This is a genomic window from Streptomyces sp. NPDC104202, from assembly GCF_055584185.1.
On the sequence record NZ_JBVJMN010000002.1, the window covers coordinates 1 to 54,843 of the forward strand.

Annotated in this window: 53 protein-coding genes and 8 tRNA genes (1 of these 61 only partly in view); 21 read left to right on the top strand and 40 right to left on the bottom strand. The window is 73.5% G+C overall.

Annotated elements, in window-relative coordinates:
* Positions 1-96 precede the first annotated feature (96 nt).
* From ACZ60W_RS01290 to pgsA, 8 genes are all read right to left on the bottom strand, one after another.
* Entirely contained in the window at positions 97-849 is a 753-nt protein-coding gene (locus ACZ60W_RS01290) for a YebC/PmpR family DNA-binding transcriptional regulator (RefSeq protein ID WP_361846484.1), read from the bottom strand.
* Positions 850-911: 62 nt separating this feature from the next.
* The gene (gene pdxT / locus ACZ60W_RS01295) at positions 912-1,505 is read right to left on the bottom strand and encodes a pyridoxal 5'-phosphate synthase glutaminase subunit PdxT (RefSeq protein WP_469753268.1); all 594 of its coding nucleotides are present in this window, start codon (positions 1,503-1,505) and stop codon (positions 912-914) included.
* A gap of 6 nt (positions 1,506-1,511) precedes the next feature.
* Positions 1,512-2,426: a pyridoxal 5'-phosphate synthase lyase subunit PdxS gene (gene pdxS, locus ACZ60W_RS01300; RefSeq protein ID WP_189832345.1), complete on the bottom strand. Its 915-nt coding sequence runs from the start codon at positions 2,424-2,426 to the stop codon at positions 1,512-1,514.
* 116 nt (positions 2,427-2,542) lie between these two features.
* A complete protein-coding gene (locus ACZ60W_RS01305) occupies positions 2,543-3,085 on the bottom strand; it encodes a hypothetical protein (RefSeq protein WP_469753269.1) in 543 nt (180 codons plus the stop codon).
* An 11-nt stretch (positions 3,086-3,096) separates the two neighbouring features.
* Positions 3,097-3,732 (bottom strand): MBL fold metallo-hydrolase, encoded by a 636-nt coding sequence (locus tag ACZ60W_RS01310; RefSeq protein WP_469753270.1) that lies wholly within the window; start codon positions 3,730-3,732, stop codon positions 3,097-3,099.
* 245 nt (positions 3,733-3,977) lie between these two features.
* On the bottom strand, positions 3,978-5,132 hold the full coding sequence (locus ACZ60W_RS01315; RefSeq protein WP_469753271.1) for a glycosyltransferase family 4 protein: 1,155 nt from the start codon (positions 5,130-5,132) through the stop codon (positions 3,978-3,980).
* On the bottom strand, positions 5,129-6,172 hold the full coding sequence (locus tag ACZ60W_RS01320; protein WP_469753272.1) for a phosphatidylinositol mannoside acyltransferase: 1,044 nt from the start codon (positions 6,170-6,172) through the stop codon (positions 5,129-5,131). Before ACZ60W_RS01320 ends, ACZ60W_RS01315 begins: the two co-directional genes overlap by 4 nt.
* The gene (pgsA, locus tag ACZ60W_RS01325; RefSeq protein ID WP_469753273.1) at positions 6,169-6,831 is read right to left on the bottom strand and encodes a phosphatidylinositol phosphate synthase; all 663 of its coding nucleotides are present in this window, start codon (positions 6,829-6,831) and stop codon (positions 6,169-6,171) included. The genes ACZ60W_RS01320 and pgsA overlap by 4 nt, the downstream gene beginning before the upstream one ends.
* A gap of 269 nt (positions 6,832-7,100) precedes the next feature.
* Here pgsA and ACZ60W_RS01330 point away from each other — a divergent pair, with 269 nt between their 5' ends.
* Entirely contained in the window at positions 7,101-9,299 is a 2,199-nt protein-coding gene (locus ACZ60W_RS01330) for an elongation factor G-like protein EF-G2 (protein WP_469753274.1), read from the top strand.
* A gap of 283 nt (positions 9,300-9,582) precedes the next feature.
* A complete protein-coding gene (locus ACZ60W_RS01335; RefSeq protein ID WP_469753275.1) occupies positions 9,583-11,238 on the top strand; it encodes a hypothetical protein in 1,656 nt (551 codons plus the stop codon).
* 83 nt (positions 11,239-11,321) lie between these two features.
* Here ACZ60W_RS01335 and ACZ60W_RS01340 read toward each other — a convergent pair whose 3' ends face one another.
* Positions 11,322-11,885, bottom strand: a complete 564-nt coding sequence (locus ACZ60W_RS01340) for an HIT family protein (RefSeq protein ID WP_469753276.1) — start codon at positions 11,883-11,885, stop codon at positions 11,322-11,324.
* A gap of 65 nt (positions 11,886-11,950) precedes the next feature.
* Here ACZ60W_RS01340 and ACZ60W_RS01345 point away from each other — a divergent pair, with 65 nt between their 5' ends.
* Positions 11,951-12,649, top strand: coding sequence for a potassium channel family protein (locus ACZ60W_RS01345; protein ID WP_469753277.1), 699 nt, complete (start codon positions 11,951-11,953; stop codon positions 12,647-12,649).
* Between the two features lie 50 nt (positions 12,650-12,699).
* Here the strand turns inward: ACZ60W_RS01345 and thrS are convergent, their stop codons facing one another.
* The 3 genes from thrS to ACZ60W_RS01360 form a co-directional block, all read right to left on the bottom strand.
* Entirely contained in the window at positions 12,700-14,676 is a 1,977-nt protein-coding gene (thrS, locus tag ACZ60W_RS01350) for a threonine--tRNA ligase (protein WP_469753278.1), read from the bottom strand.
* A 136-nt stretch (positions 14,677-14,812) separates the two neighbouring features.
* Positions 14,813-16,135 (bottom strand): hypothetical protein, encoded by a 1,323-nt coding sequence (locus ACZ60W_RS01355; protein ID WP_469753279.1) that lies wholly within the window; start codon positions 16,133-16,135, stop codon positions 14,813-14,815.
* Complete coding sequence (locus tag ACZ60W_RS01360; protein ID WP_469753280.1) at positions 16,135-16,701, bottom strand: DUF4365 domain-containing protein; 567 nt, start codon at positions 16,699-16,701, stop codon at positions 16,135-16,137. Before ACZ60W_RS01360 ends, ACZ60W_RS01355 begins: the two co-directional genes overlap by 1 nt.
* Positions 16,702-16,823: 122 nt before the next feature.
* Here ACZ60W_RS01360 and ACZ60W_RS01365 point away from each other — a divergent pair, with 122 nt between their 5' ends.
* Positions 16,824-17,552 (top strand): exonuclease domain-containing protein, encoded by a 729-nt coding sequence (locus ACZ60W_RS01365; protein ID WP_469753281.1) that lies wholly within the window; start codon positions 16,824-16,826, stop codon positions 17,550-17,552.
* A gap of 72 nt (positions 17,553-17,624) precedes the next feature.
* On the opposite strand, the gene ACZ60W_RS01370 is transcribed toward ACZ60W_RS01365, so the two are convergent.
* Positions 17,625-17,696 (bottom strand) — tRNA-Val (locus ACZ60W_RS01370).
* A gap of 140 nt (positions 17,697-17,836) precedes the next feature.
* Between ACZ60W_RS01370 and ACZ60W_RS01375 the strand changes: the two genes are divergently transcribed.
* Complete coding sequence (locus ACZ60W_RS01375) at positions 17,837-20,377, top strand: SCO7613 C-terminal domain-containing membrane protein (protein WP_469753282.1); 2,541 nt, start codon at positions 17,837-17,839, stop codon at positions 20,375-20,377.
* Positions 20,378-20,429: 52 nt separating this feature from the next.
* Here ACZ60W_RS01375 and ACZ60W_RS01380 read toward each other — a convergent pair.
* Positions 20,430-20,504, bottom strand: a tRNA-Val gene (locus tag ACZ60W_RS01380).
* A gap of 54 nt (positions 20,505-20,558) precedes the next feature.
* Positions 20,559-20,981: a TIGR02611 family protein gene (locus ACZ60W_RS01385; RefSeq protein WP_366303642.1), complete on the bottom strand. Its 423-nt coding sequence runs from the start codon at positions 20,979-20,981 to the stop codon at positions 20,559-20,561.
* 190 nt (positions 20,982-21,171) lie between these two features.
* Between ACZ60W_RS01385 and ACZ60W_RS01390 the strand changes: the two genes are divergently transcribed.
* Positions 21,172-21,585 carry an SsgA family sporulation/cell division regulator gene (locus tag ACZ60W_RS01390; protein WP_015032345.1) on the top strand — a complete coding sequence of 138 codons (414 nt, stop codon included), beginning with the start codon at positions 21,172-21,174 and terminating at the stop codon, positions 21,583-21,585.
* A gap of 192 nt (positions 21,586-21,777) precedes the next feature.
* The gene (locus ACZ60W_RS01395) at positions 21,778-22,335 is read left to right on the top strand and encodes a CGNR zinc finger domain-containing protein (RefSeq protein ID WP_469753283.1); all 558 of its coding nucleotides are present in this window, start codon (positions 21,778-21,780) and stop codon (positions 22,333-22,335) included.
* Positions 22,336-22,357: 22 nt separating this feature from the next.
* On the opposite strand, the gene ACZ60W_RS01400 is transcribed toward ACZ60W_RS01395, so the two are convergent.
* Complete coding sequence (locus ACZ60W_RS01400; RefSeq protein ID WP_469753284.1) at positions 22,358-22,522, bottom strand: hypothetical protein; 165 nt, start codon at positions 22,520-22,522, stop codon at positions 22,358-22,360.
* 111 nt (positions 22,523-22,633) lie between these two features.
* Positions 22,634-23,050, bottom strand: coding sequence for a hypothetical protein (locus tag ACZ60W_RS01405; RefSeq protein WP_469753285.1), 417 nt, complete (start codon positions 23,048-23,050; stop codon positions 22,634-22,636).
* A 148-nt stretch (positions 23,051-23,198) separates the two neighbouring features.
* On the opposite strand from ACZ60W_RS01405, the gene ACZ60W_RS01410 reads away from it, so the two are divergent.
* On the top strand, positions 23,199-23,714 hold the full coding sequence (locus ACZ60W_RS01410; protein ID WP_469753286.1) for a DsbA family protein: 516 nt from the start codon (positions 23,199-23,201) through the stop codon (positions 23,712-23,714).
* Positions 23,715-23,723: 9 nt separating this feature from the next.
* Here the strand turns inward: ACZ60W_RS01410 and ACZ60W_RS01415 are convergent, their stop codons facing one another.
* The 3 genes from ACZ60W_RS01415 to ACZ60W_RS01425 are packed head-to-tail and all read right to left on the bottom strand — an operon-like array spanning position 23,724 to position 26,509.
* Positions 23,724-24,563, bottom strand: a complete 840-nt coding sequence (locus ACZ60W_RS01415) for a GNAT family N-acetyltransferase (RefSeq protein WP_469753287.1) — start codon at positions 24,561-24,563, stop codon at positions 23,724-23,726.
* A gap of 51 nt (positions 24,564-24,614) precedes the next feature.
* Positions 24,615-25,445 (bottom strand): aminotransferase class IV, encoded by an 831-nt coding sequence (locus ACZ60W_RS01420; protein ID WP_469753288.1) that lies wholly within the window; start codon positions 25,443-25,445, stop codon positions 24,615-24,617.
* On the bottom strand, positions 25,442-26,509 hold the full coding sequence (locus ACZ60W_RS01425) for a chorismate-binding protein (RefSeq protein ID WP_469753289.1): 1,068 nt from the start codon (positions 26,507-26,509) through the stop codon (positions 25,442-25,444). The genes ACZ60W_RS01420 and ACZ60W_RS01425 overlap by 4 nt, the downstream gene beginning before the upstream one ends.
* Before the next feature lie 256 nt (positions 26,510-26,765).
* On the opposite strand from ACZ60W_RS01425, the gene ACZ60W_RS01430 reads away from it, so the two are divergent.
* The 6 genes from ACZ60W_RS01430 (at position 26,766) to ACZ60W_RS01455 (ending at position 27,335) form a co-directional block, all read left to right on the top strand.
* A tRNA-Gly gene (locus ACZ60W_RS01430) sits at positions 26,766-26,838 on the top strand.
* 39 nt (positions 26,839-26,877) lie between these two features.
* Positions 26,878-26,951: transfer RNA gene (locus ACZ60W_RS01435), tRNA-Cys, on the top strand.
* Between the two features lies 1 nt (position 26,952).
* A tRNA-Val gene (locus ACZ60W_RS01440) sits at positions 26,953-27,024 on the top strand.
* A 34-nt stretch (positions 27,025-27,058) separates the two neighbouring features.
* Positions 27,059-27,130: transfer RNA gene (locus tag ACZ60W_RS01445), tRNA-Val, on the top strand.
* Positions 27,131-27,159: 29 nt separating this feature from the next.
* Positions 27,160-27,231 (top strand) — tRNA-Val (locus tag ACZ60W_RS01450).
* A gap of 29 nt (positions 27,232-27,260) precedes the next feature.
* Positions 27,261-27,335, top strand: a tRNA-Val gene (locus ACZ60W_RS01455).
* Positions 27,336-27,431: 96 nt separating this feature from the next.
* Here the strand turns inward: ACZ60W_RS01455 and ACZ60W_RS01460 are convergent.
* The 3 genes from ACZ60W_RS01460 to ACZ60W_RS01470 form a co-directional block, all read right to left on the bottom strand.
* Positions 27,432-27,716 (bottom strand): TFIIB-type zinc ribbon-containing protein, encoded by a 285-nt coding sequence (locus tag ACZ60W_RS01460; RefSeq protein WP_469753290.1) that lies wholly within the window; start codon positions 27,714-27,716, stop codon positions 27,432-27,434.
* A 46-nt stretch (positions 27,717-27,762) separates the two neighbouring features.
* Positions 27,763-28,716 (bottom strand): phosphotransferase family protein, encoded by a 954-nt coding sequence (locus ACZ60W_RS01465; protein WP_469753485.1) that lies wholly within the window; start codon positions 28,714-28,716, stop codon positions 27,763-27,765.
* Positions 28,717-29,064: 348 nt separating this feature from the next.
* On the bottom strand, positions 29,065-29,232 hold the full coding sequence (locus ACZ60W_RS01470; RefSeq protein WP_362564892.1) for a hypothetical protein: 168 nt from the start codon (positions 29,230-29,232) through the stop codon (positions 29,065-29,067).
* Positions 29,233-29,724: 492 nt separating this feature from the next.
* Here ACZ60W_RS01470 and ACZ60W_RS01475 point away from each other — a divergent pair, with 492 nt between their 5' ends.
* Positions 29,725-30,948 (top strand): serine/threonine-protein kinase, encoded by a 1,224-nt coding sequence (locus ACZ60W_RS01475; protein WP_469753291.1) that lies wholly within the window; start codon positions 29,725-29,727, stop codon positions 30,946-30,948.
* 50 nt (positions 30,949-30,998) lie between these two features.
* Here the strand turns inward: ACZ60W_RS01475 and ACZ60W_RS01480 are convergent, their stop codons facing one another.
* From ACZ60W_RS01480 to ACZ60W_RS01515, 8 genes are all read right to left on the bottom strand, one after another.
* A complete protein-coding gene (locus ACZ60W_RS01480) occupies positions 30,999-31,817 on the bottom strand; it encodes a TrmH family RNA methyltransferase (RefSeq protein ID WP_469753292.1) in 819 nt (272 codons plus the stop codon).
* An 82-nt stretch (positions 31,818-31,899) separates the two neighbouring features.
* Positions 31,900-33,132: a uroporphyrinogen-III C-methyltransferase gene (gene cobA, locus ACZ60W_RS01485; protein WP_469753293.1), complete on the bottom strand. Its 1,233-nt coding sequence runs from the start codon at positions 33,130-33,132 to the stop codon at positions 31,900-31,902.
* A 199-nt stretch (positions 33,133-33,331) separates the two neighbouring features.
* A complete protein-coding gene (gene cobT, locus ACZ60W_RS01490; protein ID WP_469753294.1) occupies positions 33,332-36,853 on the bottom strand; it encodes a nicotinate-nucleotide--dimethylbenzimidazole phosphoribosyltransferase in 3,522 nt (1,173 codons plus the stop codon).
* A gap of 305 nt (positions 36,854-37,158) precedes the next feature.
* Entirely contained in the window at positions 37,159-38,421 is a 1,263-nt protein-coding gene (cbiE, locus tag ACZ60W_RS01495) for a precorrin-6y C5,15-methyltransferase (decarboxylating) subunit CbiE (protein ID WP_469753295.1), read from the bottom strand.
* 71 nt (positions 38,422-38,492) lie between these two features.
* On the bottom strand, positions 38,493-39,128 hold the full coding sequence (locus ACZ60W_RS01500; protein WP_469753296.1) for a GNAT family N-acetyltransferase: 636 nt from the start codon (positions 39,126-39,128) through the stop codon (positions 38,493-38,495).
* Positions 39,129-39,324: 196 nt separating this feature from the next.
* A complete protein-coding gene (locus ACZ60W_RS01505; RefSeq protein WP_469753297.1) occupies positions 39,325-40,179 on the bottom strand; it encodes a MetQ/NlpA family ABC transporter substrate-binding protein in 855 nt (284 codons plus the stop codon).
* A 94-nt stretch (positions 40,180-40,273) separates the two neighbouring features.
* Complete coding sequence (locus ACZ60W_RS01510) at positions 40,274-40,942, bottom strand: methionine ABC transporter permease (RefSeq protein ID WP_469753298.1); 669 nt, start codon at positions 40,940-40,942, stop codon at positions 40,274-40,276.
* Complete coding sequence (locus ACZ60W_RS01515; protein ID WP_469753299.1) at positions 40,939-41,991, bottom strand: methionine ABC transporter ATP-binding protein; 1,053 nt, start codon at positions 41,989-41,991, stop codon at positions 40,939-40,941. Before ACZ60W_RS01515 ends, ACZ60W_RS01510 begins: the two co-directional genes overlap by 4 nt.
* Before the next feature lie 574 nt (positions 41,992-42,565).
* Here ACZ60W_RS01515 and ACZ60W_RS01520 point away from each other — a divergent pair.
* Both ACZ60W_RS01520 and ACZ60W_RS01525 read left to right on the top strand, forming a co-directional pair.
* On the top strand, positions 42,566-42,928 hold the full coding sequence (locus ACZ60W_RS01520) for a hypothetical protein (protein ID WP_469753300.1): 363 nt from the start codon (positions 42,566-42,568) through the stop codon (positions 42,926-42,928).
* A gap of 2 nt (positions 42,929-42,930) precedes the next feature.
* Positions 42,931-43,365, top strand: a complete 435-nt coding sequence (locus tag ACZ60W_RS01525; protein ID WP_469753301.1) for a hypothetical protein — start codon at positions 42,931-42,933, stop codon at positions 43,363-43,365.
* 1 nt (position 43,366) lies between these two features.
* Here the strand turns inward: ACZ60W_RS01525 and ACZ60W_RS01530 are convergent, their stop codons facing one another.
* From ACZ60W_RS01530 to ACZ60W_RS01540, 3 genes are all read right to left on the bottom strand, one after another.
* Complete coding sequence (locus ACZ60W_RS01530) at positions 43,367-43,861, bottom strand: GNAT family N-acetyltransferase (protein ID WP_469753302.1); 495 nt, start codon at positions 43,859-43,861, stop codon at positions 43,367-43,369.
* Positions 43,862-43,897: 36 nt separating this feature from the next.
* Positions 43,898-44,512, bottom strand: coding sequence for a sigma-70 family RNA polymerase sigma factor (locus tag ACZ60W_RS01535; protein ID WP_469753303.1), 615 nt, complete (start codon positions 44,510-44,512; stop codon positions 43,898-43,900).
* A 108-nt stretch (positions 44,513-44,620) separates the two neighbouring features.
* Positions 44,621-45,805, bottom strand: coding sequence for a glycerophosphodiester phosphodiesterase (locus tag ACZ60W_RS01540; RefSeq protein WP_469753304.1), 1,185 nt, complete (start codon positions 45,803-45,805; stop codon positions 44,621-44,623).
* Positions 45,806-46,051: 246 nt separating this feature from the next.
* On the opposite strand from ACZ60W_RS01540, the gene ACZ60W_RS01545 reads away from it, so the two are divergent.
* Positions 46,052-46,723, top strand: coding sequence for a lysophospholipid acyltransferase family protein (locus ACZ60W_RS01545; protein ID WP_469753305.1), 672 nt, complete (start codon positions 46,052-46,054; stop codon positions 46,721-46,723).
* A 79-nt stretch (positions 46,724-46,802) separates the two neighbouring features.
* Here the strand turns inward: ACZ60W_RS01545 and ACZ60W_RS01550 are convergent, their stop codons facing one another.
* Together ACZ60W_RS01550 and ACZ60W_RS01555 are read right to left on the bottom strand one after the other, a co-directional pair.
* Positions 46,803-48,347 (bottom strand): MFS transporter, encoded by a 1,545-nt coding sequence (locus tag ACZ60W_RS01550; protein ID WP_469753306.1) that lies wholly within the window; start codon positions 48,345-48,347, stop codon positions 46,803-46,805.
* A complete protein-coding gene (locus ACZ60W_RS01555; RefSeq protein ID WP_469753307.1) occupies positions 48,344-48,895 on the bottom strand; it encodes a TetR/AcrR family transcriptional regulator in 552 nt (183 codons plus the stop codon). Before ACZ60W_RS01555 ends, ACZ60W_RS01550 begins: the two co-directional genes overlap by 4 nt.
* Before the next feature lie 70 nt (positions 48,896-48,965).
* On the opposite strand from ACZ60W_RS01555, the gene ACZ60W_RS01560 reads away from it, so the two are divergent.
* Positions 48,966-49,532, top strand: coding sequence for a GNAT family N-acetyltransferase (locus ACZ60W_RS01560; RefSeq protein ID WP_469753308.1), 567 nt, complete (start codon positions 48,966-48,968; stop codon positions 49,530-49,532).
* A gap of 205 nt (positions 49,533-49,737) precedes the next feature.
* Here ACZ60W_RS01560 and argH read toward each other — a convergent pair whose 3' ends face one another.
* The gene (gene argH / locus ACZ60W_RS01565; RefSeq protein ID WP_469753309.1) at positions 49,738-51,168 is read right to left on the bottom strand and encodes an argininosuccinate lyase; all 1,431 of its coding nucleotides are present in this window, start codon (positions 51,166-51,168) and stop codon (positions 49,738-49,740) included.
* 433 nt (positions 51,169-51,601) lie between these two features.
* Here argH and ACZ60W_RS01570 point away from each other — a divergent pair, with 433 nt between their 5' ends.
* The gene (locus tag ACZ60W_RS01570) at positions 51,602-52,201 is read left to right on the top strand and encodes a pyridoxamine 5'-phosphate oxidase family protein (RefSeq protein WP_469753310.1); all 600 of its coding nucleotides are present in this window, start codon (positions 51,602-51,604) and stop codon (positions 52,199-52,201) included.
* Positions 52,202-52,258: 57 nt separating this feature from the next.
* Positions 52,259-52,957, top strand: coding sequence for a L,D-transpeptidase family protein (locus tag ACZ60W_RS01575; protein WP_469753311.1), 699 nt, complete (start codon positions 52,259-52,261; stop codon positions 52,955-52,957).
* Positions 52,958-52,976: 19 nt separating this feature from the next.
* Here the strand turns inward: ACZ60W_RS01575 and ACZ60W_RS01580 are convergent, their stop codons facing one another.
* The 3 genes in view from ACZ60W_RS01580 to argB are tightly spaced (at most 7 nt apart) and all read right to left on the bottom strand, a layout consistent with a single transcriptional unit that may run on beyond the window.
* Positions 52,977-53,534: an arginine repressor gene (locus ACZ60W_RS01580; RefSeq protein ID WP_469753312.1), complete on the bottom strand. Its 558-nt coding sequence runs from the start codon at positions 53,532-53,534 to the stop codon at positions 52,977-52,979.
* A gap of 7 nt (positions 53,535-53,541) precedes the next feature.
* Positions 53,542-54,753: an acetylornithine transaminase gene (locus ACZ60W_RS01585; protein WP_469753313.1), complete on the bottom strand. Its 1,212-nt coding sequence runs from the start codon at positions 54,751-54,753 to the stop codon at positions 53,542-53,544.
* Positions 54,750-54,843: the final stretch of an acetylglutamate kinase gene (gene argB / locus ACZ60W_RS01590; RefSeq protein WP_469753314.1), read on the bottom strand. The gene runs 812 nt beyond the window's last position; the window shows 94 of its 906 coding nt (coding positions 813-906); the start codon falls outside the window, past its right edge; the stop codon is at positions 54,750-54,752. Before argB ends, ACZ60W_RS01585 begins: the two co-directional genes overlap by 4 nt.

The following is a 54,843-nucleotide window of genomic DNA, read 5'->3' on the forward strand; positions in this document are numbered from 1 at the left end:
CTACGGTGTTGGTTGGGGGGGTGGGGGGGCACAAAAAACAACGCGGGGGGCCGGGGGGTTTCCCCCCCCCCCCCCCCCGCTGCGGAACGGCCGGTGTCAGGCGTCGACCTTCGCCATGACCTCGTCGCTGACGTCGAAGTTGGCGAAGACGTTCTGCACGTCATCGCTGTCCTCCAGCGCGTCGATCAGCTTGAAGATCTTGCGCGCGCCCTCTTCGTCCAGCTCGACCTGCATGGTCGGGACGAAGCTCGACTCGGCGGAGTCGTAGTCGATGCCGGCCTCCTGGAGGGCGGTGCGGACCGCGACCAGGTCGGTGGCCTCGCTGATGATCTCGAAGGACTCGCCGAGGTCGTTGACCTCCTCGGCGCCGGCCTCGAGCACCGACTCCAGCACGTCGTCCTCGGACAGCTCGCCCTTGGGGAGCACGATGACGCCCTTGCGGTTGAACAGGTACGAGACCGAACCCGGGTCGGCCATGGAGCCGCCGTTGCGGGTCATGGCCACGCGCACGTCGGAGGCGGCGCGGTTGCGGTTGTCGGTGAGGCACTCGATGAGCACCGCGACGCCGTTCGGGCCGTAGCCCTCGTACATGATCGTCTCGTAGTCGGCGCCGCCGGCCTCGAGACCCGCACCGCGCTTGAGCGCGGAGTCGATGTTCTTGTTCGGGACCGACTGCTTCTTCGCCTTCTGCACGGCGTCGAAGAGCGTCGGGTTGCCGTCGAGGTCGGCCCCGCCGGTGCGGGCCGCGACCTCGATGTTCTTGATCAGCTTCGCGAAGAGCTTGCCGCGCTTGGCGTCGATCACGGCCTTCTTGTGCTTCGTCGTAGCCCATTTAGAGTGGCCGGACATCTGCCTGTCTCCTTCGCGTAACCCATTTCTGAACGAACCCCAGAGATCCTACCGGGATCGGATCAGCCCGCCGCGCGCACCATGTCGACGAACAGGGCGTGGATGCGGTGATCCCCGGTGAGCTCCGGGTGGAACGAGGTGGCGAGGGCGGCACCCTGGCGCACGGCCACGATGTGGCCCCCGTGCTCCGCGAGCACCTCGACCTCGGCGCCGACGGACTCCACCCACGGGGCGCGGATGAAGACGCCCTCGACGGGGCCGTCCTCGATGCCCGTGACGGTGACGCCGGCCTCGAACGACTCGTTCTGGCGCCCGAAGGCGTTGCGGCGGACGATCATGTCGATGCCGCCGAAGGTCTCCTGGCCCGAGCGCGGGTCGAGGATCTTCTCGGCGAGCATGATCAGACCGGCGCAGGTGCCGTAGACCGGCATGCCCGCGGCGATGCGCTCGCGCAGCGGCTCCATCAGGCCGAACAGCTCGGCCAGCTTGGAGATGGTGGTGGACTCACCACCGGGGATGACCAGGCCGTCGACCTCGGCGAGCTCCTCGGGGCGCCTCACCGGCCTGGCCACGGCGTCCGCCGCGGCCAGGGCGATCAGGTGCTCCCGTACGTCGCCCTGGAGAGCCAGGACACCAATGACGGGAGAGGGGTTCATCGGTGCTTACCAGCCCCGGTTGGCGTAGCGCTCGGACTCGGGGAGGGTGTCGCAGTTGATGCCGACCATGGCCTCGCCCAGGTTGCGGGAGGCGTCCGCGATGATCTTCGGGTCGTCGTAGAAGGTGGTGGCCTTCACGATGGCGGCGGCGCGCTTGGCCGGGTCGCCCGACTTGAAGATGCCGGAGCCGACGAAGACGCCCTCGGCGCCGAGCTGGCGCATGAGCGCGGCGTCGGCCGGGGTGGCGACGCCACCGGCGGAGAACAGCACGACCGGCAGCTTGCCGAGCTCGGCGACCTCCTTGACGAGCTCGTACGGGGCGCGCAGGTCCTTGGCGGCGGCGAACAGCTCGTTGTTGTCGAAACCGCGCAGCTTCGCGATCTCGTTCTTGATCTGGCGCAGGTGGCGGACGGCCTCGACGACGTTGCCGGTGCCGGCCTCGCCCTTCGAGCGGATCATGGCCGCGCCCTCGGCGATGCGGCGCAGGGCCTCGCCCAGGTTGGTGGCGCCACAGACGAAGGGGGTCGTGAAGGCCCACTTGTCGGAGTGGTTGACCTCGTCGGCCGGGGTCAGGACCTCGGACTCGTCGATGTAGTCGACGCCGAGGGACTGCAGGACCTGCGCCTCGACGAAGTGGCCGATGCGGGACTTGGCCATGACCGGGATCGACACCGCGCCGATGATCTCCTCGATCATGTTCGGGTCGGACATGCGGGCCACGCCGCCGTCCTTGCGGATGTCCGCGGGGACCCGCTCCAGGGCCATGACGGCCACGGCGCCGGCGTCCTCGGCGATCTTCGCCTGCTCGGCGTTGACCACGTCCATGATCACGCCGCCCTTGAGCTGCTCGGCCATGCCGCGCTTCACACGGGCGGTGCCGGTCTCGGGGGACTGGGGGGAGGGGGAAGGCGTGGTGGACACAAGTACCTCACTCGTGACAACGGCGATTGACGACAAGAGTGAGGAAACAGTCCACCCAGGGTCCACAGCAAGGGCCAATGTGGACCCGGTGGATCGTTTTCGCAGGTTACGGCAGGTCAGGCCGGACGATCGGCAAGCGCCACCGGCGGCTCGTCGTCCATTTCGAAGGCCAACGGGAAAGGCGCGTGGCCCGCGAGCCGGAACCAGCGGACCGTGCGGTGACGGCGCAGCGCCCGCGCCGCCCGCACGGCGTCGTTGTGGAACCGGCGCGCCATCGGCACCCTGCGCACGGCCTGCGCGAGCTCGCCCGCGGCCTCCTCGCCGCCCGGCGCCGCCCGTACGAGCTCCACCTGCTCGGGCTCCCCGAACACCGCCCGGAGCGCCTGGCTCAGCTCGCTCTCCGCCACCTCCCGGTGGTCCTCCTCCGCCTGCCGGGCCGCGTGCGCCGCCTCGTACAGCACGATCGACGCCGCCGGGTCGAGCACCCCCGAGGTGGCCAGCTCCTGCGTGACCGAGGCCCGGCGCAGCAGCTGCGCGTCCAGGGCCGCGCGGGCCGCGTCGATGCGCGAGTGCAGCCGGTCCAGCCGCCCGGCGGTCCAGCTGAGATAGACGCCGATGAGGATCAGCGCGACGACGGTCCAGATCAGGGTTTCGGTCACGGGCGCACAGGCTACCGGGGCGGCGGCAGCGTCCCCTCCCACAGGTCGTGGTCGTGCGCGAACAGGACGCGCACCGGCCGCCCGTCCGCGAGCTCCGCGAGACGGCCGGCCCACGGCGGGTACGGCGCCCCGAACGCGCGGGCGACGTCGCACGCCTGCCCCGCCAGCACCGTCAGCCGGTCACCGTGGTCGACCACCAGCGACTGGTGGCCCTCCGTGTGCCCCGGCGTCGGCACGATCCGCAGCCCCGGGGCGATCACGTACTCCCCGTCCAGTTCCTCGTACCGCACCCCGTCGAGCAGCGCGTCGATCGTGTACCCGCCCTCCCGCGCCACCGCCAGCTCGCGCCGCTGGACCAGCACCGGCGTCTCCGGAAACCCCTGGTTGCCGCCGATGTGGTCGAAGTGCAGATGGCAGTTCACCACCAGGTCGACGTCCTTCGGTCCCACCGGCAGGCTCCGGCGCACCGGGCCGTAGTGCGCGTCCGTCTCCGGCGAGCCGGTGCCGATGCCCGTGTCGAACACGAGCCGCACGTCGTCGTGGCGCACGACGTAGCCCAGTACCGGCTCCACGCGGGCGTGGGGGCCGCCCCACTCCTCCGCCGGCCTCGTCAACGATCCCAGTCCCACCCGCCTGATCCACCCCATCCCCCCACCCTGCCCCTCCCCCACGGCCCCGGCCCTCCCTCCCGCCCACGGCGAACACGGCCCCGGCCGGCGCCGTCGCGGGTACGGGTGGGGTGGGCGTGTGGTGGGCCGCCGCCCGTTGTGGGCAACTGTCCCGCGGGGCAGTCGCCCACACGGCGGGTGGGACGGTCCGGCCGGGCCGAGGCCACCCCGCCGGGCCGCGAGCACGGCCGGGCGGGCCACACGCCGGGCCCGGGTCCGGGGGGTTACAGGCCCAGGCGGGCTCGGAGGCCGCCGACGCGTTCGTCGGTGTCGACGGCGGCCGCGCCGTCGGTGACGGTCTCGTAGACGGCGAGGATGTCGGCGCCGACGGTGGACCAGTCGAAGCGGCGGACGTGGGCGGAGCCGCGGGCGCTGAGCTCGGCGCGACGGGGGGCGTCGGCGAGGAGGCGGACGGCGGCCTCGGCGAGGGCGTCGGCGTCCTCGTTGGCGAAGAGCTCGCCGGCGCCGCCCTGGTCGAGGACCTGGGCGAAGGCGTCGAGGTCGGCGGCGAGGACGGGCGCGCCCGCGGACATCGCCTCGACGAGGATGATGCCGAAGCTCTCGCCGCCGGTGTTGGGCGCCACGTACACGTCGACACTGCGCAGCAGCCGCGCCTTGTCCTCGTCGCTGACCATGCCGAGGAACTCGACGCGCGAGCGCATCTCGGGCGGCAGCGAGGCGACGGCCTCCTCCTCGTCCCCGCGGCCGGCGACGAGGAGCCGGGTGCCGGGGCGTTCGGTGAGGATGCGGGGCAGGGCGCGCATGAGGACGGGCAGGCCCTTCCTCGGTTCGTCGATGCGGCCGATGAAGCCGAGGGTCTCGCCCTGCCACTCCTTCTTGGGCTCGGCGCGGGCGAAGAAGTCCACGTCGACACCGTTGGGGATGAGGACGGCGTCGCCGCCGAGGTGCTCGACGAGCGTGCGGCGGGCGTACTCGCTGACCGCGATGCGGGCGCTGATCTTCTCCAGGGCGGGCTGGAGGATCGGGTAGGCGGCGATCATGGCCCGCGAGCGCGGGTTGGAGGTGTGGAAGGTGGCGACGATCGGGCCCTGGGCGGCCCAGCAGGTGAGCAGGCCCAGGGAGGGCGAGGTCGGCTCGTGGATGTGGACGACGTCGAAGGTGCCGTCGTGGAGCCAGCGCCGGACCCGCGCGGCGGAGAGGAATCCGAAGTTCAGCCGGGCCACCGAGCCGTTGTAGGGCACGGGGACGGCCCGTCCGGCGGAGACCACGTACGGGGGGAGCGGCGTCTCGTCGTCGGCGGGCGCCAGGACGGAGACGTCGTGTCCGAGCCGGATGAGGTGCTCCGCCAGGTCGCGGATGTGGAACTGGACGCCGCCCGGCACGTCCCACGAGTACGGGCAGACGATCCCGATCTTCACTTCTTCCGCTCCTCCCCACGCTCCGGGGAGACCCCGGGCTCCACGGCGGTCTCACGGCCCGCCCCGACCGTCTGCCCCGGCTCCGGGGCCGCAGTCCCGTCGGGCGCGGCCGCACCGGTCGCCGGGTCGCCGGCGGCCGGCTCCCGTTCGTCGAGGTCCGCGAGCCAGAGCCGCTGGAGCATGTGCCAGTCCTCGGGGTGGTCCGCGATGCCGGCGGCGAAGGCGTCGGCGAGCTGCTGGGTCATCACGGTGGTCTTCTCGGCCCGGGAGCCGGACTCGGGGACGTCGACGGGCGGGTGGATCCGTCCGTGCATGACCCGGTCGTCGTCGTACCAGAGGGTCACGGGCAGCAGGAGCGCGCCCGTCTGCTGGGCGAGGATGGCGGGACCGGCCGGCATGCGGGCGGTGTCGCCGAAGAAGGTGACCTCGGTGCCGGAGGCGGAGAGGTCGCGGTCGGCGACCAGGCAGACCAGGCCGCCGGCCCGCAGGCGGCGGGCGAGGGTGCCGAAGGCGGATCCGCCGGTGTGCGGCAGGACCTCCATGCCGAGGGACTCGCGGTAGGCGACGAAGCGGTCGTAGAGCGACTCGGGCTTGAGCCGCTCGGCGACGGTGGTGAAGGGGACGCCGAGCGAACGGGTCACCCAGACGCCCGCGAGGTCCCAGTTGGCCAGGTGCGGCAGGGCGAGGACGACTCCGCGCCCGGCGGCGAGACCGTCCTTCAGGTAGTGGGCGTCCTTGATGTCGACGTCCCGCTCGACCCGCTCCCTGCTCCAGGTCGGCAGCCGGAACGACTCCATCCAGTAGCGCATGTACGAGCGCATGCCGGCCTGCGAGAGCTCGGCGAGCCGCTCGGGGGTGGCGTCCGGCACCACGCGCGCGAGGTTGGACTCCAGCCGCAGGACGCTCTTGCCGCGGCGCTTCCACGCCAGGTCGGCGATCCGCCTCCCGAGGCCGGTGGCGACCGGTTCCGGCAGCTTCTTCACCGTCGCCCAGCCGAGGCCGTACACCCCGTCGCTGAGCCGGTCCTTCAGCGTGCTCACGATGCCGCCCCGCCGCCCTGGGCCGCGGCGGCGTCCGCCTCGGCCGATTCCCGTCGTACCGTCACCACGCGCTGCCCCAGGGTCACCGCGCTGCCGGCCGCCACGATCCACAGGGCGATCGGGAGCAGCACCTGGACGCCGGGCACGCCGAAGGCGTGGAGGCCGGCGAGACCGGCGGCGACCAGGGAGATGACGAGCCGCTCGGCGCGTTCGATCAGACCGTTGACCGCGACCGGCAGGCCGATCGATTCTCCACGGGCCTTGGTGTACGAGACGACCTGGCCGCTGGCGAGACAGAAGATCGCGACGGCGCAGAGCACGTTGTCGTCGCCGGTGCCCGCGTACCAGAGGGCGAAGCCGCCGAAGATCGCGCCGTCGGCGACGCGGTCGAGCGTCGAGTCGAGGAAGGCGCCCCAGCGGCTGGAGATCCCCGCCTGCCGGGCCATGTTGCCGTCGACGAGGTCGGAGAAGACGAAGAGCGTGATCACGATGGTGCCCCAGAAGAACTCCCCGCGCGGGAAGAAGATCAGGGCACCGGCCATCACCCCCGCCGTGCCGATGAGCGTGACCGCGTCGGGGCTGACGCCGCGGCGGAGCAGAAACGCGGCGAACGGGGTGAGGACACGCGTGAAAAAGGCACGCGCGTACTTGTTCAGCATGGCCTTCCCGAGGTTCGGTGGGCCGCGCGGCCCCTGCGACCACCGGCCCGCTTATCGTAGCCACGCGCGTCGCGCCCACGTGGCGGGCACCCGCCCCGCCGCGTCGAGGTCCCCCGCCGGGCCCGGCGGTGTACGACGTATGGACGCGTCCGGGCGGCGGTGCAAAGCTCGAAGGACCACCGCGGGCATCGCCGGAGCCGTACCGCGACAGGCCACTCCCCCGCGCCCGCGCCCCGCCGCATCGTGCGAGCAGTCGGGAGGAACACGTCATGGGTGAGAAGGGGAACACGGCCGCCGGAGCCGCCGGCAGGGCGCCGGCGGCCGACCGGCCCCAGGCCGTGCGGAACGTGGTGCTGGTCGGCCACAGCGGATCGGGGAAGACGACCCTGGTCGAGGCGCTCGCGCAGACCGCCGGGGCGGTGAACCGGCCCGGACGCGTCGAGGACGGCGCCACTGTCTCCGACTACGACGAGATCGAGCACCGCCAGCACCGCTCCGTCCAGCTGTCCCTCGTGCCGGTCGGCTGGGACGGCTACAAGATCAATCTGCTCGACACCCCCGGATACGCCGACTTCGTCGGGGAGCTGAGGGCCGGTCTGCGCGCGGCGGACGCGGCCCTCTTCGTCGTCTCGGCCGCCCAGGAGGCGGACGCCGTCGCCGCCTCCACCCGGATGATCTGGGAGGAGTGCGCGGCCGTCGGCATGCCCCGCGCCATCGTCGTCACCCACCTCGACACCGCCCGCACCGACTTCACCGAGCTCACCGCGGTCTGCGCCGGTCTCTTCGGCCGCGACGACCCGGACGCCGTCCTGCCGCTGTACCTGCCGGTGCGCGGCCGGGAGGGGGCCGACGGGCACGCGCCCGCGACCGGTCTGGTCGGCCTGCTCTCGGAGCGGATCTTCGACTACTCGACCGGCGTCCGGCGGGAGGAGCCGCCGGACGAGGGCCAGCGGGAGCTGATCGCGCAGGCCCGCGCCCGGCTCATCGAGGGGATCATCGCCGAGAGCGAGGACGAGACCCTCATGGACCGCTATCTGGGCGGCGAGGAGATCGACCGGAAGACACTCGTGGACGACCTGGAGAAGGCCGTCGCCCGGGGCTCCTTCCATCCGGTGCTCGCGGCCGCGCCCGCCGTCGACGGCGGCACGCAGGGACTCGGCACCCTGGAGCTCCTGGAGCTGATCACCGGCGGCTTCCCCTCGCCGCTGGAGCACGAGCCCCCCGCCGTGACGACGCCCGACGGCCGGCCCCGCCCGCCGGTCGTCTGCGACCCCGACGGCCCGCTGGTCGCCGAGGTCGTCAAGACCGCGGCCGACCCCTATGTGGGCAGGATCTCCCTGGTCAGGGTCTTCTCGGGGACCCTGCGTCCGGACGAGACCGTGCACGTCTCGGGGCACGGCCTCGCGGACCGCGGGCACGAGGACCACGACGTCGACGAGCGGATCGGCGGGCTGACCTCGCCCTTCGGCAAGCAGCAGCGCCCGCAGGCGCACTGCATCGCGGGGGACCTCGCCTGTGTGGCGCGGCTGGGCCGCGCCGAGACCGGCGACACGATCTCCGCCAAGGACGACCCGCTCCTGATGCAGCCCTGGAGCATGCCGGAGCCGCTCCTCCCGCTGGCCGTCGAGGCCCACAGCAAGGCCGACGAGGACCGGCTGTCGCAGGGGTTGGCACGGCTGGTCGCCGAGGACCCGACGCTGCGGCTCGAACAGAACCAGGACACCCGCCAGGTGGTGCTGTGGTGCCTGGGCGAGGCGCACCAGGACGTCGTCCTGGAGCGCCTGCGGGGCCGGTACGGCGTCCAGGTCGACGCCGTGCCGTACAGGGTGGCGCTGCGGGAGACCTTCGGCGCGCCCTCGGCCGGCCGGGGCCGGCACGTGAAGCAGTCCGGCGGGCACGGCCAGTACGCGATCTGCGAGATCGAGGTGGAGCCGCTGCCGCCGGGCAGCGGGATCGAGTTCGTCGACAAGGTGGTGGGCGGCGCGGTCCCGCGCCACTTCGTCCCGTCCGTCGAGAAGGGCATCCGGGCCCAGGCCGCCCGGGGCGTCGCCGCGGGGTACCCGCTCGTCGACATCCGGGTCACGCTGCGGGACGGCAAGGCCCACTCCGTGGACTCCTCGGACGCCGCCTTCCAGACCGCCGGTGCGCTCGCGCTGCGGGAGGCGGCCGCCGAGGTGCCGGTCCATCTCCTGGAGCCGGTCGCCGAGGTCGAGGTCATGGTCCCCGACGAGTACGTCGGCCCGGTCATGAGCGATCTGTCCGGGCGGCGCGGCCGGGTGGTCGGCACCGACCAGGCCGGGCCCGGGCGGACCGTGGTGCGCGCCGAGGTGCCGGAGATGGAGATCGGCCGGTACGCGATCGACCTGCGGTCCGTGTCGCACGGCACCGGCCGGTTCGACCGCGCGTACGCCCGTCACGAGCCGATGCCGCCGCACCTCGCCGAGCGGATGCGCGAACGGGCCGCCTAGGTCGTCTGACGGGCCGACAGCGGGCGCCGGTGGTCCCGGAGTCCGGGACGGCCGGCGTCCGCAGGCGGTCGCACTGCGGAGGCGGGCCGGGCATGGAGGACCGGCCACGCTCCGGGGCGGGTGGCGTCCGGCCGCCACTCCGTGCGCCGGGGCGGGCGGCATTCGGACGACCCTCCGCACTCCGGTGACGCAGCGGTCGCCGCCCGGTTACGCTGTGGTGCCCAGCTCAGAAGGTGTGCGGGGCGCGGCAGTTGGGAACAGCCCGCACAGGTACTCGCACGCGATGGGGGCGGCAGTGGCGATCGACGGATTCGGACCCGGGGCACAGATTCCCCTCCAGGGCTCCGGCAGCGGTACGGGGGCGACGAACGCGCTCGCCTCCGCCGCGTACCGGGACAGCCCCCTGAGCACGATCAAGGAAGCGGACAACGACCTCTACAAGACCACGGTCAAGGAGGGGAAGTGGGGGCTCTTCAGCCCCGACCTCGGCGAGGCGTTCTCCCGCGCGGTGCAGGTGCGGATGCTCGGCGGTGCCCGCAAGGCGCTGATCCAGTCCTTCGGGGCCGAGCCGCAGCCGGTCGTCGAGCACTGCCTGGCCGCCACCCATCTGCGCCGGCAGCGCGACGTCAAGCTGACCCTGGTCACCCTGGTCTGCGGTGTGCTCTTCCTGCCCGGCCTGCTGCTCTGGCTCGGCGTCATCCAGCTCCGCCGCCTCGTGGCCGGTGTCGACAACAAGCGCCACAGCGCCATCGGCACGGCCCTGCTCTGGGCGGCCGGGATCTTCGCCGCGCTCGTGCTGGTGAAGCTGCCGCTGAACGGGATCCTGCCGAACTACCTGCGCCTGATGGTCGTGGCCCCGGTGATCGGCTGGTATCTGGCGAGCCGGATCTGCCTGAACGCCGCCGTCGACCTGCGGGCGCGCTGGACCGGTCTGCTGGGCGGCGGCGGGGTCGGCCCGCACGTCCCGAAGTCGGTCCCCCAGGATCCGGGCGAGAAGTCCGCGGAGGCGCTGCGGGTGAACCTGGAGAAGCTCTCGGCGGAGCAGCAGTCCAACATCGTCTTCTACGCCGGGACCAAGGGCATCCTGGGCCTCGGCACCCGCTGGGGCAGCTGGACGCTGGCGGAGGAGCTGGTCGCCCGGTCCGGCCGCGAGCTGCACGCCTTTCGCGCCTGGGACGTCGTCCGCAAGATCCACGACGAGCTGACGCTCCTGGAGCGCGGCTCGCTGAAGACCGGCTTCCCGAAGCCGACCGTCAAGCACTGGATCGTCGCCCCGGTCGGCGAGGGCGCCGACGAGGTCACCCGCCCGTCGGGCGACAACATCGTGCACTACCAGGTCAAGCCGCACGAGATACAGCGCATCTGCAACGACCAGCAGTTCGGCGCGGGCAACCGCCATTACCTGGGCGTGCAGTTCACGCTCTGGGACGGCAACCTCGTCCTCACGATGATGGTCACCGTCACCTCGCTCCACCACACGCTGCGGATCGAGGTGACCGGACACGCGCTCGGCCCCGTCCACGGCCTGTTCACCACGAAGCCGAAGGCGAAGACCAGGGAGGTCTCCAAGACCGTCCGGTTCTGGGAGACGAAGGAGATCCAGCAGCCGCTGCTGACGACCAACGACATCGTCCGGCTCGCGGTGCGCGCCCCGCTCACCTGGTACCCGCCGGTGCTGGAGTTCCTCGGCGGCAAGATGGCGCTGCCCGAGCCGTTCGGTCTGCGGCACGTCTGGGCCGGTCCGCTGTGGAAGAACCGCTTCATGGCCGACGACGCGATCCGCATGGCCACGCCCGTCCTCCGGGCCGTGCACGCGGCGACGATCAAGGTGCTCGACGAGCACAACGTCGACACGGAGCGCTTCACCAACCGCTCGCTGGTCCTCAGCGGCGGCGTGCAGGACCCGGGCCCGAAGAGGGCCGACGCCTACGACGCCTGACCGCGGCCGGGCCGCCGCCCGCGGGGCGTCCGGGCCGGGCCGCGGCCCGGACGTCCCCGTACGGCTCAGACGTCCCGTACGGCTCAGACGTCGGCCGGCCAGGCGTCGGCCAGCATCGTGCGGGTGTCGGCCAGCAGCTGCGGCAGCACCTTGGTGTGGCCGACGACCGGCATGAAGTTGGTGTCGCCTCCCCAGCGCGGCACCACGTGCTGGTGCAGGTGGGCGGCGATGCCGGCGCCCGCGACGGCGCCCTGGTTCATGCCGATGTTGAAGCCGTGGGCACCGGAAGCGGCCCGCAGCGCGACCATGGCGCGCTTGGTGAAGGCGGCCAGTTCGACGGTCTCGGCCTCGTCGAGGTCGGTGTAGTCGGCGACGTGCCGGTAGGGGACGACCATCAGATGGCCGCCGTTGTACGGGTAGAGGTTGAGCACCGCGTACACGGCCCGGCCCCGGGCGATCACGAGGCCGTCCTCGTCGGACTTCGACGGGATCGAGCAGAACGGACAGCCGTCCTCGGCACCCGGCCCGGTCGGCTTGTTCTCGCCCTGGATGTACGCCATCCGGTGGGGCGTCCACAGGCGCTGGAACGCGTCCTGCGTCCCGACTCCGATCTGCTGCTCCGGCTCAGTCGTCATGCTGTGCAGCATATTGCGTCGCCCGTTCGGAACGTGTCGCCGGGGCGGAAGATCCATGCAGCGGCCATGCTGATCCGATGAGCTCCAGGCCCCCGAAACCACCGCGCCAGGAACGCTGGGACCGTCGCATGGAGCTGCCGCTCGCCGTGGCGTCCCTCCTCTACCTGGCGAGCTACGCGGTGCGCATCCTCGCCCACGACGAACTCCCGCAGGACTGGCTCGACCTCTGCCTCGCCGTCACCTTCGCCTCCTGGGGCGTCTTCGGCGCGGACTACCTGGTGCGCCTGCGCCTCAGCGGTCTCGGCCCCTTCCGCTTCCTCCGCACCCATCTCCTCGACACGGTCGTCCTGGTCCTCCCCCTGCTGCGGCCGGTGCGGATGGTGAGCATGTACGACCAGGTGCAGCGCCGCCGCGACCAGCCCCGCCTGACCCTCTACGCGCGCGTGATGGTCTACGCCGGTCTCACCGTGGCCCTGCTCGGCTTCGCCGGGGCGCTCACCGTCTACCACTACGAGGCCGGCGCCCCCGGAGCCTCGATCCTCACCTTCGGCGACTCGGTCTGGTGGACCTGCGCCACGCTCGCGACCGTCGGGTACGGGGACGTCGTCCCGGTCACGCGGATGGGGCGGCTGACGGCGGTGGGGCTGATGGCCTGCGGGCTGGCGCTGCTCGGCGCGGTGACGGGCTCGTTCTCGTCCTGGCTGATCCAGTCGTTCACGCGGGACGACGAGAAGGACGACAGAAGGCCCCCGGGGGGATTCCCGGGGGCCTCCTGAGTCGCGTCCGCGGGTCCTTCCGGACCCGGAACCGCGGGGGTGCCGCTCGATCAGACCTGGACGCGGTCCTCGACGATCTTGGCGATCTTGGCGATGGCCTCGTCGGCGGGGATGCCGTTCTCCTGCGAACCGTCGCGGTAGCGGAAGGAGACGGCACCGGCGGCCATGTCCTCGTCGCCCGCGATGATCATGAACGGGACCTTCTGCTTCTGCGCGTTGCGGATCTTCTTCTGCATCCGGTCCGAGGAGGAGTCGACCTCCACCCGCAGGCCCTGCTTCTTCGCCTTGGCGGCGAACTCGTGCAGGTAGTCCACGTGCGCGTCGCCGATCGGGATGCCGGTGGCCTGGACGGGCGCCAGCCACGGCGGCATCGCGCCCGCGTAGTGCTCCAGGAGCACGGCGAAGAAGCGCTCGATGGAACCGAAGAGCGCGCGGTGGATCATGACCGGGCGCTGCTTGGTGCCGTCCGGGGAGGTGTACTCCAGGTCGAAGCGCTCCGGCAGGTTGAAGTCGAGCTGCACGGTCGACATCTGCCAGGTGCGGCCGATGGCGTCGCGCGCCTGCACGGAGATCTTCGGACCGTAGAACGCGGCGCCGCCCGGGTCGGGGGTGAGCGGGAGGCCCTGCTTCTCGGCGACCTGCTGGAGGACCGCGGTGGCCTCCTCCCAGACCTCGTCCGAGCCGACGAACTTCTCCGGGTCCTTGGTGGAGAGCTCCAGGTAGAAGTCGGTCAGACCGTAGTCGCGCAGCAGGTTGAGGACGAAGGTGAGGGTGCGGTCGAGCTCCTCGGCCATCTGCTCGCGGGTGCAGTAGATGTGCGCGTCGTCCTGGGTGAAGCCGCGGGCCCGGGTCAGGCCGTGGACGACGCCGGACTTCTCGTACCGGTACACGGTGCCGAACTCGAACAGGCGCAGCGGCAGTTCGCGGTAGGAGCGGCCGCGCGCGTCGAAGATCAGGTTGTGCATCGGGCAGTTCATGGGCTTGAGGTAGTAGTCCACGCCCTCGTCGAGCTGCATGGGGGGGTACATGCCCTCGGCGTACCAGTCGAGGTGGCCCGACTTCTCGAACAGCTTGCCCTTGGTGGCGTGCGGCGAGTAGACGAACTCGTAGCCCTCCTCCTCGTGGCGCTTGCGCGAGTAGTCCTCCATGACCCGGCGGATGATGCCGCCCTTGGGGTGGAAGACCGCGAGGCCGGAGCCGATCTCGTCCGGGATGGAGAAGAGGTCGAGCTCGTTGCCGAGCTTGCGGTGGTCGCGCTTCTCGGCCTCGGCCAGGAAGTCGAGGTGCGCCTTCAGCTCGTCCTTCGACGGCCAGGCGGTGCCGTAGATGCGCTGGAGCATCGGGTTCTTCTCGCTGCCGCGCCAGTAGGCGGCGGCGTTGCGCATGAGTTTGAAGGCCGGGATGTTCCGGGTGGTCGGCAGGTGCGGACCCCGGCAGAGGTCCTTCCAGCACAGCTCGCCGGTCTTGGCGTCCAGGTTGTCGTAGATGGTCAGCTCGCCGCCGCCCACCTCGACGCTGGCGCCGTCGTCGGTCGACGCGGAGCCCTTGATGCCGATGAGCTCCAGCTTGTACGGCTCGTCCGCGAGCTCCTCGCGGGCGGCCTCGTCGGTCACCACGCGGCGGGCGAAGCGCTGGCCGCGCTTCTGGATCTCCTGCATCTTCTTCTCGATGACCTTGAGGTCCTCGGGAGTGAAGGGCTTCTCGACGTCGAAGTCGTAGTAGAAGCCGTCCCGGACCGGCGGGCCGATGCCCAGCTTGGCCTCGGGGAAGAGCTCCTGCACGGCCTGGGCCATGACGTGCGCGGTGGAGTGGCGCAGGATGTCGAGACCGTCCGGGGAGGAGATCTCGACGCCCTCGACGACGTCGCCCTCGGCGAGGACGTACGACAGGTCCTTCAGCTCGCCGGCCACGCGGGCGGCGATGACGGTGCGGTCGTCGGCGAAGAGGGCACCGGCGGTGGTGCCCGCGCTCACCGCCCTCTCCTCTGCCTCCGAGGCGGACTGGACGGTCACACGGACTTCTGACACTGGTGTTCTTCTTCCTTCGGGGCGCAGGCAGGCACGAGGTGCCGGCGCCGGCGGTGCGCGACAGAGACGAGGTGCCGCGCACCGCCGATGTTACCGAGCCGTCCGCGCCCTCCGCGAAACGGTTTCCCCGCGCCGCTCAGTCGTCGTCGGGGCCGCACGCCTCCTCGAAGAAGTCGAGGTTCTCGTGGAGGGACTTCATCAGGCGGTCGCGTTCCGTCTCGTCGACCTGGACCGGCACGACCCCGGAGGCGTCGGTGAGGCGCCGGAAACCGCCCCGGCTCTCCAGGCGGCCGACCACCCGGATGGGGAGCCCGACGAGATGGGCGTGGCCGGCGGTGCGGTACGCCTCCTCGTCGAGGGCGACGCGGACGTGCGGGACCTCCGCGCCGGCCAGGACCCGCAGGCGGACCGTCCCCTCGCCGCGCGGCCCCGAGCGGCGCATCCGGACGACCGCGCCGGTGAGCCGGACCGGCACGGAGGGCTCGTCGGTGAGGTAGCGGGCGCTCGCCTCGCGCAGCGCGGGCAGGTCGCCGGGCGAGAACTCGACGGGCTCGGGCCGGGCCGCGCAGCCTTCGGGCGCCCCGGCGGCCGGCGCCCAGGCGAGGGCGACGCGCGCGCCCTCGGTGCCCCGGACGAGGGCGACGAGGGCCTCGGTGAGCTCGCGGCTGACGCCCGCCGCGACGGCGGCGTCGAAGGCCTCCATGCCGCCGGTGGCCCGCTGGTAGTCGGTGGCCTCGCGGGCCGCGTGGAGGGCGTGGTAGAGCCGCACGGCGATCGGCCGGCCCGGCTCGACGGGCAGGAAGGCGGTGAGACCGCGCCCGCCGGGCGCCGCGCCGACGACCACCGTCTCCAGGGACGCCTGGGCGGGGCGGCGGTGCCGGGCGCCGTAGTAGCCGGCGCGGCCGCGCACGGCGAGCGCGCCGGCGAGGAGGAGCTGGCGGGCGGCGGACCTGAGCTGCTCCTGGACGGTCCAGGGCACGGTGCCGGCCGGGCCCGGGGGCACGTCGCGCCACCAGCGGATCTCGTCGCTGGGCACGGAGAGGCCGGTGAGGACCTCGCGGGCGGAGGGCGTGGCGCTGCGGGCGAGGGCGGTGAGCGCCTCGCCGAGCAGGTCCTCGCAGTCGGGGAAGGCACGGCTCTCCGGGACGAGGAGGCTCGTGCCGCCGTGCGTCCCGCTGCCGGGCGGGGTCCAGCGGCTGTAGCGTCCGGCGGCCCCGCCGCGCCGCCGCCAGCCGTGGCGGGCGAGCAGGGCGCCGAGGACGCGCGGGTCGACCCGTCCGGGGTCGGGGGCGCCGTGGGCGTCGGCCCAGGGCCCGGCGGGCGGCCCCGGGATCCCCGTCCAGGGGCCCGGGGTGTCGCCGGGCGCGGGGTGGGGCCGGTAGGACGGCGGAACGGGGACGGGGCCGCGCCCGGCCCCGTCCCCCTCCCCGAACCCCGGTTCGTCGATCGGCCGGTGCATCAAGGTCTCCCTCCCACGCCGACCCGGGTCATGATCTCGCAGAGCGCCCGGTCGTCGAAGATCCGCGCCGTCGGGACGCGCACGGTGGTCCGGCGCCGTCCCGTGACCGGGTGTCCGGCCAGGTTGGTCCAGTAGCAGCAGTGCCGCAGGTCGAGCCGGTCGTGACTCGCCCTCAGCCAGTCCTCCTGGGTCCTCGGGACGAGCATCACGACCAGGATCTTGTGCACGGACACGGGGGTCCGGGCGAGTTTCACCAGATGGTCGTTGTCGAGGGTGAAGGAGAACGCGTTCCCCGGCGGCCGGGGAGGTATCTGGTAGGTGCACTTGAGCTGCACCTTGATGGTCACTTCGTCGTCGACGGTGTGTCCGGGCGAACCGTGGCTCACGTGCCAGTCGATGCCGTTGTCCGGAAAGGGCTGGGACAGCGAGCAGCCGGCCGCGGCGGCGACGGCGTGCAGGTATCCCACCTGAAGGGTCTCCATGCATGCGGTGGTGGCGAGTGAGCCGCGCGTCGGTGCCACCCGCTGGGGCGGCAGCCCTCCCGACTCGGGCTGGGCGAGCGCCATGTCTTTTTTCCTTCCCCGTCCCCTCTGTTGTGACCGGTCCGCGTACGGCGCAAACAGTGCGGGTATCACCGTTTCGGGGCAGGGGGTTGGCCATCTGCCGCGGGCGTGCGAGGAGTTCGGGGATGACGACGCACTGGTACGAGGGGCCCCTGGCCGCTTTCGACACGGAGACGACCGGAGTCGACGTCGAGGGGGACCGGATCGTCTCGGCCGCCCTGGTCGTGCAGGACACGGCCGGGGCGCGGCCGCGGGTGACGCGCTGGCTGGTCAATCCGGGCATACCCGTGCCCGCGGAGGCCACCGCGGTCCACGGCCTGACGGACGATCACCTGCAGCGCAACGGCCGGTGGCCGGCTCCGGTGATGGAGGAGCTGGCGCGCGCGCTGGCCGAACAGACCGCGGCGGGGCGCCCGCTGGTGGTGATGAACGCGCCGTTCGACCTGACGATCCTCGACCGCGAGCTGCGGCGGCACCGGGCGTCCTCGCTGGGCACGTACCTGGAGAGCACCCGGCTGTGCGTGCTCGACCCGCGGGTCCTGGACAAGCACCTGGACCGCTACCGGAAGGGCCGCCGGACGCTGACGGACCTGTGCGCGCACTACGAGGTGGAGCTCTCGGGGGCGCACGACGCGGCGGCGGACGCGACGGCGGCGCTGGACGTCGTGCGGGCGGTGGCACGGCGCTTCTCGTCGCGGCTGGAGCGGCTGACGCCGACGGAGCTGCACACGCTGCAGGCGGTGTGGCACGCGGCGCAGGCCCGGGGCCTGCAGGCGTGGTTCACCCGGCAGGGGACGCCGGAGACGGTGGACCCGGCGTGGCCGCTGCGGCCCGAACTGCGGACGGCCGCCTGAGACTCGGGGCGGAGCGGCGGGCGGCACCATGACAGAGGCCGGTCCGTCTTTCGACGGACCGGCCTCTCCCGGTGGGCGATACTGGGATCGAACCAGTGACCCCTTCGGTGTGAACGAAGTGCTCTCCCGCTGAGCTAATCGCCCGGGAACGGGTTGAACCATACAGGCCCGTGCGCCTTTCGTTCAAACCGGACCGGCCGCCCCCGCCGCCTGGGGGTACTCAGCCGGGGATCTGAGTACGTGGACGCATTCACGCCACGAGTGGCCGGGGCCACACTCCCGGTATGGACACTTCCCTGCCGCCCGCGGACGAGCTGGTTCTCGTCGATCGCGAGCTGGCCCAACTCGACGCCCGCCGCACCCAGTTGCTGGCCAGGCGCGCCTGGCTGATCCGGGTGCTGTACGCGCCGGCCGCCGCGACGGCCCCGCCGCGCCCGCCGGTGGCGGACTCCACTCCGCGCAGCGCCCAGAACGTGCTGCTGACGCTGGGCGGGACGCTGCTGACGATCGCGGCGGTCGCCTTCACCCTGGTGAGCTGGGGCTCGATGGGGATCGGCGGCCGGGCCGCGGTGCTGCTCGTGGTGACCTCGGCGGCGCTGGGCGCTCCGGTGGCGCTGCTGCGCAAGGGGCTGGTGTCGACGGCCGAGTCGGTGGCGGCGCTTGGCCTGGTCCTGACGGTGCTCGACGCCTACGCGCTGCACCGGGTGGCGCTGCCGGGCACGGACGGCCTGGGGTACACGGCGGTGGCGTCGACGGTCCTCGCGGGTGCGTGGACCGCGTACGGCGCGGCGCTCTCCCGGCTGCGGATCCCGCTGCCGGTGGCGGCGGTCGCGGCGCAGCTGCCGCTGCCCCTGGGCGTGCTCGCGGCGGGCGGCGGTCCGACGGCGTTCGCGTGGGCGGCCCTCGTGACGGCCGGGGCGGACGCGGCGGCGGCCCTGTGGCTCCGTCCGGCGGCGGTGCGGGTCGTGGCCGCGACCGGGGCCGCCTCGCTCGGCGGCTGGTCGCTGCTGACCGGCGGCTGGCTCTCGCTCTCCTCCCCCTGGACCGGCGCCCCGCTGCTGCTCGCGGCCGCGGCCGTGCTCCTGTCCGTCGCGCGGCGCTCCTCCGCGCTCGCCGGTCCGGCCGCCGCGGTCGCCGGCCTCGCCGCGGTGGCGGCGGTCGGCGGTCTGCTCCGCCCGGTCCTCCCGGCGGTCTGGGAGGTGCCGGGGTACGTGCTGTGCGGGCTGGCCCTCGGGGCGCTCGCGCCGGGCGGGTCCCTCGGCGCCCTGACAGGCCGGGAGCGGGCCGCGGCCGCCTCCCCCGGCGGGACCCTCCTGCCGCGCGGCGCGCGGCTGGGTCTCGCGGGCGCGGGGGCGGGCGTGGCCGGGCTGGGCGTCCTGTGGGCGCTGCCGCCGGTGGCTGCGGGGCTGCTGGGTCCGGTGGCCCGCACGACGGAGGTGTGGTCGGGCGAGCACGCCGCGCGTGCGCTGGGCTCGTACCCGGCGACGGCCGCGCTGGTCCTCCTCGTGGCCGGCGCCTCCCTGGCGGCAGTCCCGCGGCTGTGGGCCCGCTGCGGGGCGCTGGCGCTGGGCTGGGCGCTCCTGACCGCCCTGCCGGTCTCCCTGGACCTGCCGTACGCGACGACCCTCGTCCTCCAGCTCCTCGTCACGGCGGCGGCCCTGGCACTCGCCGTCCGGCCCGGGGCGCTGACCCGGGGCCTGCGCGGGGCGGAGACGTCCGGGCACCCCGCGGCGGACGGTGCGGGGCCGGGCGGGGCGACGGACACGGCCGAGCCTCGCGCGGGGAGCGCGGGTTCCGGGTCGTCCTGGGGCGGCTGGTCGCCCGCGGCGGTCCGGCGGCCTGCGGTGGCCGTGGACGCCCGCGCGGCGCTGGGCTGGAGCGCGTACGCCGGCGGGCTCGCGTCCGCGGCGAGCGCGCTGGGTCTGGCCCTGGACGTGCGCGGGGCGACGTTCGCGGCGCTGGCCGTGCTCCTGGGGCTCCTCACGGGGGTCGCGGCGCTCGGCACGGGCGCGCGGCGGACGGTCTCGGCCGTCGCGGCGGTGCTGGTGGCGACGGGGCTGGTCCTCGCGGTGGCGGCGGCCGGCGGGTTCGCGGACCGGTGGACGGCGCTCGCCCTGCTCGTGGTCCCGGCGGCGACGGCCGCGGTGGGCGCCCGGACGCGCCCGGTGCCGGTGGCGCTCGCGGTCGAGATCACCGGCGCGGCCGTGGGGCTGCTCGCCCTGGGGACGGCCGCGTCGGACCCGGCGTTCCTCGCGCTCGCCCTGGCGCTGGGCGGGGTGATCGCGGCGGCGACGGCGGTGCGGCCGGAGCGGCGGCGGTTCGCGTCCTGGACGGCGGCGGCGCTGTTCCTGCTGGCGACCTGGGTGCGGCTGGCGGTCTCGGACGTGACGACGCCGGAGGCGTACACCCTGCCGGTGACGGTCCCTGCGCTGGTCGTCGGGTTCCTGCGGCGGCGCCGGGACGCGGAGGCCTCGTCCTGGACGGCGTACGGCCCCGGTCTCGCGGCGACGCTGCTGCCGAGCCTGGTGGCGGCGTGGACCGACCCGGACTGGACGCGCCCGCTGGTGCTGGGCGTGGCGGCGCTGGCGGTGACGCTGCTGGGCGCGCGGTTCCGGCTGCAGGCGCTGCTGGTCCTGGGCGGCGGGGTACTGGCCCTGGTCGGGCTGCACGAGCTGGCGCCGTACGTGGTGCAGGCGGTGGGCGCGCTCCCGCGCTGGCTGCCGCCGGCGCTCGCCGGGCTCCTGCTGCTCGGGGTGGGCGCCACCTACGAGCAGCGGCTGCGGGACGCCCGACGGCTGCGCGAGCGGCTGGCGCGGATGCGGTGAGGGACGACGAAGGCCCGGAGACGGTGTTCCGTCTCCGGGCCTTCGTGCCGGGTGGTGGGCGATACTGGGATCGAACCAGTGACCCCTTCGGTGTGAACGAAGTGCTCTCCCGCTGAGCTAATCGCCCGGGCACACCCAGAACATTACCCCATGTCAGCGGGGCTCCCGAACCAGCGGCGGATCACTGGTCGATCTTCCACGGCATGACGAAGCCGAACTTCCAGAGATAGACGCCGAGCAGGGCGGCGATGATCACCAGGCCGACGGTGGTGAGGATGATGTTCCTGCGGCGGACCTTGGGGTCGAGAGCGCGCTGTGCCGCCTCGGTCACCTTGCGCTTGGTCCAGCGCAGGACGAGCTGGGCCCAGACGAACTCGGTCGCCCAGATCGCCATGCCGCCGAAGATGACCAACCAGCCGGGCCCGGGCAGCGGCAGCATGACCACGCCGGCGCCGACCACGGCGAGTCCCACGATGAAGACGCCGACCTGCCAGCTGACGTGCAGGCTCCGCCGGGACTTGATGAACTCCGGTGCGCGCGATCCCAGTTCGGCCTCCTGGCCGCCTGTGGACTCCCCGGCGCGCTCGTCACTCTCCGCATTCATGCCCTCCAACCTACCGGACGGGCGAGGGCCACCGGAATGGAGGTATTACCCAAAGTTACACGCGCCCATACGAGCTACCTGAACGATCACAAAACCGACAGAGGGGTTTACAACGCCACCGGAGGTGGCATGTCGATTTCGCCGACGTGCGAATCCCCGAGCGCACACTGAGCGAAAGGCCCTGGCGCTTATGAACACCACGGTCAGCTGCGAGCTGCACCTGCGCCTCGTTGTGTCGAGCGAGTCCTCACTGCCTGTACCCGCGGGCCTGCGGTATGACACGGCCGATCCCTATGCCGTGCACGCCACCTTCCACACCGGAGCCGAGGAGACGGTCGAATGGGTCTTCGCCCGCGACCTTCTCGCCGAGGGGCTGCACCGGCCCACCGGCACAGGCGACGTCCGCGTCTGGCCATCCAGGAGTCACGGCCAGGGAGTCGTCTGCATCGCGCTGAGCTCCCCCGAAGGAGAAGCCCTGCTCGAGGCCCCGGCGCGGGCCCTGGAGTCGTTCCTGAAGAGGACCGACGCCGCCGTGCCACCGGGCACCGAGCACCGGCACTTCGATCTGGATACGGAGCTCTCCCACATCCTGGCCGACAGCTGAGCCAGGCCGAGAACCGCACGGCGCCGTCCGACTCGGGGCGACGGCGCCGCGCGGACAGTCACATAGGCACGACATCCGGCGCTCCCCACCGCGCAGCCGGCGCGGTGGTGGGCGCCGTTGTCATTTTCCCGGTCGCGCTAAAGTCAGCGCCATTCCGCAGGCGCCCGCCCGCGGCCGGCCAGGGAGCGAATCGTGCTGATCCCCCACGACACCCGGATCGCCCTCGACACCGTCGTCGATCTGATGAACACCGCGGCGCAGGGCGACCGCGCCGACGAGCTCGCGGACCTCCCGGGGCTGCACGCCTTCGTGAAGGCGCACAAGATCAGCGACGTGGGCGACCTCGGCGCCGACGACCTGCGGGCCGTGCGCGAGGTCCGCGACAAGTTCGCCGCCGTCTTCTCCGCGCCCGAGGCCCGGATCGCGGCCCCCCTGATCAACCAGTTGGTGGCGGGCGCGGGCACCACGCCGCAGCTCACCGACCACGACGGCTACGACTGGCACGTGCACTACTTCGCGCCGGGCGCCTCGGTGGCGGACCACCTGGCGGCCGACTGCGGCATGGCCCTCGCGTTCATCGTCGTGGGCGGCGAGCAGGAGCGGCTGCGGCGCTGCGAGGCCCCGGACTGCGGCCGGGCCTTCGTCGACCTGTCCCGCAACCGCTCGCGCCGCTACTGCGACAGCCGCACCTGCGGCAACCGCCTGCACGTGGCCGCGTACCGGGCGCGCCGCAAGGAGGCCGCGGGCTGACCCGCCGCGCCGCCGCGGCCGGTCACAGCACGAAGAGATCGTGCAGCGACGCCAGCAGGAGCAGGCAGCCGATCACCCCGAGGAAGATCATCAGCGGCGGCTGCGAGAGGGCGAACAGACAGCCCTTGGGCTCGTCGGCGGGGGCTTCGGCGGAGGCGGGGACGGGTTCCCGCGAGGTATCCAGCATCTCGGGGGGATGATGACGCACCTCGGGACCCGAAAATCCCGGAACACGCCCCATGGCAGGGGGTGTTCACCCCTTCCCGTGGATCATGGGAACGGGAACCGCCAGAAGTGATCAGATTCCGTGCTTCTTCAGAATCGCCTCGATGTCGCTGAAGTCCTCCGCCGGCGCCTGGGCGGCCCGCGGCGGCGCCGCGGTCACCCCGCGCGCGGGCGACGAGGAGGCCGGGGCGACGGCCCCCGGCGCCGCTCCCCCGGTGGCCTGCGTCCGGCCGGCGCGACGCCGCTCCACGGCCCGGGTGGACAGGAAGAGCAGCCAGGCGGCGCCGAGCACGCCGAAGCCGGCCCACGCCACCGGGCTGAAGGCGGTCTCCGCGAGCCACTCGACGGCGCCCGTCATCACCAGTCCGAGCGGCACCAGCGCGTAGGCCGCGATCCGCGCCGCGGACAGGAAACGCTTCCGGTAGGCCGCGACGGCGGCGATGCCCAGGCCCGCCGCGGACACCGCGGAGCAGATGGTCTCGGCGAGCATGCGGTCCTCCTGGTCCCGGGTGATACGTCCCTTCCATCCTGCACCGGGGGGACCGTCCGGGGCCACGCCCCGCGGCCCCTCTCAGGGAGATCTCCGGGTCGCGGCGGCCGGATCTCCTCCCCAGGTGCCGGTGAGGGAGACTGCTGTCATGAGCGACTCCACCACCGCACCCGCCTCCCCCGTCGTCCTGGAGGCGTGGTTCGACCTCCAGTGCCCCGACTGCTTCACGGCCCTCGACGACGTCCGCGCGCTCCGCGAGCGGTTCGGCGACCGGCTCGCCGTACAGCTGCGCCACTTCCCGCTGGCGAAGCACAAGCACGCGTACGCCGCCGCGCAGGCCGCCGAGGAGGCCGTCGAGCAGGGCAAGGGGTGGCCCTACGCGGAGGCGCTGCTCGCCAGGACGGCGGAGCTCGGCGACCGCGGCGAACCGGTCCTGCTGGAGGTGGCCGCCGAACTCGGCCTGGACGCCGAGGAGTTCGACACCGCCCTGATCGACGGCCGGCACCTGCTGACCGTCGACGCGGACGAGGCCGAGGGCAAGGCGATCAAGGTCACCGGCACCCCGACCTATGTCATCGGCGGCGAGCGCCTGGACGGCGGCAAGAGCCAGGAGGGCCTGCGGGAGCGGATCGCGGAGATCGCCGACCGCCTCCTCGCGGGCTGACGCCCCGCGCTACCGCAGCTCCTTGGCGCTGTTGACGAGGGTCGTGCGGTAGCCCAGCGACTCGTAGAGGCGGATCGCCGGGGTGTTGCCCGCGAAGACGTGCAGTCCGATCCGGGTCTCCCCGGCCTCGCTCGCGACCCGCTCGGCGAGCAGCATGAGCGCGCGGCCGAGGCCCCGGCCGCGCTGGTCCTCCTCGACCTCGATGTCGTACACGAAGGCGGCCCACCGCCCCGGTTCGAGCTCGATCCGGCCGGTCCACAGGAAGCCGGCGGGCCGTCCCTCGCGGACGACGACGTGGATCGCGACGCCCGGGGTGGCCAGGCCCTCGGGGAGGTACCGGCGGTGACTGTCCTCGGCCTTGGTCCTGGCCTGCTCCTCGGGGACGCCCCGGTCGATCCAGCTCTGCGCGAAGCCCGCCTTGGCCCGGGCCTCCCACCGTCCGTACTCGTCCGGCGACATCGGCCGGACCTCGATGCCCTCCGGCAGCGCCGGCGGCTCGGCGGACAGTTCCTTGACCATGTTCCTGCTGCGCTCGGTGTAGCCGAGCGCCCGGCCCATCCGCAGCGCCGCCTCGGCGTCGGCGGGCACCGAGATCTGCACCTCGACGCAGCCCCAGCCGCGCAGCACCTCCTCGGAGGCGAGCGCCGCCACCGTGCCCCGGCCGCGCCGCCGGTCCGGTTCGTCGACCCTCAGCTCGTCGATCACGCCGGAGGCGGCCCCGAAACGGGGGTCGGTGGAGAGACGGACCGCGCCGACCCGGCGGCTGTTCACGCACACGTCGTAGGTACGGGAACGGCCGCCGTCGGGCGTCTGCTGAAGCGGCCCGGCCGGCCGCAGGGTGGTGGTCATCAGAGGAGTTCTACCCACCCCTGGGCCGTCCGTCATCCGGTTTTGCCCGGGCTACGCGCCGCGCGGGTCGCGGTCGCGGGACGCGCGCTCGTCGAAGACGCGCATCGCCTTGGCGGTGACCGGGCCGGGCGCGGAGGCGAACTCACGGGCGTCGACCCGGTGCACGGCCTGGACGTCGCGCAGGGTGGAGGTCAGGAAGACCTCCTCGGCGCTCTCCAGCACCTCCCACGGAAGGTCCGTCTCCTCCGCCCCGGTCCACTCCACGGCGAGGGCGCGGGTGATGCCCGCGAGGCAGCCGGAGGAGACGGGCGGGGTGAGGATCCGGCCGTCGACCACGACGAAGACGTTGGAACCGGTGCCCTCGCAGAGCTGCCCCACCGTGTTCGCGAAGAGGGCCTCGGAGGCCCCCTGCTCCCGTGCCCGGGCGAGGGCGACGACGTTCTCGGCGTACGAGGTGGTCTTGAGTCCGGTCAGCGCGCCGCGCTCGTTGCGCGTCCAGGGCACGGTGATCACCGCGGTGGAGTCGGGGCGGCGGGAGGTCTCGCCGACGGCGACGACGAGGCTCGGGCCGGCGTCGCCGCGCTCCGAGCCGAGCGGGGAGAGTCCGCCGGTGTAGGTGATGCGGAGCCGGCCGAGCTCCGTCGGGTTGGCCTCCAGGACGGCGGCGCAGGCCCGGCGGACCTCGTCGAGGTCCGGGTCGGGCAGGCCGAGGCCGCGGGCGGAGCGGGTGAGGCGCTCCAGGTGGAGCGTGAGAGCAAACGTTTCTCCACGCTCGGCCTTGACCGTCTCGAAGATCCCGTCGCCGACGGTCAGTCCGTGGTCCAGGACGGAGACCCGGGCGGTCTCCGCGTCGTGCAGCCCGCCGTTGACCCAGAGTTTCATCGAGAGATGACCTTTCCGCTCGCCGCATGGGCGCCTGACTCGTAGGCGCCCGACGCTATCGCGACCAGCCGGGCCGCCTTCAGCTCGGTCTCCTCCCACTCGCGCTCCGGGTCGGAGCCCCACGTGATGCCCGCCCCGGTGCCGAAGCGGAGCACGCCCTCGGCGCGGTCGATCCAGAAGGTGCGGATGCCGACGGCCAGCTCCGCCGTGCCCGCGTCGGCGTCGACCCAGCCCACGCCTCCGCAGTACGGCCCCCGGGGCGCGGTCTCCAGCGCCTCGATGATCCGCAGGGCGCTGGACTTGGGAGCCCCGGTGACGGAGCCGGGCGGGAAGGTCGCGGCGAGCAGCCCGGGCCAGCCGGCGTCCTCGCGCAGGACCCCGGTGACGGTGGAGACGAGGTGGACCAGGCCGGGGTGCTCCTCGACCGCGCACAGGGCGGGGACGGCGACGGAGCCGGTCTCGCTGACGCGTCCCAGGTCGTTGCGGACCAGGTCGACGATCATCACGTTCTCCGCGTGGTCCTTCGGGAGCAGGTCGGCCTCGGTGCGGCCGGTGCCCTTGATGGGTCCGGAGGAGATCAGGGCGCCCTCCCTGCGGAGGTAGAGCTCGGGGGAGGCGGTCGCGATCTCCACGCCGTGCGCGGGCAGGCGGATCGTCCCGGCGTAGGGCGCGGGGTTGCCGCGGGCGAGGAGCGCGGTGAGGGCGTCGACGTCGGCGGCCGCGGGATCGGGCAGCGGCGCGGTCATCACCCGGCAGAGGTTGGCCTGGTAGACCTCGCCCCGGGCGATGTGCTCGCGCACCCGCCGGACGCCCGCGACGTACGCGGCGCGGTCGAGCGAGGACGTCCAGTCACCGGCGGCGGGTCCGCGCCAGGCGCCCGGGACGGGGGCGGGCACCGGGTCGGGCCGTACGTCTCCGAAGCGGGCGCAGGTCAGGCGCCCTTCGAAGTCCGCGCAGACGGCCCAGAAGCCGGCGGAGTCGAGGGCCTCGGGGTCGTGGGTGACGTCCCGGAGATCGGTCGCGACGAGGCCGCCGAAGCGGGCCAGAGGAGCAAGGTCGTGCACGCATCGAGTCTAGGTCCGGTGGCGCGGGGGCACGGGGTCGTGCACGGAAGGGGCGTACGGGACCCAGGGGACGGAGGCTCCGCGCCACCTCCAGGACACGGCGAGTGAACGCCACGCGAACCCTCCGGGCGGCACGGCCGACCACCGCGAAGGGCTCGCAGGTCAGCACGCTGCGGAAACGCGTTTTTGTACTGGCCCAGGAATCCGCTAGAGTTCAACACGTCGCCGGGACGCGCAAGCGGAACGGAAACGACAAGCGGACGTGGCTCAGTTGGTAGAGCATCACCTTGCCAAGGTGAGGGTCGCGAGTTCGAATCTCGTCGTCCGCTCGATGTGGGGGATCTTCCCGAACCCCCGTATTCACTCCTGGTGGAGTGGCCGAGAGGCGAGGCAACGGCCTGCAAAGCCGTCTACACGGGTTCAAATCCCGTCTCCACCTCCAAGGACGATTAGCTCAGCGGGAGAGCGCTTCCCTGACACGGAAGAGGTCACTGGTTCAATCCCAGTATCGTCCACTGGACCTTCGGGTCCTGGGTCTTCGGATCCCCCGCGCGATTAGCTCAGCGGGAGAGCGCTTCCCTGACACGGAAGAGGTCACTGGTTCAATCCCAGTATCGCGCACACAGTTCCCGCACCTTCGGGTGCGTCCCGCGCGATTAGCTCAGCGGGAGAGCGCTTCCCTGACACGGAAGAGGTCACTGGTTCAATCCCAGTATCGCGCACACAGTTCCCGCGCCCTCGGGTGCGTCCCGCGCGATTAGCTCAGCGGGAGAGCGCTTCCCTGACACGGAAGAGGTCACTGGTTCAATCCCAGTATCGCGCACCATCGGAGGAAGCCCCCGGCCGCGTCTCGCGGCCGGGGGCTTCTTCGTGCGCCGACGGCAGGTGCGGGCGGCCGGCACCCGTGGGCGCCGGCCGGGGGTCAGGAGGAGAAGAGCATCCGTCCGAAGCCGCGCTGGCGGTAGTGGCCGCCGCCGTGGTGCCCGCCGTGGTGCGGGGCGCCCCAGGCCGGAGCGGCGGGGGCGGGCTGCGCCGGGTAGGCCGGCGGGGCGGGCGGGGCCTGCTGGGACCACTGGGACTCCAGGCGCGTCAGGGCCTCCAGCTCGCCGAAGTCCAGGAATATGCCGCGGCAGCCGCTGCACTGCTCGATCTGGACGCCGTTGCGGTTGTACGTGTGCATGGCCGCATGACACTTGGGACACTGCATGCTCGGCTCAACTCCCTGACGTTGCCGTTCGAATGGTGGCTTCACCCTACGTGGACGCCGAAGCGGCCGAAACGGTTCGATCTCCGGCGATACGCGCACAGGTGTCGATCATCACGGCCTCCACCTCGTCCAGCGGACGGCCCTCGGCGGTCGACTTGGCCACGGCCAGCGCCGCCGTCTGCACCGTCAGCGCCCGGGCCGGGGCGTCGAGCCGCACCCAGGGGTCCGCGCCCACCGCCGGACCGCCCGCCCACCGGTACGCGCCGAGGAACCGCGACCACACCTCCGGCGGCAGGATGCCCGCGGCGAACCAGGCGGCGGGGCGGGCGAGGTCCCAGGCCGGGTCGCCCAGCCCCAGGTCGTCGACGTCGATCAGCCGCCACGGCCCGGCCCCCTCCGGAGCGCCGGTCCCGCGCACCAGTTGCCCCAGGTGGAAGTCGCCGTGGCAGAGCGCCCGGTGGGGCCCGGCCGTAGCTCCGGCGCGGCCGGGGAGCGTCCGCCGGGCCGCGAGGACGACGGCCGTCGCCGGGTGGCCCGGCGCCGCCCGGTTCATCCGCTCCACGGCGAGCTCCACCTTCAGGGGGGCCCGCATCTCCGGCAGCCGCCCGGCCGTTCCCGGCGGCGGCGTCAGGTGGAGCAGGGCCAGCAGCCGGGCCGCCTCCTCCCACGGGGCGGCGTCCGGGTCGGCCGGGTCCACGGGCGGGCCGTACGGCCAGAGCGTCACGGGGCGCCCGTCCAGTACGCCGGGGCAGGAGCCGGGCGGCGGCGAGGGGGGCAGGAGGATGCCGGCGACCTCCGCGCGCGCGGCGAGCGCGAGCCGTACGCCGTGCTCCTCCGGATCCGTCCCCGGGGCGTGCGCCTTGGCGACGAGGCCACCGTGCCGGACCACCGTCCCGTCGTCCCGGTCGGCGAGCACGCCGACGGTCCCGCCCGGGCAGTCGCAGGACCCGTCGGGCCCGTGGACCGCGTCGCGCGCGAGGGCGGCGAGACGGTCGGGCAGGGTCCCCGGACCGCTCCGCGCGGGCGGGATCGGGATCGGGGCGGGCCGGTGACGGGCGGGAAGGTCCACGCGGGGAGCGTACGGGGTGGAGGGGGCGGCCACTCCCCCGGCGTGGGCACGGGCCCGGTCCGCGGACCCCGGGCGCGGGGCTGCGGGCGGTCACGGCCGGCACACGGCACACGGCAGGGGAAGGACCGGCGGGGGCCGCACGTCGCGGCGGAAAAGCGCGAGGGCCGGTCAGCTCCCCAGCTGACCGGCCCCACGCTGCCGTCCGCCGCACCCCCGTCCCCACGGGGCTGATGGCCGGATGTCCCGACCCGGGCCGCTCTCCCGGGTCCGGGGCGCCGCTCAGCGCCCCAGCATCACGCCCACGGACGACGCCTGTGTGACCACCGCGTCCCAGCCGCCGAAGACGACGACGAGCAGGGCCGCGAGGGGGAGGACCATGGCGGTGGCCACGAGGGGGTGGCGCTGGCCCGAGGGCCGGGTGCTCGTCCGCGGTGCCGTGAAGGCCATGGGTCCTCTCCTGTCATGTCCGGCGCGGCGGGTGCGTGACCTCGGGGGACGAGTGCTGCACCCGCCGCTTGACTTCAAGACTAGGGAGCGGGGCCTGCCGGGACGTCATGCCCGCGTACCGACTTCCGGGCCTCCCGGAGGATGACGCCCGCCCGTGCGGCGTACTCCCCTGGGTGGAGACGGGGCCACCGGAGCCGGGGTCTTCCCGGAGGGGACGGCCCCGCGGGCGTGACTTCGCTCACTTCGCGGGCCGCCGGTCGCCGATCGGGGCCGGCGGACCCGGCGGCAGGCCGCGCGGGCCGACCTGCGGCGTTCGCGACGGTCCGTCAAGTGATGTCCGGATCAAGGAGGTTGGCATGTGCCGACGGTCCGTGCGGGGTCGGGACACTCCTGTCAGCACTCACAATCGATGCGGACCGAGGGCGCGGCCTATGAGCACGTGCGGGCGCCACTACGTAAGCTGTGCCACGTCGAACGGACGAGGGGACGGACATGGCGATGATGCGGCTCCGGCGCGAGGATCCGCGGATCGTCGGGTCGTTCCGGCTCCACCGCAGGCTGGGGGCCGGCGGGATGGGCGTCGTGTACCTGGGATCCGACCGGCGCGGCCAGCGGGTGGCGCTGAAGGTGATCCGGCCCGATCTGGCCGAGGACCAGGAGTTCCGGTCGCGGTTCGCCCGCGAGGTGTCGGCGGCCCGGCGGATCCGCGGCGGGTGCACGGCCCGGCTCGTCGCCGCCGATCTGGAAGCCGAGCGCCCCTGGTTCGCCACCCAGTACGTCCCCGGCCCCTCGCTCCACGACCGGGTCGCCGAGGAGGGCGCGCTGCGCGCCGCCGACGTGGCCTCGATCGGGGCGGCGCTCTCGGAGGGCCTGGTCGCCGTCCACGAGGCCGGCGTGGTGCACCGGGACCTGAAGCCGTCGAACATCCTGCTCTCCCCCAAGGGCCCCCGCATCATCGACTTCGGCATCGCCTGGGCGACCGGGGCGAGCACCCTGACCCACGTGGGCACGGCCGTGGGCTCGCCCGGCTTCCTCGCGCCCGAGCAGGTGCGCGGTGCGGCCGTGACGCCGGCCACCGACGTCTTCTCGCTCGGCGCCACCCTGGCGTACGCGGCGATGGCGGACTCTCCCTTCGGGCACGGCAGCTCCGAGGTCATGCTCTACCGGGTGGTGCACGAGGAGCCGCAGCTGAGCGGGGTGCCGGACGCGCTGGCGCCGCTGGTGCGGGCCTGTCTGGCCAAGGATCCGGAGGACCGGCCGAGCACGCTCCAGCTGTCCATGCGGCTCAAGGAGATCGCCGCGCGCGAGGCGCAGGGGCTGCCGGCCTCCCGGCCGCCCGCGCAGCGGGAGCGCGCCGAGGAGCGCCACCAGGCCGAGCGGCACCAGGCCCGGCCGACGGAGCGGTACACCGAGCGGGACACCCGGGGACGCGATCCCGAGCGCGGCACGGACCGTGAGCGCCCCGCCGACCGGGGCACGGACCGCGACCGGGCCGCCGGGCGCGGCCCGGGGCCGTCGTCCCGGCCCTCCGGCGGGCCGCGGACCGGTGGCTCGCGCCCCCAGCAGCGGACCGGCACCCGCCCCGGCGCCCGTTCGACCTCGACCGGCCGCCGCCCCGCCAACCCGCGGCTACTACGCCAGCGGCTCTTCGTCTTCGTGGTCGTGACGCTGGTCGTGGCCCTCGGGATCGCCGCGGCGCAGGCCCTGCAGGGCTGAGGCGTCCGGTCCCCGGAGACCCGGTCGGGTCCGGGGGCCGGGGTCCGGGGTCAGGACTCCGGGCGGCCGGTGGCGACGGCGTAGAAGGCGACGGCCGCGGCCGCGCCCACGTTGAGGGAGTCGACGCCGTGGGCCATGGGGATGCGGACCCACTCGTCGGCGGCGCGCAGTGCCTGGGTGGAGAGGCCGTCGCCCTCGGCGCCGAGCATCAGCGCCACCCGGTCCAGCTTGTGCGGGGCTGCCTCGTCGATGGAGGTCGCCTTCTCCGCGGGGGTGAGCGCGAGGAGCTTGAAGCCCGCCTCGCGGACGGTCTCCAGACCGCGGGGCCAGGTGTCGAGCCGGGCGTACGGGACGGAGAAGACCGCGCCCATGGAGACCTTGACCGAGCGCCGGTAGAGCGGGTCGGCGCAGTCCGGGGAGAGCAGGACGGCGTCCATGCCGAGGGCGGCGGCGCTGCGGAAGATGGCGCCGATGTTGGTGTGGTCGTTGACCGACTCCATGACGACCACGCGCCGGGCGCCGACGAGCAGTTCGGCGGCGTCCGGGAGCGGCTTGCGCTGCATGGAGGCGAGCGCGCCGCGGTGCACGTGGTAGCCGGTGACGCGTTCGGCGAGGTCCGGCTGGATCGCGTAGACCGGTGCCGGGACCTCGTCGATGACGTCCCGCATGGCGTCGACCCACTTGGCGGAGAGCAGCATCGACCGCATCTCGTACCCCGCCTGCCGGGCGCGGCGGATGACCTTCTCGCCCTCCGCGATGAACAGGCCCTCGGCCGGCTCGCGTCTGCGGCGGAGCTCGACGTCGGTCAGACCGGTGTAGTCGCGCAGGCGGGGGTCGTCGGGGTCGTCGATCGTGATGAGTTCGGCCACGAGGTGATACTGCCTTGTCCGGGGTGTGGTGCCAATGTGTGCGGGGGGCGGTTGTCGGCCGCGTCGTGCGGGTGGGCCCCGGTCACTTCACGGGCTTGTCCGGCCCCTCGGCGACGACGTCGCCGATGACGATGACGGCCGGCGGGCGGACCTCCTCGGCCCTGACGGTCTCCGCGACCGTCGCGAGCGTGGCGTCGACCCGCCGCTGGGCCGCGGTGGTGCCCTCCTGGATCAGGGCGAGCGGCGTCTCGGGGCTCTTGCCGTGGGCGACGAGCGCCTCGGCGATCTTCCCGATCTTGTCGACGCCCATGAGGATCACGAGGGTGCCGGTGAGCTTGGCCAGAGACGCCCAGTCGACCAGCGAGCGCGGGTCGTCGGGGGCGACGTGGCCGCTGACCACGGTGAACTCGTGGGCGACCCCGCGGTGGGTGACCGGGATGCCGGCCGCGCCGGGGACCGAGATCGAGCTGGAGATGCCGGGGACCACCGTGCAGGCGATGCCCTCGGCGGCGAGGGCCTGGGCCTCCTCCATGCCGCGGCCGAAGACGAACGGGTCGCCGCCCTTGAGGCGGACGACGGACCGGCCGGCCTTCGCGTGCTCGACGAGCGCGTTGTTGATGGCCTCCTGGGCCATGAAGCGGCCGTACGGGATCTTCGCCGCGTCGATGACCTCGACGTGCGGCGGCAGCTCGTCGAGCAGGTCGCGGGGGCCGAGGCGGTCGGCGATGACGACGTCGGCCTCGGCGAGCAGGCGCCGGCCGCGGACGGTGATGAGGTCCGGGTCGCCGGGGCCGCCGCCGACCAGGGCGACGAACGGGGTGCGGTCCCGGTGCGCGGGCGCGGCGATGGAGCCCTCGCGCAGCCCCTCGACGATCGCGTCGCGCACGGCGGCGGAGCGGCGGGGGTCGTGGCCGGTGAGCACCGCGACGGTGACGCCCGCGTCCCGGCCGGTGGCCGGGGTCCAGGCGGTGGCCGCCTCGGCGTCGTCGGCGCGCACGCACCAGGTGCGGTTCCGCTCGGCCTCGGCGGAGGCGGCGGCGTTCGAGGCCGGGTCGGTCGTGGCGACCAGCGCGTACCAGGCGTCGGTGAGGTCGCCGTCCTCGTACCGCCGCCTGGTCCAGCGGATCTCGCCGGCCTCGGCCATGGCCTCGACGGAGGGGGTGGCCGAGGGGGAGATCAGCGTGACGTCGGCGCCCGCGGCGATCAGGGCGGGGAGCCGTCGCTGGGCGACCTGGCCGCCGCCGAGGACGACGACGCGGCGGCCGGCGAGGCGCAGTCCGACGGGGTAGGCGGGGTGCTCGGCGTTCTCGGCCATGGGTGAGCGGCTCCTCGGAGAGCGTGGCGGTGCGGGCGAGGGGGCCGCTGCGGCGGTGGAGCGGCGTGTATTCCCTCACGATATCTGTGACCTGGGGTTGGCAGGGTGTGACGGATGTCCCGGTGGGGTCCGCGGGACCGCTGCCGGACCCGCGCGTCCCCCCGCGCGCCGGAGCGGGCGGGGGGACGCGGGGGCGGTGCTACTTCTCGGTGACGCCCGCCGAGTCGAACGTGGCGACCTCGTGCATGGCGCGGGCCGCGCTCTGGACGAGCGGGAGGGCGAGCAGTGCGCCCGTGCCCTCGCCGAGGCGGAGGTCCAGGTCGACGAGCGGGCGCAGGCCCAGCTTGTTGAGGGCCGCCACGTGGCCGGGCTCGGCGCTGCGGTGGCCGGCGATGCAGGCCGCCAGCGACTCGGGCGCGATGGCCCGGGCCACGAGGGCGGCCGCGCCGGTGGAGACGCCGTCGAGGATGACGGGGGTGCGCAGCGAGGCGGCGCCCAGGACGAGACCGACGAGGGCCGCGTGCTCCAGGCCGCCGACGGCCGAGAGGACGCCGATCGGGTCCGCCGGGTCCGGCTTGTGCAGGTCGAGGGCGCGGCGCACCACGTCGACCTTGCGGGCGTGGGTCTCGTCGTTGATGCCGGTGCCGCGGCCGGTGACCTCGGCGGCGTCGACGCCGGTGTAGACCGAGATGAGGGCGGCGGACGCGGTGGTGTTCGCGATGCCCATCTCGCCGGTGAGGATCGCCTTGTTGCCGGCGGCGACCAGGTCGCGGGCGGTCTCGATGCCGACCTCGATCGCGGCCAGGACCTCCTCGCGGGTCATCGCGAGGCCGGTGGTGAAGTCGCCGGTTCCGGGGCGGACCTTGCGGGGCAGCAGGCCGGGGGTGGCCGGCAGTTCGGAGGCGACGCCGACGTCGATGACGCAGACCTCGGCTCCGACCTGGTTCGCGAAGGCGTTGCAGACCGCTCCCCCGCCGAGGAAGTTGGCCACCATCTGGCCGGTGACCTCCTGCGGCCAGGGGGTGACGCCCTGGGCGTGGACGCCGTGGTCGCCGGCGAAGATCGCGACGGCCGCGGGCTCCGGGATCGGCGGCGGGCACATCCGGGAGAGGCCGGAGAGCTGGGCCGAGATGATCTCCAGCATGCCGAGGGCACCGGCCGGCTTGGTCATCCGCTTCTGCCGCTCCCATGCCTCGCCCAGCGCCTTGGCGTCCAGCGGGCGGATGTTGGCGACGGTCTCCTGGAGCAGGTCGTGCGGCTCCTCGCCGGGCAGGGCGCGGCGGCCGTACGTCTCCTCGTGGACGACCCAGGCCAGCGGGCGGCGCTTGGACCAGCCCGCCTGGGCCAGCTCGGGCTCGTCGGGGAACTCGTCGACGTAGCCGACGCAGAGGTACGCGACCACTTCGAGGTGCTCGGGGAGGCCGAGGGCGCGGACCATCTCGCGCTCGTCGAAGAAGCTGACCCAGCCGACACCGAGGCCCTCGGCGCGGGCGGCGAGCCAGAGGTTCTCGACGGCCAGCGCGGAGGAGTACGGGGCCATCTGCGGCTGCGTGTAGCGGCCGAGGGTGTGGCGCCCGCCGCGGGTGGGGTCGGCGGTGACGACGATGTTGACCGGGGTGTCGAGGATGGCCTCGATCTTCAGTTCCTTGAACTGCTTGGCCCGGGCCTTCGGCAGCGACTTGGCGTACGCCTCGCGCTGGCGCTGGGCCAGTTCGTGCATCGTCTGCCGGGTCTCGGCGGAGCGGATGACGACGAAGTCCCAGGGCTGCGAGTGGCCGACGCTGGGGGCCGTGTGGGCGGCCTCCAGGACGCGGAGCAGCACCTCGTGCGGGATCGGGTCGGAGCGGAAGCCGTTGCGGATGTCACGGCGCTCGCGCATGACGCGGAGGACGGCCTCGCGCTCGGCGTCGTCGTAGCCGGGGGCGGGGGCGCCCTGGGCCGGCTCCTCGGCGGCGGGCTCGGGGCCGGCCTCGGGAGCGGCGTCCGCGTCGGCCGCGGGGGCCTCGGCGACGGCCGGGATCCGCGGCTCGGCGGCCACGGGCTCGGCCGGCGCGGTCTGCGCGGCGACGGGCTCGGCCGGCGGGACGGTCTCCTGGACGGCCTCGGTGCCTTCGGCGCCCGCCTCCGGCACGACGGCCTCGGCCGGCGGGGCGGCGGGAGCGGTCTGCTCCGGCGCCTCGACGACGACGGCCTCGGCGGCGGCCTCGGCCGGCGCGGGCTGCTCAGGCCGCGGCTCGGCCGCGTCCTCGGCGACCACGGGGATCTCGTCGGCGACCGCCTCGACGGGCAGCTCCTCGGGAGCCGGCTCCACCGGGGCCTCGGTCACGGGGAGGGGCTCGGCGACCGCCTCGACGACGGGCTCGGCGACCGGCTCGACGGGCTCGGCGGCCGGCTCGACGGTCTCCGCGACGGGCTCCACCGGCGGGGCCGGGACGTCGGCGGGCACGGCCACGACGGGCTCGGGCTCGACGGCCTCGGGCGCGACGGCCTCGGGCGGCGCGGGGGCCTCAGCGGCGGGCTCGGCCTCGCGCGGCGCGGGCACGGTGACCGCCTGGACGTCGTCGGCGACGACGGCGGGCCCGGCCTCGGCGGCGGGCTCCGCCGGGGTCTCGTCCGGGGTGGCGGGGACGGCCGGGACGGCGGCCTCGGGGGCCGTCTCGACGGCGGGGGCCGGGGCGGCGGCGCTCTCGGCCGCGGGCTCCACGACCGCTGCCTCGGCGACCGGCTCCGCCTCGGGCTCCACGGCCGCCTCGGCCGACGGGACGGGGGCCAGGTGCGGGGCGGTCGGTACGGTGCCGTCGACCTGGACGAACCGGCCGGTGGCCGGGACGACCGTTTCTGCGGGGAAGGCGGCCGGGGGCGCCACGGCCTCCTGCGGCTGCGCGGCCCACGGCTCGGCGCCCTGGGGGGCGAGCTGCTGGTCCTGCGGGATGTCGAAGTACTCGGGGCCCGTCGTGGGCGGTCCCGGGTTCCGCACGGGGACCGGCGCGGGCTCGGTGGCCACGGCCGGCACCGGCTGCGGGGCCGGGGCGGGCGCGGCGGCCGGGCCGCGGTCGGCCAGGGAGAGCACGACGCCGCCGGTGGCGTCGGGCACCGGCGGGCCCATGTGGAGCGGGCGGCGGGCCGGCGACGGGACCTGGGCCGCGCCGGGCGCCGGCATGCGGACGCCACCGAGGTCGACGGAGCCGGAGTCGCGGCCCGCGGCCTCGTGGGCGCCGGTGTCGAGGATGCCCGGCTCGTAGCCGTGGTCGGTGGCGGCCTGCTCGTACGGCGCCGCGGGGACGCCGTGCGCCGGAGTGCCGCCGGGGTTGCCGAGCGGCACCCCGTGTGCCGGGGTCTGGCCCTGCGGGGCCGTCAGCACGTCGGCGAGCGCGACCGAGTCGGGGAGCGGGCCTGTGAGCGGGTCGGGCAGCGGATCGGTGAGCGGGTCGCCCAGCGGGGCCGCGGACTGCGGGACGCCCTGGTGGGGCGTCGCCTGGCCGGGGACCACGGGGGCGGCCTGCGGGGCCGGGACGGCGACCGGCGGCGCGGGCACGACGCCCGGCGGGTGCTCGCTCCAGGCGCCCTGGGCGCCCGGCATGAGAAGCAGGTCGTCGTCCTCGGTGGCGTGCTCGGAGGGGTCCAGGAAGGTGTACGCGCCCGGTGCGGGGATGCCCGGCTGCTCGACCATGCCTGCGTTCTCCGGCAGTCCCTCGCCCGGGACCTGGCCGGTGTCCGTCATGCGTACCCCTCGCCCATCGCTTGTGCTCCTGAAGACTGCGCCCGTCTATGACAACGAGCGCGCGCGCCGCGCGGCACGAAGGACGCGCGGACACCCACTCATTGTCGCGGTCCTCGGCCATCGTGGCAGGGAGATCCGCCACGGTGCGCTGTGGACTGCGCCACGTCGCGCGGTCCCCCCTTGTCCCGTACCACATCGGCGACACAAAGGAGCCACCAATTCAGGACATTGACATACAGAGCGTCGAACGTCCGGGTCCGGTACAACAATCGGCCAGCCTACCCTGCCCCGGTGGGGCGGCCCGGTCACGGGGCTCGGTCGATCCTGCGTCCGGACAGCAGGAAGACGACCGAACGCTCGCGCTCCGACCAGTCGGCGGGATCGAGGCCGACCGTCTGGAGCAGGAGGCTCTCGACGGCGTAGCCGCCGTCGTGGAGGGCCGCGCCGACGGCCTCGGCCTCGTCGCGCGTGGAGGCGTGGGCGACGATCCGTTCGGGGCGCCGGTCGGTGCAGGCCCGGACGACGGGGACGCCGCCGCCGCCGACCCGGACGACGTCGGGTTCGGGCAGGCTCTCCAGGACGTGCGGGGCGCGGCCCGGGACGGTCTGGAGGGGGACGCCGTGGCGGCGGGCGGTCGCCTCGGCCCGGGCGCAGGCCGCGGGGTCGGCGTCCACGGCGATGACGGCGGCGCCGAAGCGGGCGGCCTCGACGGCGAAGGCCCCTCCGGAGCAGCCGATGTCCCAGACGAGGTCGCCGACGCGGGGGCCGAGGCGGGCCAGTTGGGCGGCGCGCAGCGCGGGGTCCTCGCCGGCCGTGGGCCGCTCGGCGGCGGGTGCGGGGCCGGCTCCGGGGCGGGGGCCGTCGGGGGCGTACTCCTCCGCGGGCAGTCCCCAGCCGCGTACCGGAGGGGCGGCCGGGTCCTGGCCGGTCAGCCAGGTGCCGCCGGGGGTGAGGGCGCCGGTGCTGCCGCCGCCGATGACGAGGACGACGTTGGGGTCGCGCCAGACGTGGTCGGCGGCCTTGTCGGAGGTCAGGACGGAGACCTGTTCGCGGTCGGTGCCGAGCTCCTCGCAGACGACGAAGGTGCGGTGGACCCCGTCGAGGAGGAGGGCGAGTTCGGCCGGTCCCGCGCCGGGCGAGGTGAGGACGGCGACCTTGGGGTGGGCGCGGCAGACGTTGACGGCACGACGCAGGGTGCGCTGGTGGGCGACGACGACGCGGGCGTCCTCCCAGGGCATCCCGGCCCGCGCGAAGGCGGCGGCGACGGCGGAGACGGCGGGCACGACCTCGATCTCCAGGCCGTGTTCGGGCGCGCGCAGGGTGCGGACGACGCCGAAGAAGCCGGGGTCGCCGTCGGCGAGGACGACGGCGGTGCCGCGGTGGCCGGCGATGCGGCGGGCGGCGAGGTCGAGGCTGCCGAGGCGGATCCGTTCGGCCTCGGGCGGGACCTCGGGCAGCGCCAGGTGGTGGGCGGCGCCGGCCACCAGGGTGGCGGCGGAGAGAGCGGACCGGGCCGCCTCGGGGAGGGGCGAGCCGTCCCAGCCGATCACCGTGACGCGGTCGGCCATGGTCGTCTGTCTCCTGTGGTGTCGTCGCAGGTCGGGGGCGTTCCGAGGGTACCCCGGAGGGTCCCGGGGGCTCAGCTCCAGTCGGTGTACGAGGAGTAACCGGCCTCGGCCATCTGGTCGGCGACGTCGTCGAGGTCCTCGGGGAGGAGGCCCCAGACGATGTAGTCGGTGCGCAGGTCGGTCCAGTCGCCGTCCTCGGTGCGGGTGCGGGCTATGCAGGCGTTGCGCAGGACGCCTTCGCTGATGCAGCCGATCTTCTGGGCGACCTGCTGGGAGGCGGTGTTGTCGGCGGCGGTGCGCAGCTCGATCCGTTCGAACTTCTGGTCGCCGAAGAGCCAGCGGGCGGTGGCGAGCGCGGCCTCGGAGGCGTAGCCCTCGCCGCGGGCCCAGGGGGCGACGATGTAGGAGATCTCGGTGGAGCGGACGCGCCAGTCGGTGCGGGCCAGCTGGATCACGCCGACCAGGCGCTGGGTGAGGAACTCGGTGACGCCGAGGTCGATGCCCCGGCCGGCGGCCCGCTCCGCGGGGGCGTACTCGGTGATCCAGGTGCGGGCGGCCGCCTCGGTGTACGGCTGGGGCACCGCGGTCCAGGCGCCGACGAGTTCGTCGTTCATCATCTCGGCGAGGGCGGGGGCGTCCGCCTCCTCGAGCGCGCGCAGCACCAACCGGTCCGTGTTGATGGAGATGTCCGGAAAGGTGGTAGTCATGCGCAGCTCCATGCCGTGGACCGTCCGAATCGACCGTGAACGCACAGCATGCAGCATGCGACCGCCTGTGCGCATGGCCGGGTCGGCTGTCGGGTGGGGGTGCGGCGAAGGCCCCGCGCACCGGACGGGGTGCGGGGGCCTTCTGCACAAGGACTGTACGGGGGAGGCGGTCTGACGCTCCCTCGGACGCCGGACGTTACTTGACGGCGCCGAAGGCCGGGATGACCGAGCCCTTGTAGGTGTCCTCGATGTACTTCTTCACCTCGGGCGAGTTGAGGAGCCCGGCGAGCTTCTGCACGCGGGCGTCCTTCTCGTTGCCCGCCTTGACGGCGAGGAAGTTGGCGTACGGGTTGCCGTCCGCCTTCTCCAGGACGAGGGCGTCCTTCGCCGGCTCCAGCTTGGCCTCGATGGCGTAGTTGCCGTTGATGACGGCGGCGTCCACGTCGTTCAGGGCGCGGGGCACGGTGGCGGCCTCCAGCTCCTTGAACTCCAGGCCCTTCTTGTCGGTGATGTCGGAGAGCTTGGCGTTGGTGCCGACGCCCGGCTTGATGGTGATCAGGCCGTTCTCGGCGAGCAGCTGGAGCGCGCGGCCGCCGTTGGTGGTGTCGTTGGGGACGGCGATGGTCTGGCCGGGCTTGATGTCCTTCACCGACGTGAGGCTCTTGGAGTAGAGGCCCAGCGGCTCCAGGTGGACGTTGACCACGGGGACGATGGTCGTCTTGTTCTTCGCGTTGAAGTCGTCGAGGTACGGCTTGTGCTGGAAGAAGTTGGCGTCGACCTGGCCGGACTGGGTGGCGGTGTTCGGCAGGACGTAGTCCGTGAACTCCTTCACCTCCAGCTTCAGGCCGGCCTTCGCGGCCAGGTTGTCCTTGACGAAGTTGAGGATGTCGGCGTGGGGCGTCGGGGACGCGGCGACGACGAGGGGCTTGTCGGCGGAGCCGGCCGCGTCCTTGGCGGAGGACGGGTCCGAGGACGTGCCGCAGGCGGTGAGGCCCAGGGCGAGCGCTGCGGTGGTGGCGAAGCCGGCGGTGAGCTTGATGTTCTTACGCACGAAGAGTGCCTCTTTCAGGTGGTGCGGTGGACGCCTGGACAACAAGTCCGGGCTGTTCTTCGAAGGACGAAGTCGGTGGGCGGGGCGGGACGGCTCAGGCCGTGCGGCCCCGGCGGGCGAGGAGTCGGACGACTCCGTCGCCGATGAGCTGGACGACGGTGACGACGGCGACCAGGACGACGACGGTGACGAGCATGAACGTCGTGTCGAAGCGCTGGTACCCGTAGGTGACGGCCTTGGAGCCGAGGCCCTCGCCGCCGACCGCGCCGGCCATGGCCGAGTAGCCGATGAGCACGATGACGGTGGTGGTGACGCCCGAGACCAGCGAGGGCAGGGCCTGCGGGAGCAGCACCTTGCGGACGATGGTGGGGATGCCGCCGCCCATGGCCTGGACGGCTTCGACGAGCCCGTGGTCGACCTCGCGGACGGCGGTCTCGACGAGGCGGGCGAAGAAGGGGATGGCGCCGATGGCGAGCGGCACGATCATCGCGGTCGGACCGATGAAGGTGCCGACGACGAAGGTGGTGAAGGGGATCAGGGCGATCAGCAGGATGATGAAGGGCAGCGAACGCCCGATGTTCACGATCGCACCGACGATCTTGTTCACCGGCCGGTTCTGCAGCAGTCCGCCCTTGTCCGTGAGGACGAGGAGGATGCCGAGCGGCAGGCCGCCGAGCACGGTGACGACGGTGGCCCACAGGACCATGTAGAGGGTGTCGACGGTGCCCTGCTCCAGCAGCGGCTGCATCTCGGACCAGGTCACTTGGCACCTTCCTTCACCAGTACGGGCGCGTCGGCGGTCTCCGGCGCGTCCTCGACGATCTCCACCTGGAGGCCCTGCTCGCGCAGGAAGCCGACCGGGACGACGTTGTCCTCGTACCGTCCGGGCAGTTCGATCCGCATCCGGCCGATCTGCCGGCCGCCGACCGTGTCCATCGCCGCCCCGAGGATCGAGATGTCGATGTTGTAGGTGCGGGAGAGCTGGGAGATGACCGGCTGGGTGGCGGCCTCGCCGTGGAAGGTGACGTCGACGACGGTCCGGTCGGGGCCGGTGGCGGCGCCGCCGACCGGGAAGAGCTCGGCGGCGAGCTGGGAGCCGGGGGTGGCGAGCAGTTCGCCGACGGTGCCGGACTCCACGATCCGGCCGTGCTGCATGAGCGCGGCGGAGTCGCAGATGGTCTTGACGACGTCCATCTCGTGCGTGATGAGCAGGACGGTGAGGCCGAGCTGCCGGTTGAGGTCGCGCAGCAGCTGGAGGATGGAGCGGGTGGTCTCCGGGTCGAGGGCGCTGGTGGCCTCGTCGGAGAGGAGGACCTTGGGCTCGCCGGCGAGGGCGCGGGCGATGCCGACGCGCTGCTTCTGGCCGCCGGAGAGCTGGCCCGGGTAGGACTTGGCCTTGTCGGCGAGGCCGACGAGGTCGAGGAGTTCCAGGGCCCGGCGGGAGCGCTCGGCGCCGGGGACGCCGAGGATCTCCAGGGGGAGTTCGATGTTGTCCTTGACCGTGCGGGAGGACAGCAGGTTGAAGTGCTGGAAGACCATGCCGATGCTGCTGCGCGCCCGGCGCAGGTCCTTGCCCGCGCGGCGGCCCTTGCCGGCGAGGGCGGTGAGGTCGACTCCGTCGACGGTCACGGTGCCGGAGGTGGGGCGCTCCAGGAGGTTGACGCAGCGGATGAGCGAGGACTTGCCGGCGCCGCTCTGGCCGATCACGCCGAACACCTCGCCCTCGCGGACGTGGAGGTCGACGCCGTCCAGAGCGGTGACCTGGCGGCCGCGCGACTCGTAGACCTTGGTCAGGCCCGAAGTGGTGATCACAGGGGGTTTCCGTCACTGTCGAGTGCGCGGCGCGGGGTCCGCCGGGCACGGGGCATTCGTCGTTCGGACAGTCAGGCGCACGGAAGGCCGGTCCGGCGGTGGCCGGGGAGGCGGCGGGTGCGCGGGGACGGGCACGGTCCACCGCCGGAAGGCGGGAGGATCGGCACGGCCGTCGGGTCTCGCTTCGGGGCGCGAAACTCAGGCGGGGGCCCTCAGAAGGCGCACATTCGACACATACAACGAGCACCGGGCGTCGTGGTCGCCTCGGTCGCAAGGGTGCGGCTGCTCGTCGTGGTCATGTCTGCAAGTAAAACATGCGCAGCTGCGAACACCAGGGGCGTGTCCGAATAGCGGACGCCGTTGAGACGCCATGCGGACACGGCCCCTGGGGGCGCGGCACCCTCCGTCCCGTGTGCCGCCTGCGGGGACGGGGCCCCCGGAGCGGTGCCGGGGAGGATGCCGCGGGCTCCGGTGCGGGCGCCCGTTGTGGCCAAGGCCACGCTCGTCCCCGGCCCCTCCCCCGCGGCGGGGGGCGGGCGCATCGGGCCCTTCGGGCCGTAATACCCTCGGGCGCATGCTTGACGCCCTGACGGTCGCGGTCTCCGTGGCCGCGCTCGCCCTCGCCGCCTGGTGCGGCTTCGCCGCCTTCCGGGACCAGTCCACCAAGGACTGGCACTTCGTCGGCATGGCCGTGGTGACGTTCCTCGTCCTGGTCCAGCTGGTCGTCGGCATCGTGCAGCTGGCGCGCGGCGAGAAGGCGGAGGAGGGGACGACGATCTTCGTCGCCTATCTGCTCGGCGCGCTGTGCGCGGTGCCCATCGCCGGCTTCATGTCGCTCGCGGAGCGCAGCCGCTGGGGTTCGGCGACGGTGGCGGCGGGCGCGGTCGTGCTGGCCGTGCTCGAAGTGCGTCTCTACGACATCTGGACGGTGGGCTGACCATGACCGCGACACAGGAGAAGGACGCGCGGGGCACGAGGAACCGTCTCGTCACGGGCCCGGGCATCCTGCTCGTCTGGCTGTACGGCGTGATGTCGGTCGGCGCGGTCTCCCGCTCGGTCTACCAGATCGCGACCGAGTTCGACCGGGCGCCGCTCGCGTACACCCTGTCGGCGGTCGCGGCCGTGGTCTACGCGTTCATCACCTACACGCTGGTGCGCGGCGGGGAGACGGCCCGCAGGGCGGCGCTGGTGTGCTGCGCCGCCGAGCTCACGGGCGTACTGGTGGTGGGGACGTGGACACTGGTCGAGCCGTCCGCCTTCCCGGACGCGACGGTCTGGTCGGACTACGGCTACGGCTACCTCTTCATCCCGGTCCTGCTGCCGCTGACCGGCATCTGGTGGCTGCGGAGGTCGCGCGCGGTGACGGCGGCCTGAGTCAGGCGGCCTTCTCCAGGGTCACCAGGGTGATCCGGGGGCCGAGTTCGCGGGTGGAGACCTGCTCGTAGCCCTTGCTGCGGTAGAGCCGCAGGTTGCCCTCGCTGCGGTGGCCGGTGAAGAGCCGGAAGCGCTTGGCGGGCGGTACGGGGAGCTGATCGGCGGCGGAGGCGAAGTACCGCTCGATGCCGTCGAGGAGGCGGCCGCCGAGTCCGTGGCGCCGCATGCGCGGGTGGACGATCAGCTTGGCGATCCGGACCGTTCCGTCGTCGTCGAGACGGGCCCGCACGGAGGCGACGACCTCGTCGCCGAGCCGGGCCACGAGGCCGTGCCCCTCGTCGAGTTCGGCGCGCAGCGCGTCGAGGGTCTGGGTGAGGGGCTCGATGGACCAGTCCCCGTAGAGCTCCGCCTCGCTCTGGTAGCAGAGGTACTGCAGCTTCAGGATGTGCTCCGCGTCCCGCTCTTCCGCTGCTGAGATGGTCACACTCAGGCCCATGTGTGCACGCCTCCCGCTCATCTGTCGATCATCGGTTTACCGCACCCTTCCCCGTCGACCCGGGGCGGGAACCTCTGCCGCCAGCATTCTGCGCAGGCATCCCAGGCAACGGGAACGCATCGGCCCCAGACTGCCCTGTGAGATACCCAACTCTCCTGCGATTTCGCGGTAGGTGGGGTCCTGGGGGTCGAGCATCGCCGCGAGCACCCGGGGGCAGCGGCCGGGTGTCCGGGTGACGGCGGCGCGCAGGGTGCGGCGGCCCTCGGCGGCCATCAGGGAGTGTTCCGGGGAGCCGTGGAGCGCGGCGTCGTCCGTCCCGTGGGCCGGTTCGTCCGGGTAGGGGCGCTCGCGGTCGGTGGTCCGGCGGGCGCGGCGCGCCTCCGCGCGGACGGCCCGGCGGAGCCATTCGGCGGGTCGTTCGGGGGCTCCCGTCTCGCGGAGCCGTTCCAGCAGACGTACCCAGACGGCCTGTTCCAGGTCGCCCGGCTCGATCCCTGCGGCCGGCGCCTCGGCGTCGGACTCGGCGGCGAGCAGGGGCGCGAGGGAGGCGAGGAGGCCGGGGGCGGTGTCGGCCGCGGCGCCGGGCAGCGGCGCGCGTCCGGTGGGGGGCCGGAGGGCGGTGGCGGGCGCGGAGGCGGTGGGGGTGGTCATGACCGGCACGATGCGGCGGTGACCGGCCGCGGTTGCGGTACGGGGCGTAAACCACCCGGGAGGGGGGTCGTGCGGGCGCGGCGGCCGGCCCGCACGGCCCCCGGGCGGTCAGCCGCGGGCGGCGAGGTCCGCGGCGGCGAGCAGGGCGGTGTCCGTGTTGTCGGAGAAGATGCCGTCGATGCCCGTCTCCAGGTAGCGCTTCAGGGCGCCGAAGGAGTCGCCGTAGGCGTTGGGGTCGGTGCCGCGGCGGAAGTCGGCGGGCAGGAAGGTGTTCTCGTTGCGGTGCGTGTACGGGTGGAGGATCAGCCCCGCGGCGTGGGCGTCCCGGACCAGGGTGGTCGGGGTGCCGAGGCGGCCGCCCGCGTCCTTGGGGATGACCAGGTCGAGGGTGGGGCCGATGCCCTGCGCGTAGGAGGAGATCCAGCGCAGCCCGGCGGGCGTGACCAGGTCGGCGACGGTACGGGGGTCCCCCGCCTGGACGAAGTCCCAGGGGCGGCTGCCGGCGCCGGAGAGCAGGACGACGCGCGGCGAGTCCACCAGCTTCGCCAGGCGCTGGATGCTGCTCGGCTCGAAGGACTGGAGGAAGACCGGGGAGTTCGCGTGGTGGCGTCCGTAGCGGCGCAGGAGCCGGGCGAGCCGCTCCTCCAGGCCGAGGCCGAGGGAGCGGAAGTACGTGGGGTGCTTGGTCTCGACGTGGAGCCAGATCTCGCGGCCCCGGCGGCGGCCCTCGTCCTCGGCCCAGCGCAGGACCTCCTCGAAGGTGGGGACCTCCCAGCGGCCGTCGTAGAGGGTGTTCTCCTGGCGGGTGCCGGGGATGCGCTCCTTGGCCCGCAGGGTCTTCAGCTCGGCGAGCGTGAAGTCCTCGGTGAACCAGCCGGTGAGGGGGACGCCGTCGACGCTCCTGGTCGTCCGGCGGGAGGCGAACTCGGGGTGGTCGGCGACGTCGGTGGTGCCGGTGATGTCGTTCTCGTGGCGGCAGACCAGGTGCCCGTCCTTCGTGGGGACGAGGTCCTGCTCGATGACGTGGGCGCCGAGGTCGAGGGCGTGCCGGTAGGAGCCCAGGGTGTGCTCGGGGCGGTAGCCGCTGGCGCCGCGGTGGGCGATGACGGTGGGGACGGGCAGGGAGCGGTAGCCGTGCCCGTGGCCCGCGCCCCGGGGCGCGGCGGCGCCGCGGGCCTCGTCGGCGTGGGCGGTGCCGGCGGGCAGGACCGTCGAGGCCCCCAGTACCGCCGCGGCGCCGGCCGCGCCGAGTACCGTCCGCCGTGCCGGGGTCGGGTGCGCACCCTGTGTCATGAAGGCTCCTCCTGTGTGATGTCCCGTACCTGTCATCGGGGGGTTCCGACGCTAGGGAAGAACGCCCTACGGGCGGCAGACCTCGGCCGAACATGGCGGAAACACACGTCAACACTGCGTATCCACTGGGTGAACCCGATGTGCGGGCTACGGTGACCCGCGAGTATCGTCGCCAGCTGCACCGTCGGCTCGACTGACGCGCACGACCGACTCGCTCGACAGACCCGCGTCACACCGGAGGAACCGTTGTCCCGTCTCGCGCTCATCAAGGCAGTGCTCGGACCGCTCCTGCGGCTGATGTTCCGGCCCCGCGTGGAGGGCGTCGAGAACATCCCGGGCTCCGGCCCGGTGATCCTGGCCGGCAACCACCTGACCTTCATCGACTCCATGATCATGCCGATCTGCACGGACCGCCCGGTCTACTTCATCGGCAAGGACGAGTACGTGACGGGCAAGGGCCTCAAGGGCCGTCTGATGGCCTGGTTCTTCACCGGCGTGGGCATGATCCCGGTCGACCGGGACGGTGGCCGCGGCGGTGTGGCGGCGCTGATGACGGGCCGCCGGGTGCTCGACGAGGGCAAGGCCTTCGCCATCTACCCGGAGGGCACCCGCTCCCCCGACGGCCGGCTCTACCGGGGCCGTACGGGCATCGCGCGGCTCACCCTGATGACGGGCGCGCCGGTGGTGCCGTTCGCGATGATCGGCACCGACAAGATCCAGCCGGGCGGCTCGGGCCTGCCGCGTCCGGGCCGTGTGACGGTCCGGTTCGGCGAGGCCATGGAGTTCTCGCGGTACGACGGCATGGACCGCGACCGCTACGTGCTGCGGGCGGTGACCGACTCGGTGATGTCCGAGGTGATGCGCCTGTCCGGGCAGGAGTACGTCGACATGTACGCCACCAAGGCGAAGGCCGCGTAGGTCCCGTCGCCCCCGTGGAGGTGCCCCGTACGGCCGTGGCCGTACGGGGCACCTCCACGTGGTCCCGCGGTGCGGGACGTCAGTGCGCGGCGCCGCTCTCCAGCTTCTGGCCCCTCAGCAGGAACCAGGCCGCGACCGCGGTCGCGAGGAGGACGGCGGCGCCGACGCCGGCCGCGATGCGCAGGCCGTCGACGAACGCCTCCTGGGCGGCCGTCACCAGGGCGGTCGCGGTCTCCGGGGCGAGACCGGCGGAGGCCTCGACCGCGCCGCCGAGCGACTCGTGGGCGGCCGACGCGACGCCCGAGGGGACGCCGGCCGGGGTGGCGAAGCCCTGGTAGACGCCGGTCACGATCGAGCCGAGGATGGCGATGCCGAGCGCGGCGCCCAGTTCGTACGCGGTCTCGGAGACGGCGGAGGCCGAACCGGCCTGCTCCTTGGGGACGCTGGACAGGATCACGTCGGCGGTGACGGTGAACGAGAAGCCCGCGCCCACGCCGACCACGAGCAGGCTCGCGCCGAGCAGCGGGTAGCCGGTGTGCTGGTCGAGCGTGGTCAGCACGGCGAGCGAGAGGCCGATGGCCGCGAGGCCGCCGGTCACCACCGAGCGGACGGAGAACCGGCGGGCGGCGACACCCGCGACCAGACCGGCCGTCACGGCGCCGATCGCGGCCGGCAGCTCGGCCAGACCGGCCTCCAGGGGCTGGCGGCCCTGGACCAGCTGGAAGAACTGGGACAGGAAGAACACCAGCCCGGACAGGCCGAGGATGGTCAGCAGGTCCGCGAGGACGGCGCCGGAGAAGCCGCGGTGGCGGAAGAGGCGCATGTCCAGGAGCGGCACCGGCAGGGTCAGCTGCCGGCGGACGAATCCGGCCAGCGCGGCGACACCGATGAGGGCGGCGACGGCGGAGTCCGGGGTCAGGCCGTGCGAGGCCAGCTCCTTGACGGCGTAGACGACGCCGATCATGCCGACCAGCGACAGGCCGACGCTGGGGACGTCCCAGGGGCCCGGGTTCGGGTTCTTCGACTCGGGGATCAGCCTGATGCCGACCAGGACGAGGACGGCCATGACGGGCAGGTTGATGAGGAAGACCGAGCCCCACCAGAAGTGCTCCAGGAGGAACCCTCCGACGACCGGTCCGACGGCGGCGCCGGCCGAGGCCATGGCACCCCAGATGCCGATGGCGAGGCTGCGCTCGCGGGGGTCGTGGAAGAGGTTGCGGATGAGCGCCAGGGTGGCCGGCATCAGGGTCGCGCCGGCGACGCCGAGCAGCGCACGCGCCACGATCATCATCTCGGGGCTGGTCGCGTAGGCGTTCAGGACCGAGACGGCGCCGAAGGCGGTGGCACCGATCAGCAGCAGCTTCTTGCGGCCGATGCGGTCGCCGAGACTGCCCATGGAGACCAGGAGTCCGGCGATCACGAACGAGTAGACGTCGCCGATCCACAGGAGCTGCGTGCCCGACGGCTGCAGGTCCTCGGTGAGGAACGGGGTGGCGAGGCCGAGCACCGTGGCGTCGACGGCCACGAGGAGGACCGCCAGGACGAGGACGGAAAGGGCGAGCCACCGACCGGAGCGGCGCACGCCCTCGATATGGCTCTTGGTGTCGAGGGTGCCGGTACTCACTTCTCCACGCTCCTGCGCGCTCCGCCGAGCAGCAGCTCGGCGATCATGTACTGAAAGTCGTTGGCGGCGACCCGGCCGTCCTGTACGGCCCAGGCGCCGGAGCCGATCAGCCCGTAGAGGGCCTCGGACAGCCAGGCGGGGGTCAGGTCGATCCGGAAGACGCCGTGCTCCTGGCCGCGCCGGAACAGGTCCGCGATCCGGGCGTCGAGCCGGGCCCAGCCCTCGTTCTGCTCGTCGCCCTCGAACAGCTGGTTCTCGGTGACGAGGAACGACAGCAGCGGGGCGACGGGCTCCACCTCGGCGATGAGCCGGCGGACGGCGGCGTCCTCGGGTCCCTCGTCGAGCCGGGCCCGGTCGAGCGCCTGCTCCAGCTCCTCGATCCCGAGCGCTTCGAGCGCCCGCACCAGTGCGAGCCGCCCGGCGAACTGGCGGTGCAGCGTCGCGCGCCCGATCCCCGCCGCGCGGGCGACCTCGTCCATGGTGGCGGTGGCCTTGCGGGAGAGAAGGGCGGCGGCGGTGCGGAGCACGTGGTTGCGATCGACGGCCATGAGACAACCATACATCAAATGAGACGTTGATGTCTCACTCTGGGAAGGGCGACACCCGTATGCTCGGCCGATGGACTCCACCGTCACCCTGCGGGCCGCCGCGACGCCGGCCCTCCCCGCCCTCGTCCTCCGCCCCTGGCGCGCCCGGGACATCCCCTCGCTGATCGAGGCGTGCCAGGACCCGGTCCTGCGCCACCGGACGAGTCACCGGGTGGACGACGAGGCCGACGGGGCGCGGTGGCTGGAGACCCAGCGGCGGGGCTGGGCCACCGGGGAGCGCTTCGCCTTCGCGGTCCTGGAGGAGGGGCCGGACGCGCGGGAGGGCGCCCTGGTCGGCAACGCGGTGCTCAAGGGGGTCACCCCCGGCGGACCGGCGGCCGAGGTGGGGTACTGGACGGCGGCTCCCGCACGCGGGAAGGGCGTCGCCCCGCGCGCGCTGGACGCGCTCACCGAGTGGGCCTTCGCCGCCTTCGGACCCGACGGCCTGGAACGGCTCGGCCTGCTGCACCAGGTCGACAACACGGCGTCCTGCCGCGTCGCGGAGAAGAGCGGATACGTCCTCGACCGCGTCCTGGAGGCCTTGCCGCCCGCCTACCCGCTCGACGGCCACCTGCACGTCCGGCGCGCGGTCGGCTGAGGACGCCCGGACCGGCGGACTCCCGGACGCACGGGAACGCGCCGAGCCGCCGCCCGGGGAAGGGCGGCGGCTCGGTGACGTACGGGGGTCCGGGTGCCCGACCGGGTGCCGGTGCTCTCCGGGTCCGGGTGACGCACCGGGTGCGGGCGCTCTCGCGGTCCCGGAGACGCGCGGGCCCCGGAGACGTACGGGCCCCGGTACGGGGTTACTTCTGCTTGGCGGTGGCCCAGGCGTGCTGGATCACCAGGTCGGCCTTGACCTCGACGAGCTGGGTGGCGACGGCGGACGGGGCGGTGCCGCCGCGGCCGTCACGGGAGGCGAGGGCGCCGGGGACGTTGAGGACGGACCGGACCTCGGGGGTGAGGTGCTCGGAGATCTTGGCGAACTGGTCGTCCGTCAGCTCGTCGAGCTCCTTGTCCTCGGACTCGGCGACCTTGACGCACTCGCCGGCGACCTCGTGGGCCACCCGGAAGGGGACGCCCTGCTTGACCAGCCACTCCGCGATGTCCGTCGCGAGGGAGAAGCCCGCCGGGGCCAGCTCCTCCATGCGCTCCCGGTTCACCGTGAGGGTGGCCATCATGCCGGTGAAGGCCGGCAGCAGGATCTCCAGCTGGTCGCAGGAGTCGAAGACCGGCTCCTTGTCCTCCTGGAGGTCGCGGTTGTACGCGAGGGGGAGGGCCTTGAGGGTCGCGAGGAGGCCCGACAGGTTGCCGATGAGGCGGCCGGACTTGCCCCGGGCCAGCTCGGCGATGTCCGGGTTCTTCTTCTGCGGCATGATCGACGAGCCCGTGGAGAAGGCGTCGTGCAGGGTCACGAAGGAGAACTCCTTCGTGTTCCAGATGATGATCTCCTCCGCGATCCGCGAGAGGTTGATGCCGATCATCGCCGTGATGAAGGCGAACTCGGCGACGAAGTCGCGGGAGGCCGTGCCGTCGATCGAGTTGCCGGCCGAACCCCGCTCGAAGCCGAGGTCCTTGGCGACCGCCTCCGGGTCGAGACCCAGCGACGAGCCGGCGAGGGCGCCGGAGCCGTACGGGGAGACCGCCGTCCGGGTGTCCCACTGCCGCAGCCGCTCCGCGTCCCGGGAGAGGGACTGGACGTGGGCCAGGACGTGGTGGGCGAAGAGCACCGGCTGCGCGTGCTGGAGGTGCGTACGGCCGGGCATGGCGACGTCCGGGTGCGCCTCGGCGAGACCCACCAGGGCGTCCTGGAGCTCGGCGACGAGGCCGCCGATGATCCGGGCGTGGTCCCGCAGGTACATCCGGAAGAGCGTGGCGACCTGGTCGTTCCGGGACCGGCCGGCGCGCAGCTTGCCGCCGAGGTCCGGGCCGAGGCGCTCCAGGAGGCCCCGCTCCAGGGCGGTGTGGACGTCCTCGTCGGCGATGGTGCCGACGAAGGACCCGTCGGCGACGTCCGCCTCCAGCCGGTCGAGCCCGGCGAGCATGCGGGTCAGCTCGTCCTCGGTGAGCAGCCCCGCCTTGTGCAGCACGCGCGCGTGGGCACGGGAACCGGCGATGTCGTACGGCGCGAGACGCCAGTCGAAGTGGACCGACGCGGACAGCTTCGCGAGGGCCTCGGCGGGGCCGTCGGCGAACCGGCCGCCCCAGAGCCGGACGTCACCGTTGTTGCTGCTCACAGCTGCTGCTCCTCGGGAGAAGTGGGTCTACCGCCGCCTCCGGGTCCGGGCCTTGGACGGGGAGGCGGTCTATTCAACGCGTGCGGGTCACGCCAGGTCGCGCCGGACGGCGGCGAGCGCCCTTCCGGTGGGCATAACTATGCAATGCACCGTATGTTTTGTCAACGCGCCCCCGGACCGGGTGCCTCCCGCGGCACCGGTCGTCCGACGGCACCGCCCGCGGGACACCCCCTGGACTTCGCCCCTGCCGAGCACCGCCTCCGACGACGTCGCCCACCGACCGGCACTCGCGCGGGCGGGCTCCGACGCGCGCACGTGGGCGACCCGGATGCGCCTCGCGCTCCGGATCGGACGGGGGTGTGTCCGAGGCGGGACCGACCGGGGGGTGAGACACCGGGGGTCACGGGCCGGTGGAGCGAGCAGAATGCCGGACATGGGTAAGACATACGAACGTATCGACGGACGGCTGCGGGCCTTCATCGAGGCGCAGCCGGTGTTCTTCACGGCGACCGCCCCGCTCTCGGGGGACGGGCACGTCAACCTCTCCCCGAAGGGACGGCGCGGCACGCTCGTCGTGCTCGACGAACTGACGGTCGCCTACGTGGACTTCGGGGGCAGCGGCGCCGAGACGATCGCGCATCTCCGGGAGCCGGGGAACGGCCGGATCACGCTCATGTGGACCGCGTTCGAGGGTCCCCCGACGGTCGTGCGGGTGCACGGGCGCGGGGAGGCGGTGCTGCGGGACGACCCGCGCTGGGGCGAGCTGTTCGCGAGGTTCCCGGCCGAGGCGGTGGAGGGCCAGGGCAGCGCGCGGGCGATCGTCGTCGTGCACGCGCGGCGGGTGAGCGACGCCTGCGGGTACGCCGTCCCGCTGATGGAGTACCAGGAGGACCGGTCGTTGCACGCCGAGTACTTCAACCGCAAGACGGACCAGGAGTTCAACGCGTACTGCGAGCGCAAGGACCACATCGGGACCAGCCTCGACGGGCTGCCGGGGCTCCCGCTGCCGCTGCCGCCGCAGCCCGCCCGATAGCGCCGGACGGCCCCTCAGCGCGCGCGGCGGCGGGCGCGGGCGCCTAGCGTCACGGCCATGCGCACCCTCCTGGCGCTCGGCGCCGCACTGCTGTCGCTGGCCGCCGCGCCCGCCCCGGTCCCCGCGCCCGTGTCCCTGCCCGCGCGGATGGCGGACACGGGCGGGGGCTCACAGCTGATCACCGCGGTGGCCGCGGACACGGACGCCACCGCGGGATGGGTCACGTGGTGGGACCGGCGCGGCGGGCGGTGGGTGGAGGCGGGGTCGGCGCCCGCGCGGTTCGGCGCGCACGGGCTCGCCGAGGGGACGGAGCGCCGGCAGGGCACGAACACGACGCCCACCGGGCTCTACCGCCTGCCGTACGCCTTCGGGGTGGCCCCGCGGCCGGACGGGACCCGCTTCCCCTACGCCCGGGTCACCGAGCGGTCCTGGTGGTGCCAGGACAACGCCTCGCGCGCGTACAACCGCTGGACCGAGGGACTGCCCCCGGACTGCCGGGCGGGCGAGGCCGAGCACCTCTCCGCGTACGGCACGCAGTACGCGCACGCGCTCGTCATCGGGTTCAACTACGACCGGCCGGTGCGCGGGCGCGGGGCCGGGATCTTCCTGCACGTCGACGGGGCCGGCGCGACCGCCGGCTGCGTCTCGGTGCCGGCCGGCGCCATGCGCGCGGTGCTGGCCTGGGCGAACCCCGTGCGCCGCCCGCACATCGCCGTCGGCACGCGGGGCGGGCCGACGGCGATCACACGGTACTGAGCGGGGGGGCGGCCGGGGACTACCTCTGCGCCAGCTTCAGCAGGTGGTCGGCGAGCGCCTGACCACCCGACGGGTCGCGGCTGATGAGCAGGAGGGTGTCGTCACCCGCGATCGTGCCGAGGATGGCGTGCAGTTCGGCCTGGTCGATGGCGGACGCGAGGAACTGGGCCGCGCCGGGCGGCGTCCGCAGCACCACCAGGTTCGCCGACGCCTCTGCGGAGATCAGCAGTTCGCCGGAGAGCCGCCGCATGCGCTCCTCCTTGGCGGACTCGCCGAGGGGGGCCTGCGGGGTGCGGAAACCGCCCTCGCTGGGCACCGCGTAGATCAGCTCGCCGCCGGTGTTGCGGATCTTCACCGCGCCCAGCTCGTCGAGGTCGCGGGAGAGCGTCGCCTGGGTGACGCTCAGCCCGTCGTCCGCGAGGAGCTTGGCGAGCTGGCTCTGCGACCGCACCGGCTGCCGGTTGAGGATGTCGACGATCCTGCGGTGGCGTGCGGTACGGGTCTGCGGAACGGACGGCCCTCCCCCAGGCTCCGCCTGGGGGGACCCCCAGCGCTCGTTCTCCTGCGCGTCGGTCATCGTCGTCTCATTCTCCGCTTCGTCCTTGCCCGTTCGCCACGTCGAGGACTCCGGGCAGGGCCTGGAGGAAGGCGTCCGCCTCGGCGTCGGTGAGGAGCAGCGAAGGCATGATCCGTACGACATCGGGGGCGGGCGCGTTCACCAGGAGGCCGGCGTCCTGAGCCGCCTGCTGCACCTGGGGTGCGAGGGACTCCGTGAGCACGATACCCAGCAGAAGGCCCGCGCCACGGACGTGGGAGACCAGCGGATGGCCCAGACCCTCGATTCCCTGCCTCAGCCGCTCGCCGACCGACTTCACGTGATCGAGCGCCGCGTCGGCCGCGAGGGTGTCCAGGACGGCGAGGCCGGCGGCGCAGGCGACCGGGTTGCCGCCGAAGGTGGTGCCGTGGTGGCCGGGTCCGAAGAGCTCCGCCGCCTCGCCGAAGGCGACGGTCGCGCCGATCGGGAGGCCGCCGCCGAGTCCCTTGGCGAGGGTCACGACGTCCGGCTCGACGCCCTCGTGCGCCTGGTACTCGAACCAGTGGCCACAGCGGCCGATGCCGGTCTGGACCTCGTCGAGGACGAGGAGGGTGCCGGTGGCGCGGGTGATCTCGCGGGCCGCCCTGAGGTATCCGGCGGGCGGTACGACGACGCCGTTCTCGCCCTGGATCGGCTCGATGATCACGAGGGCGGTGTCCTCGGTGACCGCGGCGCGCAGCGCCTCGGCGTCGCCGTAGGGGACGTGGGTGACGTCGCCGGGCAGCGGCAGGAACGGCGTCTGCTTGGCGGGCTGCCCGGTGAGCGCCAGGGAGCCCATGGTCCGGCCGTGGAAGCCGCCCCGGGTGGCGACCATGTGGGAGCGGCCGGTGAGCCGGCCGATCTTGAAGGCGCCTTCGACGGCCTCGGCCCCCGAGTTGCAGAAGAAGACCTTCCCGGGCCGGCCGAAGAGGGCGAGGAGCCGCTCGGCGAGGGCGACGGGCGGCTCGGCGACAAAGAGGTTGGAGACGTGGCCCAGGGTCCCGATCTGCGCCGTGACGGCCTCGACGACGGCCGGGTGGGCGTGGCCGAGGGCGTTGACGGCGATGCCGCCGACGAAGTCCAGGTACTCCGTGCCGTCGGCGTCCCAGACCCGGGCGCCCTCACCGCGGACGAGGGGCAGCCGGGGGGTGCCGTAGTTGTTCATGAGCGAGCCCTGCCACCGCTGGGTCAGCTCCGTGTTGCCGTCGTGGTCGGCGCTCATTTTTCCCCCAGATCGTCCGGCACGACCATCGTGCCGATGCCCTCGTCGGTGAAGATCTCCAGCAGGATCGAGTGCTGCACCCGTCCGTCG

Coding starts and splice junctions, on each gene's coding strand:
- ACZ60W_RS01290 (WP_361846484.1), bottom strand. CDS start 849: ATGTCCGGCCACTCTAAATGGGCTACGACGAAGCACAAGAAGGCCGTG.
- pdxT (WP_469753268.1), bottom strand. CDS start 1,505: ATGAACCCCTCTCCCGTCATTGGTGTCCTGGCTCTCCAGGGCGACGTA.
- ACZ60W_RS01310 (WP_469753270.1), bottom strand. CDS start 3,732: ATGGGGTGGATCAGGCGGGTGGGACTGGGATCGTTGACGAGGCCGGCG.
- pgsA (WP_469753273.1), bottom strand. CDS start 6,831: ATGCTGAACAAGTACGCGCGTGCCTTTTTCACGCGTGTCCTCACCCCG.
- ACZ60W_RS01330 (WP_469753274.1), top strand. CDS start 7,101: ATGGGTGAGAAGGGGAACACGGCCGCCGGAGCCGCCGGCAGGGCGCCG.
- ACZ60W_RS01335 (WP_469753275.1), top strand. CDS start 9,583: ATGGGGGCGGCAGTGGCGATCGACGGATTCGGACCCGGGGCACAGATT.
- ACZ60W_RS01340 (WP_469753276.1), bottom strand. CDS start 11,885: ATGCTGCACAGCATGACGACTGAGCCGGAGCAGCAGATCGGAGTCGGG.
- ACZ60W_RS01345 (WP_469753277.1), top strand. CDS start 11,951: ATGAGCTCCAGGCCCCCGAAACCACCGCGCCAGGAACGCTGGGACCGT.
- ACZ60W_RS01355 (WP_469753279.1), bottom strand. CDS start 16,135: ATGCACCGGCCGATCGACGAACCGGGGTTCGGGGAGGGGGACGGGGCC.
- ACZ60W_RS01360 (WP_469753280.1), bottom strand. CDS start 16,701: ATGGCGCTCGCCCAGCCCGAGTCGGGAGGGCTGCCGCCCCAGCGGGTG.
- ACZ60W_RS01365 (WP_469753281.1), top strand. CDS start 16,824: ATGACGACGCACTGGTACGAGGGGCCCCTGGCCGCTTTCGACACGGAG.
- ACZ60W_RS01375 (WP_469753282.1), top strand. CDS start 17,837: ATGGACACTTCCCTGCCGCCCGCGGACGAGCTGGTTCTCGTCGATCGC.
- ACZ60W_RS01385 (WP_366303642.1), bottom strand. CDS start 20,981: ATGAATGCGGAGAGTGACGAGCGCGCCGGGGAGTCCACAGGCGGCCAG.
- ACZ60W_RS01390 (WP_015032345.1), top strand. CDS start 21,172: ATGAACACCACGGTCAGCTGCGAGCTGCACCTGCGCCTCGTTGTGTCG.
- ACZ60W_RS01400 (WP_469753284.1), bottom strand. CDS start 22,522: ATGCTGGATACCTCGCGGGAACCCGTCCCCGCCTCCGCCGAAGCCCCC.
- ACZ60W_RS01405 (WP_469753285.1), bottom strand. CDS start 23,050: ATGCTCGCCGAGACCATCTGCTCCGCGGTGTCCGCGGCGGGCCTGGGC.
- ACZ60W_RS01410 (WP_469753286.1), top strand. CDS start 23,199: ATGAGCGACTCCACCACCGCACCCGCCTCCCCCGTCGTCCTGGAGGCG.
- ACZ60W_RS01415 (WP_469753287.1), bottom strand. CDS start 24,563: ATGACCACCACCCTGCGGCCGGCCGGGCCGCTTCAGCAGACGCCCGAC.
- ACZ60W_RS01420 (WP_469753288.1), bottom strand. CDS start 25,445: ATGAAACTCTGGGTCAACGGCGGGCTGCACGACGCGGAGACCGCCCGG.
- ACZ60W_RS01460 (WP_469753290.1), bottom strand. CDS start 27,716: ATGCAGTGTCCCAAGTGTCATGCGGCCATGCACACGTACAACCGCAAC.
- ACZ60W_RS01470 (WP_362564892.1), bottom strand. CDS start 29,232: ATGGCCTTCACGGCACCGCGGACGAGCACCCGGCCCTCGGGCCAGCGC.
- ACZ60W_RS01475 (WP_469753291.1), top strand. CDS start 29,725: ATGGCGATGATGCGGCTCCGGCGCGAGGATCCGCGGATCGTCGGGTCG.
- cobA (WP_469753293.1), bottom strand. CDS start 33,132: ATGGCCGAGAACGCCGAGCACCCCGCCTACCCCGTCGGACTGCGCCTC.
- cobT (WP_469753294.1), bottom strand. CDS start 36,853: ATGACGGACACCGGCCAGGTCCCGGGCGAGGGACTGCCGGAGAACGCA.
- cbiE (WP_469753295.1), bottom strand. CDS start 38,421: ATGGCCGACCGCGTCACGGTGATCGGCTGGGACGGCTCGCCCCTCCCC.
- ACZ60W_RS01500 (WP_469753296.1), bottom strand. CDS start 39,128: ATGACTACCACCTTTCCGGACATCTCCATCAACACGGACCGGTTGGTG.
- ACZ60W_RS01520 (WP_469753300.1), top strand. CDS start 42,566: ATGCTTGACGCCCTGACGGTCGCGGTCTCCGTGGCCGCGCTCGCCCTC.
- ACZ60W_RS01525 (WP_469753301.1), top strand. CDS start 42,931: ATGACCGCGACACAGGAGAAGGACGCGCGGGGCACGAGGAACCGTCTC.
- ACZ60W_RS01530 (WP_469753302.1), bottom strand. CDS start 43,861: ATGGGCCTGAGTGTGACCATCTCAGCAGCGGAAGAGCGGGACGCGGAG.
- ACZ60W_RS01535 (WP_469753303.1), bottom strand. CDS start 44,512: ATGACCACCCCCACCGCCTCCGCGCCCGCCACCGCCCTCCGGCCCCCC.
- ACZ60W_RS01540 (WP_469753304.1), bottom strand. CDS start 45,805: ATGACACAGGGTGCGCACCCGACCCCGGCACGGCGGACGGTACTCGGC.
- ACZ60W_RS01555 (WP_469753307.1), bottom strand. CDS start 48,895: ATGGCCGTCGATCGCAACCACGTGCTCCGCACCGCCGCCGCCCTTCTC.
- ACZ60W_RS01560 (WP_469753308.1), top strand. CDS start 48,966: ATGGACTCCACCGTCACCCTGCGGGCCGCCGCGACGCCGGCCCTCCCC.
- ACZ60W_RS01570 (WP_469753310.1), top strand. CDS start 51,602: ATGGGTAAGACATACGAACGTATCGACGGACGGCTGCGGGCCTTCATC.
- ACZ60W_RS01575 (WP_469753311.1), top strand. CDS start 52,259: ATGCGCACCCTCCTGGCGCTCGGCGCCGCACTGCTGTCGCTGGCCGCC.
- ACZ60W_RS01580 (WP_469753312.1), bottom strand. CDS start 53,534: ATGACCGACGCGCAGGAGAACGAGCGCTGGGGGTCCCCCCAGGCGGAG.
- ACZ60W_RS01585 (WP_469753313.1), bottom strand. CDS start 54,753: ATGAGCGCCGACCACGACGGCAACACGGAGCTGACCCAGCGGTGGCAG.